This window comes from Aureimonas pseudogalii (assembly GCF_014196835.1).
Taxonomy (GTDB): Bacteria; Pseudomonadota; Alphaproteobacteria; order Rhizobiales; family Rhizobiaceae; genus Aureimonas; species Aureimonas pseudogalii.
Map to the genome: position 1 here is coordinate 1,306,773 of NZ_JACIEK010000001.1, position 55,434 is coordinate 1,362,206.

Sequence of the window (55,434 nt, forward strand, 5' to 3'; positions counted from 1 at the left end):
CGCGAGACGATCGGACGATCTTCGCCAAGGAGGCGAACCCGCAGGTCAGCCTCGGTGCGTCCCGACCCGCCGCGTGCGCACGGCGGCGGAGCGGCACCGGCGGCAGTTGGTGCGGCGATACGAAGGCCGGACCGTTCGGCTGCCACGAACCGACCGAGCGTTCCGGCTGCCGGATCGCGCCTTTGCGGACGGCGGACCGAGAAGGCCACCGAGCGCCGGCTGTCCTCAATCGCCGCTGCGCCCCTGATCGTCCTCGGCGGGATCGGCGGCCTGGGTCTCCGAGCTGACGCTAAGCCTCTGATAGACGCCGAGGCCGACGATCAGCAGCGTTCCCGCCAAGAGCAGCAGTGTCGGGTAGATCATCAACCGGGCATCCTCCTTGCCCGCCTCGAAGACGGTGACGAGGGCTTCGAGCAGGACCGCGATGATGATGGTGGAGACGAACTTCGTCAGGCTCCGCCGCGCCTCGCCGGCGTTGCGCATCTCCCGGCCGCGGATCGCCTCCTCTTCCAGAAGGTACTTTCCGACGTCGAAGACCGCGATGGCGATCACCGTGTAGCCGACCGCTTCCAGGGCGGTCTGCCCGAGGTCGCGGTCGGGCACGCGGACGCTCTCCCAGACGCCCGATCCCGCGTAGTAGATGAGCGCGCAGGCCAGCAGCATGAGAGCGAGGCTCGCCACGCCGAACGCAGCCCGGGTCAGAACGTCGAATACGCGCATGGCCACCTTCAGGGTTGGAATCATGGATCACGCCGACTGCGGCCAGCCCGCGCGGGATCGACGACGGTCGTCGGCTTCTGCCGGGTCCGGCGAACGGGATCAAGCGCCGCGTCGGTGCCGTGACGGTCCAGGCCTGGCATTTGGCACGAACCGGCGTCTCCCGCGGCGAAGGCACCGATCTCCGCGCCGGCGAGGATCGACCGCCCGAGAAACCTTGTCCGCGAACGTCGCCTGCCGATCGTCCGCGGCGTTCACTGCGGATGCCGCATGCAGCCGAATAGCCGACACGACTCGTCGCATGGATCACTCGTGATCGAAGGAACGAGGTCCGACGACCCCGGCAGCAGCGCTTGTTGCGCCCTGCTTCAAATTTCAGCTCAAGGATTGGTCCCGCGCCCGGTGGAAATCGAAGCATCGGTTCAACCGATGCCGTCGAGCCATCGCGCCGGGCTTTCGACACGAGAGAGGGTCCACGTCGGCTCGTGAGCCTTGCGGGACTTGGACCAGCAGCCGAGGCGGTCCGGAGCGCCGTCTCCGGCCTCGACCTTCATTCGGATCGATCGTCACCGCCCTCGGCGGGCATGGTTCGACACGGCGCCGGACCATCGTGGGTCCTTCCACGGAGCCATGACGAAGCCTGCGGCGGTCACGGCGCCAGGAGCGAATCCTCGTAGGAGGCCAGGAGATCCGCGGGGTCGTCGTAGATCGCGACGGCGCCGGCCGCGGTCAGCACGTCGTCGCCGAACCCGCCGCTCCGCACCGCGATGGTGCGCAGCCCGAGCTTGGCCGCGGCCTCGATGTCGTAGGGACTGTCGCCGACCACGACAGCGTCGGCGGCTTCGGCTCCAACCTTCTTCAGAGCCGCGGCGAAGATGTCGGGATGCGGCTTGGAGCGTTCGGCATCGCTGGCCGTCGTCACTTCGTCCACGAGGTCGCGAACCCCCAGCGTCTCCAGATGGGGCTCGACCTCGTGGCTTTCGCCCGACGTGGCGATGACGATCGCCCAGCCGTCCTGCCGGGCTCTGCGAAAGAGGGCCGCCACCTCGGCGAACGGCTGGACCTGATCGGCATAGCGATCCCGGTAGATGCGACTGCGCGCCTTCGAGATCGCCTCGCCGTGCTCGTCCACGATCGTCTCTTCGAGGAGGGCGGGCATGAGGTTGTCACCGCCCTTGCCGATCTGATCGCGGACCGCCGCATGCGCGACGACGATGCCGAACTCGGCGAAGGCGTCCATCCAGGCCCGCGCATGCAAGTCGTTGCTGTCGACGAGCGTGCCGTCGACATCGAACAGGATGGCTTTGATGGTCATGATTTCGTCCTTGGGTCTCAAACCCCAGTTCCCGGCATCTGCCCTTGTTCCGCCGCGCTCGCCGGCGGACCGGGGAAAGGGGCGAAGCGCGTCAGTTCGCGGTGCCGAGAAGGCGCCGCAATTCCTGCTGTTCCGGCCCGTTGCCGAGCGTCAGGAAGGCAGGCGCCTCGATCCGCGTCACGGCGCCGCCCGACGACGGGTTGGCGCTGTGCAGGACGTACTCGTCGCCGGTTCGGTCGTCCCGCACGAAGTGCCATTCGTCGCCGTTCGAGCTACGATAGAGAAGAAGCACACCGGGGGCTGCGACGTCGCTCCTCATGCGGAAAGCCGCGCGAGGTTGGCCTGGACAACGCCGCGATAGGCCGAGACGACGTCGTCCACCGAACGCCCGGAGGCGAGACTGAGGACGGCCGAACAGGCGGCCTCGACCTTTTCGGAGACCATCAGCCCGGTTTCCGTGAAGGCTTCGAGCGGTCCCTGGCGTGGAAGCCCGGCCATCCGCATCCAGATGACCTGCTGGGCCTCGATCGCGAGGCACGTCGCGTTGGCGAACTGTGTGAACATGCGCATCTCCATTCGGCAGGAGACGCATGATCGCGGTCTGCAAGGGAACAGCGTTCCGCGGCCCCCTTCGTTCCGGTGTCGGGGCGCCGACGACCAAAGATCCCCGTTTTCAAGCCTGCCGGACGCTTCGAACCGTTGGGATGTGCAAGCTGAGGCGGGCAGGACGAAATGATCTCGCGGCCTGTGCGAGCGCCGGGTGTGAGAGTTGGAGCGGGCGATCGGGATCGAACCGACGACATCCAGCTTGGGAAGCTGGCGTTCTACCGCTGAACTACGCCCGCGCTCCGACTGAAACCGTAGCGAAGGCGGGGTTTCAGCGCAAGCGGTCCCTGCGGCGAACGGAACGGGGTGGAGAACGAACGGCGTACGGTGGGACGTTCGGGCTGAAAGTCCCACCAAAAGTCCCACGCGGCCTCGCTGCCATCCGGTCAGCGGAAATGCTTGGAGAGCTTGAGGCCCTGCGCCTGGTAGTTCGAGTTGAGGTCGGTGCCGTAGAGGCGCTCGGGCAGCGCGGCCATGCGCTCGTAGACGAGGCGCCCGACGATCTGTCCATGTTCGAGAATGAAGGGCACGTCGTGCGAGCGCACCTCCAGCACGGCACGACTGCCGCTGCCCCCCGCCGGCGAATGGCCGAAGCCCGGATCGAAGAAGCCGGCGTAATGCACCCGGAACTCGCCGACCAACGGATCGAACGGCGTCATCTCGGCCGCGAAGGCCGGCGGCACGTGCACCGCCTCGTGCGAGACGAGGATGTAGAACTCGTCGGGATCGAGCACCAGCTCGCCCGCACCCGCGCGGTGGATCGGCTCCCAGAAGTCGAGCACGGTCTGCGCCGCGCGCCGGTCGACGTCGACGACGCCGGTGTGCCGCTTGCCGCGATAGCCGACGAGGCCCGCCCCGTCGCCCACGAGATCGACCGACAGGGCGATGCCGCCGCCCGAGATGTTGGCGTCCGCCGCGCTCGTCAGCCGCTCCCGCTCGTGCAGCGCCGCGAGTTCGGCCTCGCCGAGCTGCGCATCGCCGGTGCGGAAGCGGATCTGGCTCAGCCGCGAGCCCGGCCGCACCACGATCGGGAAGGTGCGCGGTGAGATCTCCAGGAACAGCGGCCCCCGGTAGCCCGCCGGCACCTTGTCGAATTCCTGCGCCCCGTCGCTCATCACGCGGGTGAAGATGTCGAGACGCCCGGTGGAGGATTTGGGATTGGCGGCGGCGCGCACGTCGCCCGGCAGCGCCAGGCTTTCGAGCAACGGCACGATGTAGACGCAGCCCGTCTCCAGCACCGCCCCGCCCTTGAGGTCGATCTCGTGCATCGAGAAGCGTGCGAGCTTGTCGACCACCGGATGGCCGCGTCCCGGCAGGAAACTGGCCCGCACCCGGTAGGCCACCGTCCCCAGCCGCAGGTCGAGGCTGGCCGGCTGGATCTGGTCGGCGTCCAGCGCCCGCTCGGCCCGGATGCCGCCGGTGTCGAACAGATGCTGGATCTCGCGATCGGGAAGGATTCCACCGGCCATGGGCCGTCGTAGCGCATCCGTCGTTAGCGCGCGGTTAAATTCGACGGGTGTGGCGGGGCGCTGCCCCTGCACCCCGCCAAGGGCCTGAGGCCCTTGGAACCCCATCACTTCCTTCGATGATCAAGGAGGGCCGCTGGCCCTCCTCGATCATCGACAAAAAGAAAGCGGGGGTCCGGGGGCGTCAGTCCTCGGGCGGGGCCGGGGCGGCAGCCCCGCCTCCCCCGTTGATTTCACGCGCGCCGAGGATTATGCGTTCCGCCATTCCCGTGGTGATTTTGCCGGCCGGCTTGCAGCCACGTTAAACTGAAGTCGCTAAAGGCCGTTTCCTCTGTTCGAAGCGGTTTCTCGCGTCCTGTCCGAAGTCGGCCGTCGGAGAGCCCTGCCATGCTGAAGACGAACGACGAGGTGAAGCGCGTGCGGCCCGCGACGGCGATGGTGCATGGCGGAACGATGCGCTCGGGCTTTGGCGAGACGTCGGAGGCGCTCTTCCTGACGCAGGGCTTCGTCTACGGCTCGGCCGAGGCCGCCGAGGCGCGCTTCAAGGGCGACGAGCCCGGCTTCGTCTATTCGCGCTATTCCAACCCGACGACGCGCATGTTCGAGGAGCGGATGATGGCGCTGGAAGGCGCCGAGGACGCGCGCGCCACGGCCTCGGGCATGGCGGCGGTGTCGACGGCGCTGCAATGCGCCGTGCAGGCGGGCGACCACGTGGTAGCGGCGCGCGCGCTGTTCGGCTCGTGTCGCTACATCATCGAGACCGTGCTCGGGCGCGCCGGCGTCGCCTCGACGCTGGTGGACGGGCGCGACCTCGACCAGTGGCGCGCGGCGGTGCGGCCGGAGACGAAGGTCTTCTTCCTGGAGAGCCCCACGAACCCGACGCTGGAGGTGATCGACATCGCGGCGGTGGCGGAGATCGCGCATGCGGCGGGCGCGATCCTCATCGTCGACAACGTCTTCGCGACGCCCATGCAGCAGAAGCCGCTGGAGCTTGGCGCCGACGTGGTGGTCTATTCGGCCACCAAGCACATCGACGGCCAGGGGCGCTGCCTCGGCGGCGTGGTCCTCTCCACGGCCGAGTGGATCGAGAAGAACCTGCAGGACTTCTTTCGCCACACCGGCCCTTCGCTCTCGCCCTTCAACGCCTGGACGCTGCTGAAGGGGCTGGAGACGCTGCCGCTGCGCGTCGCCCAGCAGACGGCGAACGCGGCGAAACTCGCCGAGGTGCTGGCGGGTTCGCCGAAGGTCGCGAAGGTGATCTATCCCGGCCGCGCCGACCACCCCGACGCCGAGATCATCGCCCGGCAGATGACGGGCGGCTCGACGCTGCTCGCCTTCGAACTGGAGGGCGGCAAGGCCGGGGCCTTCCGCTTCGCCAACGCGCTGGAGATCGTCAAGATCTCCAACAATCTCGGCGACGCCAAGAGCCTCGTCACCCATCCGGCGACGACGACGCACAAAAACCTGACGGAAGAGGCGCGCGCCGAACTCGGCATCGGGCCGGGCATGCTGCGGCTCTCGGCGGGTATCGAAGACCCGGCCGACCTCGTGGACGACATCACCCGCGCGCTCGCCGCCGTCTGAACCCGCCCTCCCCGGCCGCTCCCGCCCAAGGCCATGGCGGGGCGGCCGGATCGCCCCGAGGCGCGCCCGGTGGCATGGGCGCGGCATCGTCGATCACCGTCCTGCCGCCGTTTCGTGACCCGCGGCGCGTTGACCTCGCCGGCCGATGCCGCGAAAGATGCGGCCGGCACCCACCAGCGCAGCCCGGCCCCATGTACCACGCGACCACCCGCCACATCACCGTCACCGTGACGCCGAGCTTCCTGCCCGAGCAGTCGGCGCCGGCCGAGGGGCGGTGGGTCTTCGCCTATCGTATCGAGATCGCCAACGGATCGCGCGAGACGGTGCAGCTGCGCTCGCGCTACTGGCACATCACCGACGGCCACGGACAGGTGGAGGAGGTGCGCGGCCCCGGCGTCGTCGGCGAGGAGCCGATCCTGACGCCGGGCGACAGCTTCACCTACACGTCCGGCTGCCCGCTCGGCACGCCCTCGGGGATCATGCGCGGCCATTTCCGCATGCAGCGCCCGAACGGCAGCTTCTTCGAGATCGAGGTGCCCGCCTTCTCGCTGGACGCGCCCGACGCCCGGCCGCGCACGCTGAACTGAGGCTTCCGACGCCGGGCTTCACGCCCTCCGGACTCGCAACACTTGGCGAGCGTCCCGCTCAGTCCTGCCGGACGAGTTCATCAGGCTGGAATTCGTAGGCCTCGCCGCAGAATTCGCAGGTGACGTGGATGTGCCCGTCTTCGACGCTCTCGGCGAGATCCTCGGCCGAAAAATTGGAGAGGACGCCGCGGATCTTCTCGCGCGTGCAGGAGCAGTCGTCGCGCACCGGGGCCGGCGCGAACACCCGAACGCCGCGCTCGTGGAAGAGGCGGAAGAGCAGCCGCTCGACGCCGACCTCGGGGTCGGCGAGTTCGGAGGGCTCGATCGTGCCGACCAGCGCCTGCACCTCGGTCCACGCGTCGTCCGGCTCGTAGGCGGCGATGTCATCGGTTCCCGCCGGCGCGTCGCCGCCCGGCAGGTCGGGCCGGCGCATGCGCTCGGGCGCCTCGGGCAGGAACTGCGCGATGAGGCCGCCGGCCCGCCAGGATTCGCTGAAGCCCCCGGCGGCGTTGCGCCGGGCGATCTTGGCGACCGCGAGGCGCACCGTGGTCGGGATCTGCTCGGACTGGCGGAAATAGGTCTCGGCCACCGCCTCGAGCGAGGCGCCCGAGAGCTCCACGATCCCCTGGTAGCGCTGGGTGTGCTCGCCCTGGTCGATGGTGAGCGCCATGATGCCGTTGCCGAGGAGCGCCTCCGGCCCCGTGTCGCCCGCCGCCACCGCCGCCTCGAAGCGCTCGGCGTCGAAGCGCGCATAGGCGCGCACGCTGGAGGGCATGGTGAAGTCGACCACGAGGAGATCCACCGGGCCGTCGGTCTGCGTCTGCGCGATGAACTTGCCATCGAACTTCAGCGAGGTGCCGAGCAGCACGGTGAGCACGATCATCTCGGCCAGAAGCTGCGCGACCGGCGCGGGATAGTCGTGGCGCGAGAGGATCGCGTCCACCATCGAGCCGAGCTGCACCGCCCGCCCGCGCGCGTCCAGCGCGGCCACCGCGTAGGGCACCACGGCGTCGTCGCCGGCGAAGCCGAATTCGCCGAGTTCCAGGTTCGTCTCAGCCATGCGTCGCCACGTCTCCGAACACCCAGGCGAGGATCGACTTCTGCGCGTGCAGCCGGTTCTCCGCCTCGTCGAAGACCACCGACTGCGGACCGTCGATCACGCCGTCCGTCACCTCCTCGCCGCGATGGGCAGGCAGGCAGTGCATGAACAGCGCGTCGGGCTTGGCGTCCACCATCAGCCGCTCGTTGACCTGATAGGGCAGGAACACGTTGTGCCCGCGCGCCTGGTCCTCGCGGCCCATGGAGACCCAGGTGTCGGTCACCACGCAGTCGGCCCCCTCCACCGCCTCGCGCGCGTCGCGCGTCAGCGTGAGCTTCGTGCCTTCGCGCCTCGCCCGCTCGACGAAGCGCGGGTCGGGCTCGGAGCCCTCGGGCGTGGCGACGCGTAGCGCGAAGTCGAAGCGCCCGGCCGCCTCGATCAGCGAGTTCAGCACGTTGTTGCCGTCGCCCGTCCAGGCGAAGGTCCGGCCCTTCACCGGGCCGCGATGCTCCTCGAAGGTGAGGATGTCGGCCATGATCTGGCACGGATGGGTGTCGTCGGTCAGCGCGTTGATCACCGGCACGGTGGCGCTCTCGGCCATTTCCAGGAGGCGCGAATGCTCGGTGGTGCGGATCATGATCGCGTCGACGTAGCGCGAGAGGACGCGCGCCGTGTCGGCGATCGTCTCGGCGCGGCCGAGCTGCATCTCGGAGCCGGAGAGAAACAGCGTCTCGCCGCCGAGCTGGCGCATCGCCACGTCGAAGGAGACGCGGGTTCGCGTCGAGGGCTTCTCGAAGATCATCGCGAGCACCCGGCCTTCGAGCGGCCGCGGGCCAGTGCGCCCCTGCGCCTTGCGCCGACCGGCGTCGGCGAGGATCGCCCGCAGGTCCGCGGTCGGAAGATCGGCGAGGTCGAGGAAGTGTCTGACGCCGGGCACGGCCATCCGCTCCAGCGCGCTCATGCCGCGGCGCCTTCGGCAGCGCCTTCGGCGGGGCGGCCCGACAGTTCGGCCGCGGCCGCCTCGATGCGGCGCATCGCCTCGCGCACCTCCTCCGGCGTCACGTTCAACGGCGGCAGGAAGCGGATGACGTTGTCGCCGGCGGGCGCCGCCAGCATCTCGTGGCCGCGCAGCGCCTCGATGAAGGCGCCGTTCGGCACGCGCGGCTTGATGCCGATGAGCAGCCCCTCGCCGCGCACCGCCTCGATCATCTCGGGATAGCGGTCGGCGAGCGAGGCGAGACTCTGCTTGAAAAGCAGCGCCGTGCGCCGCACCTCGGCGAGGAACCCCTCGCCCAGCACCACGTCGAGCACGGCATTGCCGACCGCCATGGCCAGCGGGTTGCCGCCGAACGTGGTGCCGTGGGTGCCCGGCGTCATGCCCTTGGCGGCCTCCGCGGTGGCGAGGCACACGCCCATCGGGAAGCCGCCGCCGATGCCCTTGGCCGACGCGAGGATGTCGGGCTCGGCGCCGGAATGCTCGTAGGCGAAGAAGGTGCCGGTGCGCCCGATGCCGGTCTGCACCTCATCGTAGATGAGGAGGATACCCTTCTCGTCGCAGAGATCGCGCAGGCCCTTGAGGCAGACCTCCGGCACGGCGCGGATGCCGCCTTCGCCCTGGATCGGCTCGACGAGGATCGCGGCGGTCTCGTCGGTCACGGCGGCGGCGAGCGCCTCGTGGTCGCCGAAGGCCACCTGGTCGAAGCCCTCGACCTTCGGGCCGAAGCCCTCGAGATACTTCTTCTGGCCGCCGGCGGCGATGGTGGCGAGCGTGCGACCATGGAAGGCGCCCTCGAAGGTGAGGATGCGATAACGCTCGGGCTGGCCGTTCACGTAGTGGTAGCGCCGCGCCGTCTTGATGGCGCATTCCAGCGCCTCGGCGCCCGAATTGGTGAAGAAGGCCTTGTCGGCGAAGCTCGCCTCGGTCAGCCGCTCGGCCAACCGCTCCTGCCCGGGAATCTCGAAGAGGTTCGAGACGTGCCAGAGCTTGGAGGCCTGCGCCGTGATCGCCGCCACGAGATGGGGATGGGCATGGCCGAGCGAGTTCACCGCGATGCCGCCGGTGAAGTCGAGGAAGCGCCGTCCGTCGGACGTGTGCAGCCAGACGCCCTCGCCTCGCTCCACACGGATCTGCGCACGCGCGAAGGTCGCGAAGAGCGGATTGTCGTCGTGTGGGAGCATGGGAAACACTTCTGGCTGACGGGAAGACGGTGACGTCACCTTGGCTGGAAACGGCGGGTGGGGGCTGGAAACGGCGGGACGAGGAGCAGGAACCGGCGGAGGTTGCGAAGGACGGCGGCGGGCATCGGGCCTGCGGCGTCGGCGCGCCCGGATCGTGACGCCGCCAGACGGGGCAAGGCCACCGGGCGAGGCCGCGGGACGGGATCCGCAGGCGGTGCCTATACCATGGGGCCCTGCCTGAATGTCAATGAATCCGGGCCTCGCAAAGGCAGGAACGGCGAGAAAATCGACGGGGACCGGCCAGTAGGCGGGCTAGCGGAGCGGCGGCCTTCGCCCCGCAAGGAAGCACGGCGCGGGCCGGACAAGCTGTTGATAAGGGAAAAATCGATTCGCGCAACACTGTGCGACTCTTGCCACAGAGTCCAGCCATGCGGTAACTTTCTTCCAAACACCAGATCTCGTGCGCCCGGGTCTCGCGAAACCACAGATGTTGTGGTTCGCTTTGAATAAGCCCTTGGCTTCCATCACCGCCGCACCGGATCCCAAGAACGAGGAGTCAGTTCATGAGCTGGACCGACGAACGGATCGACCTCCTGAAGCGCCTATGGGGCGAGGGGCAGAGCGCCAGCCAGATCGCCGGGCAACTCGGCGGCGTCACCCGCAACGCCGTCATCGGCAAGGTTCATCGCCTGAAGCTGGACAGCCGGCTCAAGTCGGCGACGGCGGCCGAGATGCCGGTTCTGGTGGCCGTTCCCAAGCCCTCGCGCCCCGTGCTCGTGGAAAGCGTTCCCGTGCCCGCCCCCGAGATCGTCGCGGCCCCGCGCATCCTCACCCCCGTGCAGGCGACCCCGATGCAGGCCACACCCGTGCCGGCCACCACCGCGCCGTCGCGGCCCACGCTCCATGCGGTGATGGGCGCCAACGCGCTGAAGATCGAGCCGGAGGAGGACGTTCTCGGCGAGGTCGAAACGATTGCCGAGCCGCGCCCGAGCGGCGAGGTCGTGCCGATCTCGCGCAACCTGACGCTCGTGCAGCTCTCCGAGCGCACCTGCAAATGGCCGCTCGGCGACCCGCTCTCGGCCGAGTTCCGCTTCTGCGGCAACCACTCGCACGACGCCTCGCCCTATTGCCAGTATCACGCGCGCATCGCCTTCCAGCCGGTGTCGGAGCGCCGCCGAGCGCGCTAGGCGCCAGCCAAAACGGCGACATCGATCGAGGCCCCGGCGACGGGGCCTTTTTCATGCGCGGAGCGTGAAAGACGCTGACGCCGCGCGGCGCGAGATCAAGGTTCTCGAAGCGATCCGGGGCGGCGCCGCACCATCGATCCCGCGCATCGGCCGCCGTCCGGCCGATCGCTTTCGCCCCCGACGCTCGACGTCTGGTCTCCCGGCGCGGGATCGGCTATGAGGCGCGCCATGAGCGACACACCCTTTCCCGACCGCCTGTCCATCGATCCCGACAGCCCCTTCTACGACGAGGCGCTGCTGTCGCGCGGCGTCGGCATCCGCTTCAAGGGAGCGGAGAAGACCAATGTCGAGGAATATTGTGTGAGCGAGGGCTGGATCCGCGTCGTGGCGGGCAATGCCAAGGATCGCCGCGGCAAGCCGCTGACGATCAAGCTGAAGGGGCCCGTGGAGCCCTACGCCAAGGACGAGCCGGAGACCCCGGCCGAAGGCTGAGCGGACCCCTACCGGGTCGGCGGGACGCCCGTCCCGGCCGCCCCCGAAGCCCTGCCCTGACTTGCCCTGCCCGATCACCCGCCCTGCGGCGGGCTTGCCACCGAGACCAGCAGTCAGACCGTCTCTGAGCGGCTCGCCACCGAGCGCGCCGTGCCCGCGGTGAAGGTCTCGTCGAGCGCGTAGCCCGCGCCGCGCACGGTGCGGATGGGATCGCGCTGGCGGCCGCGGTTGATCGCCTTGCGCAGGCGCCCGACATGAACGTCCACCGTGCGCTCGTCGACATAGATGTCGCGACCCCAGACGCCGTCGAGCAGCTGCTCACGCGAAAAGACGCGGCCGGGCGACTGCAGGAAGAACTCCAGCAGCTTGAACTCGGTGGGTCCGAGCTTCACCTCGCGCCCCGAGCGGCGCACCCGGTGGGTCTCGCGGTCGAGATCGATGTCGCCGGCCGAGAGCTGCGAGGAGATGCGCTCGGGCTTCACCCGGCGCAGCATGGCGCGCACCCGCGCCATCAGCTCGGGCGTCGAGAAGGGCTTCACCACGTAGTCGTCGGCCCCGACCGAGAGCCCGCGCACCCGCTCGCTCTCCTCGCCGCGCGCCGTCAGCATGATGATCGGCAGGCGCTCGGTCTCGGGCCGCGTGCGCAGGCGCCGGCAGAGCTCGACGCCCGAGAGGCCCGGCAGCATCCAATCGAGGATGAGAAGGTCGGGCACGACCTCCTTCAGCCGGAGATCGGCCTCGTCGCCGCGCATGATCGTGTCGACGGTGTAGCCTTCCGACTCCAGATTGTAGCGCAGGAGGACGCCGAGCGCCTCCTCGTCTTCCACCACGGCGATGCGCGCGTTCATGGGCGTCACGCGGCGCCGTCGCCGGAGGCCGGCGTGAGCAGGCGCTCGGGCGTCGTCATCGAGGGCGTGGAATCCCCCTTCGGCCGGTCGGTCTCGATCTGCCGCCCCGTCTTGATGTAGTAGATGGTCTCGGCGATGTTGGTGGCGTGGTCGCCGATGCGCTCGATGTTCTTGGCCGAAAACAGGAGATGCGTGCAGGCGGTGATGTTGCGCGGATCCTCCATCATGTAGGTCAAGAGCTCGCGGAAGAGCGAGGTGTACATCGCGTCGATCTCGGCGTCGTTGGTGCGGATCTCCTCGGCCCGCACGTGATCGCGCGTCGCATAGGCGTCGAGCACGTCCTTGAGCTGCGACAGCGCCAGCTCCGACATATGCTCGATGCCGCGCACCAGCTGGATCGGCTGCACGTGGTCGTGCGTCGCGATCACCCGCTTGGCGATGTTCTTGCCGAGATCGCCGATGCGCTCGAGATCGCTGGAGATGCGGATCGCGCCGACGATCTCGCGCAGGTCCTGCGCCATCGGCTGGCGCTTGGCGATGGTCATGATGGCCCGCTCGTCGACCTCGCGCTGCGCGGCGTCGAGCAGCATGTCGTCGGCCACCACCGACTGCGCCAGACCCCAGTCGGAGCGGATGAGCGCGGCGACCGACTGCTCGACCATGCGCTCGGCCTGGCCGCCCATCTCGGAGATGCGACGCAGGATGAATTTCAGTTCCTCGTCGTAGGACGAGACGATGTGCTGTTCCATGGGTCCTCGAGCTCCGTCTTCCGGTCCTGGCCGCGCCCTGGCGCGGAACGCGCGGGCGGCGGGGCGGGGTTGGCGGCGGCGCCGGCCGCCGCCCGATCAGCCGAAGCGGCCGGTGATGTAGTCCTGGGTGCGCTTGTCGTCGGGGTTCTGGAACATCTTCTCGGTCGCCCCGACCTCCACGATCTTGCCGAGATGGAACATGGCGGTGCGCTGCGAGACGCGCGCGGCCTGCTGCATCGAGTGGGTGACGATGACGATCGTGTAGTTCTGCTTCAGCTCGTCGATCAGCTCCTCGACGGTCGCCGTGGCGATCGGGTCGAGCGCCGAGCAGGGCTCGTCCATGAGGATGACCTCGGGCGAGACGGCGATGGCCCGCGCGATGCAGAGGCGCTGCTGCTGGCCGCCCGAAAGCCCGGTGCCGGGCTCGTCGAGCCGGTCCTTGACCTCCTCGAAGAGGCCGGCGCGGCGCAGGCTGGAGACCACGATTTCCTCGAGATCGGCCTTGGAGCGCGCCAGCCCGTGGATCTTGGGACCGTAGGAGACGTTCTCGAAGATCGATTTCGGAAACGGGTTCGGCTTCTGGAACACCATGCCGACGCGCGCCCGCAGCTCCACCACGTCGATCGAGCGGTCATAGATGTCCTCGCCGTCGAGCGTGATCTTGCCGGCGACGCGGGCGCCCTCCACCGTGTCGTTCATCCGGTTGAGCGTGCGCAGGAAGGTGGACTTGCCGCAGCCCGACGGCCCGATCAGCGCGGTGACCTGACGCTCGTAGACGTCGAGATCGACCTCGAAGAGCGCCTGCTTGGCGCCGTAGAAGACGGCGACCTTCTCGCCGCGCATCTTGGACACGGGGGCGACGACGGCGGTGGTGTGATGAGCGGCGTTCAAGGAGAAGTTTTCCATCATGAGGTTCCGGTCGCCTTTCCTACCAGCGTCGCTCGAAGCGGCGGCGGAGAATAATGGCCGTGATGTTCATCACGGCGAGGAAGAGAAGCAGCACGATGATCGCGCCGGACGTGCGCTCCACGAAGGCACGCTCGGCCTCGTTGGCCCACATGTAGATCTGCACGGGCAGAGCGGTCGAGGGGTCCATCGGCGTGGTCGGGTAGTTGGCGACGAAGGCGACCATGCCGATGAGGAGGAGCGGGGCGGTCTCGCCGAGAGCGTGGGCGAGGCCGATGATCGTGCCGGTGAGGATGCCGGGCATGGCGAGCGGCAGAACGTGCTGGAACACCATCTGCGTCTTGGAGGCGCCGAGCCCGAGCGCGGCGGCGCGGATCGAGGGCGGCACCGCCTTCAGCGCCGCGCGGGTGGCAATGATGATCGTCGGCAGCGTCATCAGCGTCAGGACGAGGCCGCCGACGAGCGCCGCCGAGCGCGGCAACCCGAACCAGTTGATGAAGACCGCAAGGCCGAGCAGGCCGTAGACGATCGAGGGCACCGCCGCGAGATTGTTGATGTTGACCTCGATGAGGTCGGTCAACCTGTTCTTCGGCGCGAACTCCTCGAGATAGATCGAGGCGGCGACGCCGATCGGCAGCGCCAGGGCGAGCACGATGCCCATCATGTAGAGCGATCCGATGGCGGCGACGCCGACGCCCGCCGTCTCCGCCCGGCTCGACGCGCCGAAGGTGAAGAGGCCGGTGTTGAAGCGCTGCTCCAGATCGCCGGACGCCTCGAGCTGGCGGATCCATTCGAGCTGGCGGTCCTTGATCGGGCGCCGGTCCTCGGGGATCGACAGGTCGAACTGCCCCTTCACCGCACTGTCGACCGTGGAGTTGGCGTAGACCCAGACGTCCTGCGTCGTGCCGATCACCGACAGGTCGTCGAGGACGATCCCGGCGAGCTGGGTGCGCACCGACTGCGACACGAGCTCGCTCGCGAGCCGCACGTCGGCCCGGTTGGCGAGGTCGAGACCGAGCTTGGTGGCGATCGCGTCCTGCACGAGCTTGGGATAGTTGGCGATCCGCAGCACCGACGGATCCTTCGCCGCGACGCCCCGCGGGTCGATCACGCTCGGCGAGAAGGTCACGGGAACGCGGATCTGCGTCTGCCAGAAGGCGGTGTAGCCCTGACCGATCACCGTCCACAACAGCGCCACGAGGAACACGAGGCCGACGCCGATGGCGGCGAGCCCGTAGGCCTTGAAGCGACGCTCGGCGGCGTATCGGCGCTTGATGCCGATGTCGCGGCGGGGCGGGCGGGCGGCGGTGGGGATGGCCGGTGCCGCGCGGCCGATGGTGGTGTCGCTCATTCGTACTGTTCCCGGTACTTGCGGACGATGGTCAGGGCGATGATGTTGAGGATCAGCGTCAGCACGAAGAGCGTGATGCCCAGCGCGAAGGCGACGAGGGTCTGCGGCGAGTTGAACTCGAGATCGCCGGTCAGCTGGTTGACAATCTTCACCGTCACCGTCGTCATCGCCTCGAACGGATTGACCGTGAGCCGCGCGGCGACGCCCGCCGCCAGCACCACGATCATCGTCTCGCCGATGGCGCGCGAGGCCGTCAGCAGCAGCGCCGAGACGATGCCCGGCAGGGCCGCGGGCAGCACCACGCGCTTCACCGTCTCGGAGCGCGTGGCGCCGAGGCCGAGCGAGCCGTCGCGCAAGGAGCGCGGCACCGCGGTGATGATGTCGTCGGAGAGCGAGGACACGAAGGGGATGAGCATGATGCCCATCACCAGGCCCGCGGTGAGGATCGACTGTGCCTGGATGAAGCTCGTGAAGTCGCCGGTAAGCAGGCGGTTGATGTCGGACGAGATGTCGCGCAGGAACGGCCCGACCGTGACGAGGGCGAAGAAGCCGTAGACGATCGTCGGAATGCCCGCGAGCACCTCGAGCAGGGGCTTCACCACCGAGCGCACCGCGCCGGAGGCGTATTCCGCCATGTAGATCGCGGCGAAGAGGCCGACGGGCACGGCGAAGAGCATGGCGACGGCGGCGATGTAGAGCGTGCCGGCGAGCAGCGGCACGAGGCCGAACTGGCCTTCCGCGCCGCCCGAGCCCGCCGCCGCGAAGCGGGGATCCCAGACCGTGCCGAAGAAGAAGCTCATCGGATCGATGCGCGAGAAGAAGTCGAGGCTCTCGGTCAGCATTGAGAGGATGATGCCGACGGTGGTGAGAATGGCGATCGAGGAGCAGATCACCAGGATCCCCTGCACCACGTATTCGACCTGGTTGCGGGCGCGAAGGCGCACGGCGATGCGACCGAGCGCGAAGACGACGCCCGCGATCGCCGCGGCGATCGCCACGGCGGCCGTCACGAGCCGCAGGGTGTCTTCCAGCCGGATCTTGGCGACCGCGGGCGCCACCATGCCGCTCTCGGTGGCGGTGGCGATGGCGACGCCGCGCCGCTGCAGCAGGGGCGAGACCTCCTCGATCGGCTTGCCGTCGATCGCGGCGAGCTCGTCGGCGGGCAGCGCGCGAAGGCCGGACGACAGGGCGTCGACGAGCTGCAGCGCGAGTTCGGGCGTCATGCCCTCGCGCACCAGGCCGTTGGAGGCGAGATCGGCATGCACCGAGCGCGACACCACGATGGGTGCCACCACGAGGCCGATCACGAGCAGCACCAGCGCCGGCACGGCCGAGAAGGAAAAGACGTAGGAGGCGTGATAGGTCGGCCGCGAATGCAGCTTCTGGCCGGGATCGGGCACCAGGGCCCGGCTCTTGCGATAGCCCAGAACGGCGCCGACGGCCCCGATGAGAGCGACGATCGCCATGATCGCGATGAATGACACCGAAGAACCCCTGCCGCCCGGTTGATGAGGATCGAGACCGGGGCGCTCGCGAGGAGCGCCCCGGCCGAAGATGCAGGCGGACGGGACGACCGAGGCCGACCCCGCCTACCCGAGCGGAAATCACATGGTCTTGCCGGCGTCGAAATCGGCGCGGTAGGCCTCGCGCTCGGCGTCGGGCGCGGGCACCAGGCCGTACTGGGCGAGCGGGCCCTCGGGGCCGATCATCTGCTCGGACAGGAAGAAGTCGCCGAACTCCTTGAGGCCCGGCGCGACGCCGACATGCGCCTTCTTGACGTAGAAGTAGAGCGGGCGCGAGACCGGATACGTGCCGGTGGAGATGGTCTCGACCGAGGGCACGACGTCGCTGATGGTCGCGACCTTCAGCTTGTCCTGGTTCTGCTCGTAGAAGGCGAGGCCGAACACGCCCACGGCCTGCTTGTTGGCGTCGATGCGGGCGAGCGTCTCGGTGTAGTCGCCGTCGATGTCGACCACCGCGCCGTCCTTGCGGACCTGATGGCACTGGGCGGTGGCGGCCTTGTCGTCGAGCCCTGAGGCCTTGAAGACCTCGAGCGCGCCGGTGCCCTTGCAGCCGGCGTCGAGAAGCTTGGTCTCGAAGACCTCGCGCGTGCCGTGCTTCTCGCCCGGGATGTAGGCCGAGATCGGCCAAGCGGGGAGCGAGGCGTCGACGTCCTTCCAGGTCTTGGCGGTGTTGTCGGCGACCTTGCCGTCCACCACGGTCTTGGCGGCCAGCGCCTTGAAGACGAGGTCGGGCGTCAGCTTCCAGTCCGGGCCGGCGGCGTCGGTGGCGAAGACGATGCCGTCATAGCCGAACTTGACCTCCTGGATGTCGGTCACGCCGTTCTTGGTGCAGGTCTCGCGCTCGCTGGCGCTGATGGCGCGCGAGGCGTTGGCGACGCTCAACGTGTCGGCGCCGACGCCGGCGCAGAACTGCTTGAGGCCGGCACCCGTGCCGCCGGACTCGACCACCGGGGTCGGGAAGTCCGGATAGATCTCGCCGAAATTCTCGGCCACGATCTGCGCATAGGGCAGGACGGTGGACGAACCCGCGACCTGAAGCGGCTTGGCGTTCTGCGCGGCGGCCGGGCCGGCGATCACGAGGCCGGCGGTGCCAAGCGTCAGTGCGGCGATCATTGTCTTCAACACGGGACGTTCTCCGTCGAAAATTCGTTGCGGAAGCCACCGAAGCTTTCACGAAACTTAACGGCGCGGGTTCCGCCTGTTGTCTAGCGGTTTGCCGCAACTCCTATATGACAGTCCCTTTTCATCTTTATGACAGTGCAAATAATTGATTTTTATCAGGTATTTTGATCGCTTCGGCGCAGGAGCGGAAATCGCACCGAAAAGGTCGAGCCCGCGCCCGGCGCGGAGCGCACGTGGAGGCGCGTCGCGTGGCGGATCAGGACGTTGCGAACGATCGACAGACCGAGCCCGGTGCCGCGCACGCCGCTGCTCCCCTCCTCCACGCGGTAGAAGCGCTCGGTCAGCCGCGGCACGTGTTCGGGCGCGATGCCACGGCCGAAATCCTGCACGAAGGCCTCGACCCGGCTGCCCTCGCGCTTCAGCCCGACGACCACGCGGCTGCCGCCGTCGCCGTATTTGCAGGCGTTCTCCACGAGGTTGGCGAAGACCTGGATGAGCTCGTCGCGGTCGCCGTTGACGAGCATCGCGCCCGCCGCCAGCCCCTCGGTCTCGATCGGCAGGCCCTTCTCGGCGGCGGGAATCGCGAACTGCTGCACCACGGCGCCGAGCACGTCGGCGAGATCCACCCGCTCGTCCGCGCGCAGCCGGCGCTTGGTCTCGATGCGCGAGAGCGAGAGCAGGTCGTCGATCAGGCGCGACATGCGCGCGGCCTGGTCGCCCATGATGTCGAGGAAGCGGATGCGCGCGGACGCGTCGTCGCGCGCCGGGCCCTTCAGCGTCTCGATGAAGCCGGTGAGCGAGGCGAGCGGCGTGCGCAGCTCGTGGCTGGCATTGGCGACGAAGTCGGTGCGCATGCGCTCCAGCCGCGAGGCCTGGGTGCGGTCGCGAAAGAGAATGAGCAGGAAGGGCGCACGCGTCTCGACCGACGCCCCGATCGGCAGGATGTCGACCGACCAGGCGCGGTCGATCGGCGTGCGCTCCGAGAACTCGACGCTTTGCGCCTCGTCGGCGGCGACGGCGGCCTCGAGCGCTGCGAGAAGCTCGGGCGCGCGAAAGCGCATGGGGAAGGGGTCGCCGAGCGGCGCCAGCCCGAAGGCGCGGCCGGCGGCCTCGTTGCCGAAGCGCAGCGCCAGGTTGCGGTCGATCACGAAGGCGGGTTCGCGCATCGCGGCGACCACCGCCTTGACGCTGGCGTCGGGCCAGAGCGGCGCGGCGCGCATGCGCGGCTGCGTGCGGAAGCGGCGGGTCGCCGCCGCGCCGCGCCGCGTCGCCACCCACAGCGCGGCGATCGCCAGCGTCGCGACCACGATCGCGCGCGTTTCGGCGGCGGCGAGCGCGCAGGCGCCGAGCCCCAGCGCCAGGATCGCGGCGAGCACGCCCGAGCGCGCCGTTCGCAGCCGCCGCGAGGGGTAGGCTTGTTCGGAAGGGAAGGATTCGCTCATGCGGCAGGCTGGTCCAAGGTCGGTCTCGCACGGGCCCGCACGGCGGGCGGACCGGCTCGCCCGGGTCCGCCACGGGGGTCGGACTCCCCCAGCGAACCGTCGAAGGAACTCGCCAGTCTGCACGCGTTCTTCGACGCGGCGATGACGGTCAGCCGAGCGCGCGGATCCGCAGCGCGTAGATGTCGACGTCGTTCGGCGTGCCGTTGAGGCCGGGGCCGATGGCGATCGAGCCGGCCGAGGTGACGCCGGCGGGAACGGCGACGTCGAAGACGAAGGCCTCCTCGCTCATCGCGGTGGAGAAGCGCTGGCGATCGCAGAAGGACTGGTCCGCGGCGAGGCACCGGATGCCGAACTCGCGCAGCGCGGCATTGGGCGAGCCGGCGGTGAGTTCGATGCGCACCTGCCGGCCGGAGATCTGGCGCATGACGCCGGCGCCCATCGTCAAGAGCACCTCGCCCTCGCCGCCCGTGGGCGCGGAAACCCGCACGGCCTCGCGCTCGTCGGGCTTGGCCACCGTCTCGATGCGCCCGCCGTTCGGCGTCGACAGCGCCTCGAGGTCGTTGCCGTCGAAGACGTCGATCCAGCCGAGATCCGACGCCGAGGCCAGCGCATCGGACGACGCGTCGCCGGTGACCGCGCCGGTCGTGGCGGCGTCCGAGCCGCCGCGCACCGCGCCGGCCAGGACATAGGCGAGAACCGCGAGGAGCACGGCGAAGACCACCGCGGCGAGCGGCACGGCAAACCGCGAGCGTGTGGGCGCGCCGCTCTTCGGCACTCCGGTTCCGCCGGGCGTCCAGGCATCGGGCTCCGCCGCGCCGACGGCGCCCGACCCAAGGGTCTGCGGCGCGTGGTCCTCGGTACGCGCGGCCCGGTCGTCATAGGGTGCGGCCGTGTCGTAGGGCGCCTCGCCGGCCTCCTCGAACGCCTCGCCCTCGTCATGGGCGGCGGCGGCGTCGTCGGCCTGCGCGTGCTCGCCCTCCACCCGGTTGATCGTCTCGGCGAGGCGCGAGCGCTGCTCGAAGCGCACGGCCTCGTCGGCGCCGCGCGACTCCAGCATCCGTTCGAGCGCCCGCTCGGAGGCCGCGTAGATGCTCTCGCGGAAGGCCGGATCGCTCACATCCCCCGCTTCGAGGGCACGCCGCAGGCTCGTCTCCATTTGGCTCATGATGTCTCCCGGCCCTTTCGACACGCTGGACTTGGACCGATCCGGCGGCACGAGGCGGCCGGCTCTCCTTAGCTTGGGATAGTGGATGCACGCCGATCGAGCAATTGAAAGGCAGCGGCGCACGCGGGCGCGCTCTCCCCAGCTTTACTTCGATCGAGCGCGACCCATCTGCCGCGCATCCCGATCCGAGCCCATCCCACGAGCCGCCCTTGTCCGTCCAACGCCTCCCTCACGCGCCGAACGCCATCTCCCAGCACGGCGTCATCGGCGACATGGACACGATCGCCCTCGTCGCTGAGGACGGCTCGATCGACTTCTTCTGCCATCCCCACATCGACTCGCCCAGCCTCTTCTGCGGGCTGCTCGATCCCGAGCGCGGCGGCGCCTTCCGGTTCTTCGTCGACCGGCGGGACGTGAAGCACCGGCAGATCTACCTGCCCGACACCAACATCCTTCTCACGCGCTTTCTCGGCGACGACGGGATCGGCGAGATCTCCGACTTCATGCCGGTGGACGGTTCGGGGCGCATCGTGCGCCGCGCCAAGGCGATCATGGGCCCGGTTCGCTTCGACCTGCGCCTCGCGCCGCGCCCGGAATACGGCGGCGCGCCGCCCACCCTGACGCCGGTGGACGGCGGCGTCTCGATCGCCTGGACGCGGGAAGCCGACGGCGCCACCGTCGAGGTCTTCGTCTTCACCCCGATCGCCTTGACGCTGCAGGGCGACACGGCGGCGGGATCGATCGATCTGGCCGAAGGCGAGACCTGCCACGTGGTCTTCTGCCCGGCGCGGCCGGGATGCCGCCCCGTCACGCCCGACTACGTGCGCGCGACCTTCGTGGAGACGCAGGACCACTGGCACCGCTGGGTGCGGCAGGGGAAGTACCCCACCTCCTGGCGCGAGCTCGTGGTGCGCTCGGCGCTCACGCTGAAGCTCCTCACCTCGGCCCGCCACGGCTCCATCGCCGCCGCCGCGACCTTCGGCCTGCCGGAGGTGATCGGCGGCGAGCGAAACTGGGACTACCGCTTCTGCTGGGTGCGCGATTCCGCCTTCACGCTCTACGCCCTGTCGCGGCTCAACTATTACGACGAGGCCGAGGCCTTCATCCACTTCCTGATGGAGCGCGTGGTGGAGCCGGGCGGCGGCGAGGGCGAGAGCGGCCTGCAGATCATGTACGCGATGGACGGCACCGGCGAGATCCCCGAGGTCGTGCTCGAAGAACTCGCGGGATACGAGGGCTCGCGCCCCGTGCGCGTCGGCAACGCCGCCTACAAGCAGCGGCAGATGGACATTTTCGGCGAGTTCATGGACGCCGTCTACATCGCCACGAAGGCGCGCGGCAAGCCGTCCTTCGCGGTCTGGGCCAAGCTGTCGCGGCTGACGGACTGGCTCTGCGGCAACTGGCACCTGCCGGACAAGGGCATCTGGGAGAGCCGGGGCGAGGACCGCGAATACCTGTCGTCGCGGCTGATGTGCTGGGTGGCGCTCGACCGGGCGCTGCGCATCGCCGACACGCAGTCGCTGCCGGCCGACGTGCTGCGCTGGCGGCTTGAGCGCGACCGCATCCAGGCGACGATCCTCGACGAGTTCTGGAACGCCGATCTCGGCGCCTTCACGCAGTACAAGGGCGGCACCTCGATCGACGCGGTGGTGCTGCTGATGCCGCTGGTGAAGTTCATCAACCCGCGCGACCCCTTGTGGACCTCCACGCTGAAGGCGGTGCGCCGGCATCTCGTGCACGACTGCCTCGTCAAGCGCTACAACAACACCGGCGAGGCCGGCGACGGGTTGGAGGGCGAGGAGGGCAGCTTCACCATCTGCTCGTTCTGGTATGTCGAGGCGCTGGCGCGCACCGGCCATGTCGCGGAGGCCCGCCTCCTCTTCGAGAAGCTGCATTCCTACGCCAACCATCTCGGGCTCTATTCGGAGGAGCTTTCCTCGGCGGGCGAGCATCTCGGCAACTTCCCGCAAGGGCTCACCCACCTGTCGCTGATCTCCGCCGCGATCTGGCTCGACCAGGCGCTGAACGGCGGCACGGACGATCCCCACAACGCGGCCTTCTCCATCATCGAGGACCCCGATGGCATCGACTGACCTTCACTCCCTCGTCGGCCAGACGGCTATCGTCACCGGCTCCTCGTCGGGCATCGGCGAGGCCATCGCGAAGGAACTGGCACGCGCCGGCGCCGACGTCGTGGTGAACTACCACGGCTCCGAGCGTGACGCGCAAGCGACCGTCGACGACATCCTCGCCATGGGCCGGCGCTCGTTCAAAGTGCAGGCCGACGTCGCCTCAGAGAGCGACGTGGTCGCGATGTTCGACGAGGCCGAGCGGCAGTTGGGACCGATCGACATCGTCGTCTCCAATGCCGGGCTGCAAAGGGACGCCGAGCTCACGGAGATGACGCTCGACGACTGGAACATGGTGATCTCGACCAATCTCACCGGTGCCTTCCTCGTCGGGCGCGAAGCGGTGCGCCGCTTTCGCAAGAAGGGCCGGCGCCCGGAGGTCAGCCGCGCGCTCGGCAAGCTGATCTTCGATTCCTCCGTGCACCAGACGATCCCCTGGGCGTTTCACGTGAACTACGCGGCGTCGAAGGGCGGCCTGAAGCTTCTGATGGAATCGATCGCGCAGGAGGTCTCGGCCGAGGGCATCCGGGTCAACGCGGTCGGCCCGGGCGCCATCGCTACCGACATCAACAAGCTGGAGCGCGAGAAGGAAGGCGGGCTCGAGTCGATGCTCCAGCTCATTCCCTACGGGCGGGTCGGCGACCCCGTGGATGTCGGGCGCGCCGTGGCGTTCCTTGCCTCCGACGCCTCCGACTACGTGGTGGGGCAGACGCTCTTCGTCGACGGCGGCATGACGCTGCATCCGAGCTTCAAGGGCAACGGCTGAACCGCCGACGCCCTGCCCTCAGACGAAAAAGGCGGCCCGCAGGGGCCGCCTTCTCCTTGAACTGGCAACAAACGAACGATGATCCTCGCCGGATCAGCGCGCGTCCTCGTCCTCGCCGTCGCTCTCTTCGGCGCGGTTGGAGCGCATCGCCGTGAGCTTGGCGAAGACCGCGGCGGCGTCGAGCTCGCCGTCCTCGCGCGAGGAGGGCGAGCGGTAGTTCTGGGTCTGCGCCGCCGAGAGCAGGCGCTCCTCCTCGGCCGCCTCTTCCGGGCGTGGCATGCCGCGCGAGGCCTTCTCGACCTCGAGATCGAGATCGATCTGCGAGCAGAGACCGAGCGTCACCGGATCCATCGGCTGGAGATTGGCCGAGTTCCAGTGGGTGCGCTCGCGGATCTGCTCGATCGTGTGCTTGGTGGTGCCCACCAGCCGCGAGATCGCGGGGTCCTTCAGCTCGGGATGATTGCGCACCAGCCAGAGGATGGCGTTCGGCCGGTCCTGGCGCTTCGACACCGGCGTGTAGCGCGGGCCCTTGCGCTTGGCCTCGGGCACGCGAACCTTGGGCGGCGCGAGCTTCAGGCGGTGGTTGGCGTCCTTCTCGGCCCGCACGATCTCGTCGCGCGTCAGCTGGCCGGTGATGATGGGATCCATGCCCTTGATGCCCTGCGCCGATTCGCCGTCGGCGATCGCCTTCACCTCGAGCGGATGAAGCGTGCAGAACTCCGCGATCTGCTCGAACGACAGCGCCGTGTTGTCGACCAGCCAGACCGCGGTGGCCTTCGGCATCAGAAGCTGCTGAGCCATGGATAATAGTCTCCTCTTGCCCGCTCCGGAGAGGCGGGCTGTGGTCACGCCACAGATCCGGGAATTCGGCGTGGACTATAGGACGTGCGCAATTCCTTCGCAAGGAAGCCCGGGCGCTCCCCGGTGCGATGAGGCCTCCGAATGACGCGCTTACGACGACAGGTCGAGCACGATCTTGCCGATGTGATCGACATCCATGTGCCGATGCGCCTCGGCGGCGTCGCCCAGCTTGTAGGTGGTGTCGACGAGCGGGCGCACGCGGCCCGCCTCGATGAGCGGCCAGACATGCTCGCGCAGCGCCGCCGCCACGCCCGCCTTGAACGCGACGTCGCGGGCGCGCAGCGTCGAGCCGGTCAGCACCAGCCGCTTGGTCATCACGAGGTCGAGCGGGATCTCCGCCTTCGCGCCGCGAAGGGTGGCGATCTGCACAATGCGCCCGTCCGGCGCCGCCACCTTCAGGTTGCGCGCCGCATAGTCGCCGCCCACCATGTCGAGCGTCAGGTCGACGCCGCGCCCGTCCTGCCAGTCCTTCAGCCGTTCCACGAAATCCTCGCGCCGATAGTCGATGGCGAGATCGGCGCCGAGCCGGCGCGCGGCCTCCGCCTTGTCAGGGCTGCCGACGGTGGTGGCGACATGGGCGCCGAAGGCATGGGCGAGCTGGATCGCCGTGGTGCCGATGCCCGAAGTGCCGCCATGGACGAGAAAGGTCTCGCCCGCCGCGAGCCGCCCGCGCTGGAAGACGTTGCTCCACACTGTGAAGAAGGTCTCGGGGATCGCCGCGCCGTGGACGAAGTCGAGCCCTCGCGGCAGCGGCAGCACGCTTCCCGCCGGTGCCAGCGCGTATTCGGCGTAGCCGCCGCCCGCGATCAGCGCCACCGCCGCGTCGCCCTCGCGCCAGTCCTCGACGCCCTCGCCCACGACCGCGATCTCGCCGGCGACCTCGAGGCCCGGCCAGTCCGGCGCGCCGGGCGGCGGCGGATAGACGCCCTTGCGCTGCAGCACGTCGGGCCGGTTGACCCCCGCGGCGCGCACCGCGATCAGCACCTCGCCCGGCCCGGGGCGCGGCACCGGGCGCTCGGCGGGTTTCAGCACGTCGGGCCCGCCATGCCCGTCGAGGACGATCACCGTCATGGTCGTGGGAAGGGTCATCGTCGTTGGTCTCCGCGCTCGGTTCCTGCCGCAGAAGCTAGAACGCGAGCGGCGATGTCGAGGCATCCCGGCTCGATCGCCGCGCCTCGCGCGCATCGGCCAGCCTGTCGCGAGCGTTAACCAACGCCGCCGTCGCGCCTTGCCTTGCGAGGCCGCAGGAGAGAAAGTCGAAAGCATGAACGGGACGAACCGGTGGGCTCCGGCGCGGCCCATGCAACGATTCGCCCGAAGGCCGGTTCTCTCCCCATGACCCAGAAGCCACGCGATCTCCCCCTTGCCGGCCGGACGGTACGCCTCGCGGAGCGTCTGGCGTTCTCGACCTCCTTCCAGCCGATCTTCGACGAGGGCATGACCCTCGTGGACGAGACCGCCGCCTATCTCGATGGCGACGGTCGGCGCGACGTGCGCGGTCTCTCCAGGCCCGCCGCCACGCTCTATGCCGCCGAATCGATGCGCCTGACGACGCGGCTGATGCAGGTCGCCTCGTGGCTGTTGCTGCAGCGCGCCGCCAACCAAGGTGATATGTCGCGCACGCAGGTCGAGGCCGAGAAGGTGAAGGTGCGCCTCGAAGGCGTGGGATCGGGCAGCGGCATGCCGGAGTTCCCCGAACTGCCCGTCGCCTTCCGCGGGCTGGTGGAACGCGCGATCATGCTGGAGCGCCGCATCGCCCTCATCGATCGCGAGGTCTACGGCGAGGGTCCGTCGGACGACGAGACGGCGCCGAACCCGGTGGGCGAGCAGATCGATCTCCTGCGCACCGCCTTCGCGGTCTGATCCCGCCCGACTCTCCGTTCGACCAAGGCGCTCCCGGCGACGGAGGGCGCCTTTTTCGCCTCTGGAGGTCGGGCGAGGAAACACCGGCAACAAAAAACCCGGCGCGGGGGCCGGGTTCTTCGATCGTCCAGACGGCGGAGGCCGGCTTAGATGCCGAGGCCTTCGTACCGCTTCTTGAAGCGCGAGACGCGGCCGCCGCGATCCAGCATCTGCTGGTTGCCGCCGGTCCAGGCCGGGTGGCTGGTCGGGTCGATGTCGAGGTTCATCTTGTCGCCGGCCGCGCCCCAGGTGGAGCGGGTCTCGTACTCGGTGCCGTTCGTCATCACGACCGTGATCGTGTGGTAGTCGGGGTGGATCTTCTCGCGCATCTCTTCAGTCCTTCCAGACGTTCGCGCTCGCACCCGCCCCAACCCCGCGGCACGGCCTGCGGCAGAGCCGCACGGTGCGTCGTCGAGGGGATGGAATGAGAAGCGCGATCGCTTTCAAATTCAAGGGCGAGCCTATACATCAGGGCCGATAAGGGCACAAGAGCCGCAGGGACGAACCGATTTTGGCAGAGACAACCGCCTCGGGCGTCGCAGCGCCCAAGCCCCGCAAGACCTTGAAACCCCTCGCGCGCCTCGCCCCCTACGTGCTGCGCCAGCGCAAGCTGGTGGCCGGTGCGCTCGTCTTCCTCATCCTCGCCTCGATCACCACCCTGTCGTTTCCGCTGGCCGTGCGGCGCGTCGTCGACCACGGCTTCCAGTCCGGCGACACGAGCTTCGTCGACACCTATTTCGCCATGCTGGCGGTGCTGAGCGTCGTCCTCGCGCTCTCCTCGGCCGGCCGCTACTATTTCGTGATCACCATCGGCGAGCGCGTGGTGGCCGAGTTGCGCAAGGACGTGTTCGACCACGTGCTGACGCTCTCGCCCGCCTTCTACGATCGCAACCTCTCCGGCGAGATCGTCTCGCGCCTCACGGCCGACACGACGCAGATCAAGTCGGCGGTCGGCGCCACCGCCTCGATGGCGCTGCGCAACGTCATCCTCTTCGTCGGCGCCCTCGCCATGATGGCCTGGACCAGCCCCGGCCTGTCGCTGATCGTGATCGCGGCGATCCCGCTTATCGTGGCTCCGCTGGTCGCCTTCGGTCGCTCGGTGCGCCGGCGCTCGCGCGCCGCGCAGGATCGCCTCGCCACCGCCAGCGCCTATGCCGGCGAGGCGATCTCGGCGGTGCGCACCGTGCAGGCCTTCACCGGCGAGCCCGCCGCCCGCGCGCGCTTCGCGGCCTCGGTGGACGAGGCCTTCGAGGCGGCCCGGCGCTCGGTCACCGCCCGCGCCCTCCTCACCGCCTTCGCGATCTTCCTGATCACCACCTCGATCGTGCTCGTGCTCTGGATCGGCGCGGGGCAGGTGATCGCCGGCACGATGAGTGCCGGCACGCTCGGCCAGTTCCTCCTCTACGCCGTCTTCGCGGCCTCCTCGCTCGGCCAGCTCTCGGAGGTCTGGGGCGATCTCACGGCCGCGGCCGGCGCCACCGAGCGCCTGTCGGAGCTTCTGGAGGAGGAGCCGGCGATCCGCTCCCCGGCGCAGCCCCTCGCCCTCCCCGTTCGCGCGCTCGGCGACATCCGCTTCGAGGGCGTCTCGTTCCGCTATCCCGGCGCCGACGCCCGCCCGACGCTGCACGACCTCACCTTCACCGTGCGTCCGGGCGAGACGGTGGCGCTGGTCGGGCCGTCGGGCGCCGGCAAGTCCACGATCTTCGCGCTGCTGGAGCGCTTCTACGACCCGACGAGCGGGCGCATCCTCGTCGACGGCGTCGACATCGCCGCCACCGATCTCGGCACGCTGCGCCGGCGCACCGCGCTGGTGCCGCAGGATACCACGATCTTCGCCGGCACCGTCGCCTCCAACATCGCCTTCGGCGAGCCCGACGCCTCGCCGGCCCGGGTCGCGGCGGCAGCCGAAGCGGCGCAGGCCGAGCGCTTCATCGCGGCGATGCCGCAGGGCTTCGAGACCGAGATCGGCGAGCGCGGCGTGACCCTCTCGGGCGGCCAGCGCCAGCGCATCGCCATCGCCCGCGCGGTTCTGCGCGACGCGCCGATCCTCCTCCTCGACGAGGCGACCTCGGCGCTCGACGCCGAGAGCGAGGTGCTGGTGCAGCGCGCGCTCGACCGGCTGATGACGGGGCGCACGACGCTCGTCATCGCCCACCGCCTCGCCACCATCCTCAAGGCCGACCGGATCCTCGTGCTCGACGGCGGCCGCATCGTCGAGGAGGGCACGCACGCCGCCCTCATCGCCCGCGGCGGCCTCTACGCCCGCCTCGCCCGCCTCCAGTTCGAAGCCGGCCACGCGGCCCTGACGCCGACGGCCGCCGAATAGGCTTAGACGGGATCTGCCGCGATGTGGAACGCGCGGACCCGAAGCGGCCCGGGTAGCGCAGCCGTGAGGCTGTAGCCGAAGTCGAGCCGCGTCGGCGGCTGGAGGATCGCAACGCCGGCTGCCTGCCAGCGGGCATGGAGCCGATCCACCGCGGCGTCGCCATCCACGCCCATCGCGAATTCGGCGTTCTCGCCGGATCGGGCCGCAGGCGGGAGAACCTCTTCGCGGCGCCAGAGACCCAGCTTGAGAGCGGCGAGGACGAAGAGGACGAAACCGGGCGAGGCCTCCACCGGCTCGACTTCGAGGAGCGCGGCCAGGGCGCCGCCGGTGGTCTGGGGATCGTCGACATGGAACAGCAGGTAGGGGGTCATGGCCGTCGGGCCTCCGCTCGTTGGAACGGACCCATTCTGGACCGGGCTGGTGTCAACCCATGTCACCAGCCGTCGCCCTCCCAATCCTGCGAGAGGCGCCAGTCGGCGAGGAGCACGCGGTGGCGCCGGCCCATTCGCCGCCCGGCCGGCTCCGCTTCCGCGATGCGATCGAGCCGGAAGTGACGAAAGTCGCGGCGCAGCTCGCACCAGGCGGCCAGCACCTCGGCGGCCTCGAAGAACCCGACGAGGACGGGCCAGACCGCCCGATGCGTCGCCGCGCCCGTCTTGTCGACGTAGCGGATGGAGAGCACCTCCTCGCGGTGGATCGCCTCGCGGATGGCCGGCAGACAGGGGTGGCCCTCGCCGCGCCGGTGGCCGACGGCCAGCCCGACACCTTCGGTGGAGCGCCCCTGCGGCAGCACCGCCTCGATCTTGGCGAGCACGCCGGCGGCGGCGGCGCCCAACTCGTCCTCCAGGCGCCGCGCGACGAAGCGCAGACCCAGCACCAGCGCGTCGATCTCGTCCTCGTCGAGCATGAGCGGCGGCAGCGTGAGACCGGGCCGCAGCACGTATCCGACGCCCGCCTCGCCTTCCACGGGCACGCCCTGCCCCTGCAGCACGGCGATGTCGCGGCGCAACGTGCGCAGGCTAACGCCGGTCTCGGCGGCGAGCGCCGCCCCCGACACCGGCCGGCGGTGTCGGCGCAGAATCTCGACGAGGTCGAGAAGGCGGGCGGCCCGCGACACGCTAGCGCTCGGTGAGCTTCAGCTCGATGCGGCGGTTGCGGGCGCGGTCCTGCGGCGTGTCGCCGGCGACGAGCGGCTGGAACTCGCCGAAGCCCGTGGCCGCCAAGCGGTTGGCCGGCACGCCGTTCTCCACGAGGAAGCGCACCACGGCGGCCGCGCGCGAGGTCGACAATTGCCAATTGTCGACGAAGCGCCCGCTCCCGGTGATCGGCACGTTGTCGGTGTGGCCGTCGACGCGGATGATCCAGTTGATGTCGGAGGGAATCTCGCGGTCGAGCTGGATGATGGCGGCGGCGAGCTGGCGCATCTCGTCCTGGCCTTGCGGCTGCAGCACGTCGGCGCCCGAGGAAAACAGCACCTCGGACTGGAACACGAAGCGGTCGCCGACGATGCGGATGTTCTCGCGGTCGGCGAGGATCTCGCGCAGGCGGCCGAAGAAGTCGGAGCGGTAGCGCGCCAGCTCCTGCACGCGCTGGGCCAGCGCCACGTTGAGGCGGCGTCCGAGATCGGCGATCTGCGTCTGCGATTCGCGGTCTCGCGATTCGGAGGCGCCGAGCGCGTCTTCGAGCGCGGCGATCTGCTGGCGCAGCGCCGAGAGCTGCTGGTTGAGAAGGTCGATCTGGGCGCGGGCCTGCGCCGAGACCTGACGCTCGCTCTCGACCTGCGCGGCGAGTTCGCCGGCGCCCTGCCCCGCCGACGCCGCGCCGGCTTGCGCGCGCCCCTGGTCGAGCGCCGCCTGCAGGCGCGAGCGGTCGGTCTCGGCACCGGCGAGCGAGGCCTGCAGGGCGGCGATCTGGTCCTGGAAGTCGGTGGCGCTGGCGCGCTCCAGCGACAGCAACTGGTTGAGCTCGGCGATCTGCGAGTTCAGCCGGTCGAGCACGGTGTCGCGCCCGGAGAGGTCGCGCGACAAGAGGAACTGCGCGATCACGAAGACCGACAGCAGGAACATGATGGCGAGGAGGAGCGTCGACAGGGCATCGACGAAGCCCGGCCAGTAGTCGATCTCGCGGCGGCGGCCTCGGCGCGACAGGGCCATCGCCGTCAGTTCCGCTCGATCTCGGAGATCGAATGGTTGAGACGCTCCATCACGAGGCGCATCTGACGCTGCTCGTCCACCTGATTCTCGATGTAGTCGCGCATCATCTGCTGCTCGCCGCGCATGTGCTGGACGAGGCCCTGGATGCTTTCGGCGAGACTGGCCATCGCCGCGGAGGTGCGCGGGCTGGTGCTCTGCTCCAAGACGAGGCGGTTGATGCGGTCCGACAGGAGACGGAACTCCTCGGCGCCGTTCTGGATCGGCAGCGCCACGGCGCCCCCCTGCGCCGGCGGCAGCGCGGCGAGAGCTTCGCTGCGCCCGGTATCGGTGACGGTGGAGAGCCAGTCTTCGAGCTCGACGTAGAAGCGGTTCTGCGCGCGCCCGACCTGCAGGTCGAGGAAGCCGAGGACGAGCGAGCCCGAGAGGCCGAAGAGCGAGGAGGAGAAGGCCGTGCCCATGCCCGAAAGCGGCGCGGCGAGGCCGTTCTTGACGCTGTCGAGCACCGAGGCGGCGTCGCCCGTGCCGGGATCGAGCGACTGGATGGTGGAGGAGATCGAGCCGATCGTGGTCAGAAGGCCCCAGAACGTGCCGAGAAGGCCGAGGAAGACGAGGAGGCCGACGAGATAGCGCGAGGTGTCGCGCGCCTCGTCGAGGCGGGTCGCGACGGAATCGAGAACCGAGCGCGCCGCGGTCTGGCCGAGCGCCATCGGGTGGCGGCGGCCGGCGACGAGGGCCGCCATCGGCGCGAGGAGCTTCGGCGAGGCGACCTTGCCGCCCTCCAGCTCCCCCTCGCGCAGGGCGTTGACCCAGCGCACCTCGCGGCGCAGCCGCAGGATCTGGAGGAGCGCCAGGAGCACGCCGACGACGAGGACGCCGCCGATCAGGCCGTTCAGGCCGCGATTGGTGACGAACGCTTCGCTGATCTGCCGGCCGAGGATCATCGCCACGAAGCCGGCCAGCGCCAGGAACACGATCATCGCGTAGAGGAAGACCATCGGGCTTCCCAGCCGCTCGGCTCCCGCATCGAGCGGCCGCGCATTCTCCGGTGACGGACTCAAGACCTGCATCGACACATCATCCGGTTCGGCTCGCCCTCCCCTGGCGCGACGCTCGCGCGGATGGACGATGCTCTTTTAACGCGTGCCCGGCGAAGGTTCCAGCGAATGTTCCCGAACGGGTTAAGGCGTAACGTCCGCAGCCGCGGCGGGCGCCGGCTGGCGCGAGGCGCGCAAAGCGGTCTTGGCCTTCTTCAACTCGGCGAGCAGCCCCTTGTGCACGAATTCGTTGGCGCAGGCGATGTCGCCCTGCACCGCGTCGAACTTGGCGCCGTCCGTGTCGGTGACGAAGCCGCCGGCCTCGCGCACGAGGATCGACCCCGCCGCGATGTCCCAGGGCTGGACGCCCGTCTCCCAATAGCCGTCGAAGCGGCCGGCCGCGACATAGGCGAGGTCGAGCGAGGCCGCGCCCATGCGGCGAAGGCCGGCCGTCTCGCCCATCAGCTGGCGCGCCTCGAAGAGAAAGCGCGCGTGGTCGCCATGCCCGAGGAAGGGAATGCCCGTGGCGAGCACGCATTCGTGCAGCTTCTGGCGGGCCGCGACGCGGATGCGGCGGTCGTTGAGAAAGGCGCCGCCGCCCTTCTCGGCCGTATAGAGCTCGTCGAGCGCGGGATTGAACACGACGCCGGCGACGATCTGCCCGTCGCGCTCCAGCGCGATCGAGATCGCGAACATCGGGATGCCGTGCAGGAAGTTTGTGGTGCCGTCCAGCGGATCGACGATCCAGCGATGCTGGCTGTCCTTGCCCTCCACCGTGCCGCGCTCCTCCATGAGGAAGCCCCAGTCGGGCCGGGCGCGCGAAAGCTCCTGGAACACGACCTCCTCGGCCTTTCGGTCGGCCTGGGAGACGAAGTCGGCGGGGCCCTTCATCGAGACTTGGAGATTCTGCACCTCGCCGAAATCGCGGGTGAGCGAGCGGCCGGCCTTCATGGCGGCCTGCGTCATGACATTCATCAGCGCCGAACGGGCCATGCGGGAAACCTTCTTCAAAACGAGTTCAGAACACGCGGCCGGGCCGCGGCAGGCAATGGGCTTCGACGCCCGCGGCCGATCAGTCGGCGCGGCGCACGTAGAGAATGTCGTTCGTGTCGACGAGAATGCGCTCGCCCGCCTCGATGAAGGGCGGCACCATCACGCGGATGCCGTTTTCCATGATGGCGGGCTTGTAGGACGAGGTGGCGGTCTGGCCCTTCACCACGGGATCGGCCTCTCGGATGGCGAGCACCACGTAGTCGGGCAGGCGGATGCCGATCGGCGTGTCCTCGTAGCTCTCCACCGTCACCTTCATGCCGTCCTGCAGGAAGGCGGCGCGATCGCCGACGAAGTCGGCGGCGAGTTCCAACTGCTCGAAGGTCTCGTTGTCCATGAAGACCAGCGTCTCGCCCTCGGCGTAGAGGAACTGGTGGTCCTTCTGGTCGAGCGTGAAGCGCTCCACCGTCTCGGTGGCGCGGAAGCGCTCGTTCAGCTTGGTGCCGTCGCGCAGGTTCTTCAGCTCGACCTGGTTGAAGGCGCCGCCCTTGCCGGGCTTCACATGGTTGGTGCGCACGGCCGCCCAGAGCCCGCCGGCATGCTCGATCAGATGGCCGGGCTTGATTTCATTGCCGTTGATCTTCATCGGACGGGCGGTCTCGCTCAAATGGGGGAACCGGACCGCCGCGCGGCCGGAGCGCGGGGAAAACCACAAAAACCCCGCCGATTCAAGTCTTCGCCCCGCGAGGGCGCCCCGCCTCAGCCGGCGCGGAACCGGTTGGCCGCCTCCAGCGCCGCCTTCTGCTCGGCCTCGGGCAGCGCGCGGAACCAGCCGTCGAGCACGGTGTCGGAATTCGACGCCCGCCGGGCCAGCACGATCCACTTGCCGGCCTCCGAGCGATCGGCTGGGACGCCGACGCCGTCCTTGTAGAGATGGGCGACGCGGTTGACGGCGATCGGATTGCCGCGCTCCGCCGCGCCCTTCAGCCAGCGGAAGCCCTCCGCGGGCACTGCGGCGCCGCCGCGACCGTTGATCAGCCAGATGCCGAGCTCGATCTGCGCGGTGTCGTGGCCGGCGCGCGCCGCTTCGCTCAGCCAGCGCCGGGCCTCCGCGTCGTCGGGCTTCTCCATGCCCTTGCCGTAGGCATAGAGCTGGGAGAGCGCGTATTCGGCGTCGGGTACGCCGCCGTCCGCGGCCTTGCGGAAATAGCCGAGCGCCTCGGCAAAGCCGCCGGTGGGCGCGGACTGGATGAGCATCTGCCCGTAGTTGAAGGCGGCCAGCGGATTGCCCTGGTCGGCGGCGGACTTCATCAGGTCGCGCGCGGCGGCGTCGTCGTTCTTCACCACGCGCCCGTCGATGAGGAGCAGCGCGTAGCGGAACTGCGCCTCGGCCATGCCGGACTTGGCGGCGATGGCGTACCAGCGCGCCGATTCCGTCTCGTCGCGGGGCACGCCGAGGCCGCGCCCGTAGATCTCGCCGAGAAGCGTCTGCGCGGCGGGGTCGCCGAGATTGGCGAGCGGCTCGGCGAGGCGCATGGCCGAAAGGTAGTAGCCGCGCTGGAAGGCGCCGTAGGCCTGCGCGATCGGCGTCTCGCCCGCGGCCGCCGCCTCGTCGGGCAGCGTCGCCGCGCCCATCGGCGTCGGCAGGAGCGGAGAGGCGGGCGCCGGGGCGGCGGCGGGCGCCGTCGCGGGTGGCGCGGCGGCATCGGGCACGAGAGGCTCTGCCGGGAGCGCTCCACCCGGTGCGGCAGGCACGAGCAGCGAGGGCGGAGCGGCGGTCTCCTGCGCCGCGGCGGCGCCTGCCGTGGCAAGGGCGACGAGAAGGGCGAGACCCGCGCGGGAAGCCGGACGCCGCATGGCTCAGGCCGCCTCGCCCTGGCGCACCGCGTCGAACAGCCGGTTGGCCTCGCGCACGCGCGCAGCCACCCCCGAAGGCTCGCCGAACACGGCGGCCGACAGGAGGATGAACTCGGCGCGCGTCTCGATCGCCAGCGGCAGCGCGGCAAGATCGGCGCCGCCCTGCACGATGCAGGGGATCTCGACGATCGCGGCCCACCATTCGGCGAGTTCGAGATTGCGGCGCAGCGGCTCGGCATCGTTGTCGGCGCCCAGCTTTCCGAACATCAGATAGTCCGGCATCGTCTCGCCGGCTTCCAGCGCCTCGTGGCGCGTGTTGAAGCCCGAGCCCCCGACGATGAGCTTGGGAGCCAGCCGGCCCACCGCCTCGCGCAGCGCCGCGATGCCGCCGGCCGAGGTGTGGAAGCCGTCGGCCCGGGAGCGGCCGGCGCAGCGCGTGTCCTCGGCGACGATCGCCGCCGCCCCCGCCTCCTGCACGATCGGCACGATCCCTTCCGCGAAATCCTGGAAGGCCGCGTCCGGGCGGCCGGCGGGATCGACGATCACGGTGGCGACGTCGCCGGCCCCCAGCGCCGCGCGCAGCATCGAGACGCCCGCCTCGCCGTCGGGCAGGAGGGTCGTCGCCAGAACGAGGCGCGGGCGGATGGGGATGTCGTCGGTCATCGCGGGAACGTCGTGTCCTCGAAGAGGGAATGGGCTCTGCAGGCCGCCGCCGCCAGGGCGACGACGTCGCTGATCGCGCGGGGGCCCCGGCCTAACGCCCGAATGCGGCGACACTACAGAAAGCGCACCGCCCGCGAAAGCGCCGAGACCGTGGGAAGAGCCGCGGCGCGGGGTGGATCGGCGACCCGCGGTAACGTGACGGCGTGACGGCGTGACGGCGTGACGGCGTGACGGCGTGACGGCGTGACGGCGTGACGGCGTGACGGCGTGACGGCGTGACGGCGTGACGAGGAAGGGAGCCTTGCAGCCGACAAGTAAAGGGAGCGCGGCCCGATGGACCGCGCTCCCGCTTCCTCGCTCTGGCGAAATCGTGGCCGGTCAGTCGGCCGAGGCGCGCAGGCGCTCGATCTCATCCTTCAGCTGCAGCTTGCGCCGCTTCAACTCCCGCAGTTCCGCATCGCTCATGGCAGGCTTGGTGTGGGCCGACTCGATCTCGTCGTCCAGCGCGGAATGACGCTGCTCCAAGGTCGAAAGATGGGCATCCAAGGACATTCTTGAGCTCCTCTGATTGCTTCCCGTCCACCGGTCCCGGTCGATCGAAACCGCCGTGGACCGGGTGAACGTGTCACATAAGCTTTGCACTGTCGAACGAGGATCAAGAGCCGGGTTTCGATTTTTCGCGCGGGCTGATAACGAAGGTGGGATGACGACGCCGCCGGCGGATCCCGTCACGCCCGCCGCCCCGGCGCTCCGCATCGCGCGGAAGAAACGGGGCCCGTTCGGGCGATGGGATCGCCACGCGGCGGCGCTGGCGGCGCCAGGCCGTCGAGAGCCGGGTGTGCAGTGTTCGAGGGAAACTTGGTGGCGGATCAGGAACAGGCCGAACTCAGACTGCAACTCGCGCGGCTGCGCCAGGAACACACGGATTTCGATGCGGCGATCAACGCGATGGAGACCACCGGCTGCGACCGGCTGCAGATCCAGCGCATGAAGAAGAAGAAGCTCTTCATCAAGGATCGCCTGCAGGATCTCGAGGATCAGGTCATTCCGGACTGGAGCGCCTGATGCCCGGGGCCGTCGCCGCACCCGTCGCGGTCGTCATGGGCAGCCAGTCGGACTGGCCGACCATGCGCAACGCCGCCGAGACGCTGGACGCGCTCGGCATCGCCTACGAGGCGCGGATCGTCTCGGCTCATCGCACGCCCGACCGCATGGTCGCCTTCGCCAAGGGCGCGCGCGCCGCAGGCGTGCAGATCGTGATCGCGGGGGCCGGGGGCGCGGCGCACCTGCCGGGCATGATCGCCGCGATGACGCCGCTGCCGGTGTTCGGCGTGCCCATCGAGAGCCGCGCGCTTTCGGGCCAGGACAGCCTCCTCTCCATCGTGCAGATGCCCGCCGGCATTCCCGTGGGGACCCTCGCGATCGGCCGGGCCGGCGCGGTGAACGCGGCGCTGCTCGCCGCCGGCGTGCTGGCGCTGAGCGATGCCGCGCTCGCCGAGCGGCTCGACGCCTATCGCGCGCGCCAGAGCGACGCGGTGGCCGAGCATCCCGTCGACGAGGACGCCGCGCCGCATTGAGCCTCCCCCCCCGGGGTCGCGCCGGTGCGCGCGATCCCGCCCGCCTGCCCGCCTGCCCGATCGCTCCAGACCGCGAGCCGCCATGTCCGCCTCCCCCGCCTCGTCCGATGCCGGCGCCCCGCTTCCCTTCGGCTCGACGATCGGCATGATCGGCGGCGGCCAGCTCGCCCGCATGATGGGCGCGGCCGCTGCACGGCTGGGCTACCGGATGCTGGTGCTCGATCCCGACGCCGCCTGCCCGGCGGCGCAGGCCGCCAACGGCCAGATCGTGGCGCGCTACGACGACGTCGCGGCGCTTCGCCAACTCGCCGAGCGTTCGGACGTGGTGACCTACGAGTTCGAGAACGTGCCGGTCGGCCCGCTGCGCACGATCGAGGGCCGCGTGCCCATCCGCCCGCCTGCGGTGGCGCTGGAGGTGGCGCAGGACCGTGTGGTCGAGAAGGCTTTCCTCAACGGCATCGGCATTCCCACCGCCGAATGGCGGGCGGTGGACGACCCGCAGGAGCTCGACCACGCGCTCTTGCAGCTCGGCGGCGACTGCATCCTCAAGACGCGGCGCCTCGGCTACGACGGCAAGGGCCAGGCCGTGCTGCGCCAGGGCAGTCCGCATGGCGACGCCTTCGCCAGTCTCGGCGCCGTACCCTCGATCCTCGAGAAGAAGGTCGCCTTCACGCGCGAGATCTCGGTGATCGCCGCGCGCGGCGCGGACGGCGCGCTGGCAAGCTTCGATCCGGCCGAGAACGTCCACAGCCTCGGCATTCTCAAGCGCTCCACCGTGCCGGCCGCGGTCTCCTCCGTCGTGGCCGCCCAGGCCGCCGAGGTGGCATCCCGGATCCTCGATCATCTCGGCTATGTCGGCGTCATCGGCGTCGAGTTCTTCGTGCGCGCCGACGACACGCTGCTCGTCAACGAGATCGCGCCGCGAGTGCACAATTCCGGGCACTGGACCGAGGCCGCCTGCCTCGTGTCGCAGTTCGAGCAGCACGTGCGCGCCGTCGTCGGCCTGCCGCTCGGCCTCGCCGCACGCCATGCCGACTGCGTGATGGAGAACCTCATCGGCGCGCAGGTCGAGCGCGCCGGCGCGCTCGCCGCCGAGCCCGCCACCATGCTGACGCTCTATGGCAAGGCGGAGGCCCGCCCCGGCCGCAAGATGGGCCATTTCACCCGGCTGACGGCGCGCGGCGACGCCTGAGATGACGACGCCCCGGGCTTGCCCGGAGCCTGCGGAGGACGGGCAGCCGCACCCCGGACGAGGCGATCCGTCACGTCCTCGCCTCTCGCATGGTTGACATCCGACCCCCTCCCCGGCTATCGGACACCCCAGGCAGACGCGCCAGCGATGGCGCGTTTTTCATTGTGCGGCGGAACGGGCTCCTTCCGATCGTCGCCCCCACCGACGGTCGAAACCCATGAAGATCAAGAACTCGCTGAAGTCCCTCAAGGGCCGCCACCGCGCCAACCGCCTGGTTCGCCGCAAGGGCCGCGTCTACATCATCAACAAGGTGGCGCCGCGCTACAAGGCGCGCCAGGGCTGAGCCCGCCGCGCGGGATCGCTTCCCGCCGCACGACGATTTGCATTTGACGGCGCGCACGGACGGACTAACCTCCTCCGATGCGCGCTTTGTCTTGTGTCCTCCTCGCCAGCTCCCTTCTCGTCGGCGGCACCGCCCTCGCCCCGGCGCAGGACGTTCCCTCGCCCGAAATCGGCCGGGCGCAGGATGCGCCGCCGCCGGGCGCGCCGACCCTTCCGAACGGTCCCGAGGCGGCTTCGCCCGCCGAGCCCGGTTCCCCGGCGATCGCCCCGCCAGCCTTGCCGCCGGCATTGCCCGTCCCCACCGATCCCGCACGCCCCGCCGCCAGCCGCGCGGAGCGGCTCGACACGCTCTTCGCCGAGTTGAAGCGGGAAGCCGACCCCGACAAGGCCGGCGTGATCGCCGCGCGCATCCAGGCCGAATGGCTCGACAGCGGCAGTGCCACGATAGACCTCCTGATGGGCCGGGCTGCGCAGGCCGCCTCCCGCAAGGACATGGCCGCCGCGCTCGATCTTCTCGACCAGACCATCGTGCTCGCCCCCGACTACGCCGAAGGCTGGAACCGACGGGCCACGCTCCAGTACGGCGCCGACCGCTTCGACCTGTCGATCGCCGACGTCGAGGCGACGCTGAAGCGCGAGCCCCGGCATTTCGGCGCGCTGGCGGGCCTCGCCACCATGTACGAGGAACTCGGCCGCCGCCGTGAGGCGCTGGCGACCTACGAGCGCGCGCTGGCGATCTACCCGGCGCTCAAGGCCGCACAGGATTCGGTGATCAAGCTCGCCGACGAGTTGGCGGGCGAGCGGGCCTGAGGGCGTTGCACGGCTCGCCTTCGCCGGCGCTCGCCTCCACGAAAAAGGCCCGCACAAAGCGGGCCTTTTTTGTCTCGTTCGCCGATCGTCCCGAGATCAGGCCGCGTGCAGGCCGTCGGCGCCGATATAGGCGATGCGGATCATGTTGGTGGCGCCGGGAGTGCGCAGCGGCACGCCGGCGGTGATGATGATGCGGTCGCCTGCCTTGGCGTAGCCCTGCTGCACTGCGAGGCGGCAGGCCTTGTCGACCATGTCCTCCATGTCGGTGGCGTCCTCGGTGACGACGCAGTGGAGGCCCCAGGCGAGACTAAGCCGCCGCGCCGTCGCCTCGATCGGCGAGAGCGCCAGCACCGGGATCTGCGGGCGCTCGCGCGCGGTGCGAAGGCCCGTGGCGCCGGTGGCCGTGTAGGTGACGATCGCCGCGACGTTCAGCGTCTCGGCGATCTGGCGCGCGGCGAGCGACACGGCGTCGGCGCCGGTCGCCTCGGCGGCGGGGCGCTGGGCGAAGATGATGCCGGGATAGAGCGTGTCCTTCTCCACCTCGACGGCGATGCGGTTCATCGTCGAGACCGCTTCCACCGGATAGTCGCCGGCGGCCGACTCGGCCGAGAGCATCACCGCGTCGGCGCCCTCGAACACGGCGATCGAGACGTCCGAGACCTCGGCGCGGGTCGGCACCGGGGCGGAAATCATCGATTCCAGCATCTGCGTGGCCACCACCACGGGCTTGCCGGCCTTGCGCGCGGCGCGTGTCATCCGCTTCTGGATGCCCGGCACCTGCTCGAGCGGCATCTCGACGCCGAGATCGCCGCGCGCCACCATGATGGCGTCCGACAGCTCGATGATCTCGTCGAGCCGCTCCACGGCCTGCGGCTTCTCGATCTTGGAGAGGATGCCGGCCCGACCACGCGCCAGCTTGCGCGCCTCGATCAGGTCTTCCGGGCGCTGGATGAAGGAGAGCGCCAGCCAGTCGACATTGGCCTCGAGCACCGCCTCGAGATCGACGCGGTCCTTGTCGGTCAGCGCGCCGCTGGTGAGGATCGTGTCGGGCAGGCTGACGCCCTTGCGGTCGGAGATCCGGTTGCCGGCCACCACGCGGCAGCGGATGGCGCGCCCGGTGCTGGCCTCGGCCACGAGCTGCAGCTTGCCGTCGTCGATGAGCAGCCGATCGCCCGCCTTCACGGATTCGAGGATCTCGGGATGCGGCAGGTAGACGCGCGTGGCGTTGCCGGGCTCGGGATTGTCGTCGAGCGTGATGATGTCGTCGATGGCGAGATCGACCTTGCCGTCCTCGAACTTGCCGACGCGCAGCTTGGGGCCCTGGAGGTCGGCGAGGATGCCGATCGGGCGGCCGACGGCCTCCTCGACGTTGCGGATGCGGCGCACCAGCTCGCGCATCGAGCCGTGGTCGGTGTGGCTCATGTTGATGCGGAAGACGTCCGCCCCGGCGTCGTGCAGCTTGCGGATCATCTCCTCGCTGGACGAGGCGGGCCCGAGGGTGGCGAGGATCTTGACCCTGCGATTGCGTTTCATGGCTGCTCGTTGCCCCCGCGTGGTGATTCGGTCAGCTGAACCATCCAACTGCCTTGGCCGCCGGTGTCATACTCCCGGAAGCCCATTTTCTGAAATCCTCGGGCGAAGCAGTCCTTCACCCCGACGATGCGGAATTCGTTCTCAGCGATGCACATGTCGATGTCGCCCGCCCAGCGCCCGAGACCCTCGGAATCCTCGGCGTAGAGATAGTAGTAGCGCGAGTGCAGCTCGCCCTCGACCACCGAGCGACAGGTGGTCGCGGGAATGCGCCACCAGCCCTCGCTGACCCAGCCCTCGGCCGTGCGCTGGCCGACGGCGACGCCGACGAGCGTCTGCGTGCCGTTGCAGACGCGAAAGTCGGCGCGCGCGGCCGTGGCCGTGAGCGGGGCGGCCACGGCGCCGAGGCCGAGGGCCAACAGCCAAGCGGCCAGCGTGGACGAGAGCGGCGCGCGGAGGCGCGCGGCGATCGGGCGGAAGGGCTGGAGCATCCTCGACAAAATTCCCTGGCACACGGATGGTTCGCGCGACGCGTTTCCTTGGCATAGCCGGGAATAGCGTCAACGCAAGGATGGCCTCGCTGTGGCCGGACACTTTTTTGGGGCGCAGCGCGCCGCCGCTTGCGGGCCCGGCGCCTGCGCCCGATATCGCGGGAACGGAGCCGGGCGTCCCGCAGCGGCCGAGCCAGGGAGCGGACCGATGGCGGACCCGACCGACCAGAGCATGACCACCGAGATGGAGGCCGCGGTGTTCCGTCGCCTGCGCGACCATCTGAACGCGCGCGGCGACGTGCAGAACATCGACATGATGAATCTGGCCGGCTTCTGCCGGAACTGCCTCGCCAACTGGTATCGCGACGCCGCGCTCGAGGCCGGCGGCGCGATGACCAAGGACGAGGCGCGCGAGATCGTCTACGGCATGCCCTACGAGGAATGGCGCGAGCGCCACCAGGTCGAGGCGAGCCCGGCCGCGCTCGGGGCCTTCGAGGCGAACCGGCCGCGCGAGTCCTGAGCCCGACGGAGCGTGGCGAAGGCCCGGCCCGCCGATGCGTGAGCGAGGATGGGGCGACCCGTTGGCTTGGGGTCGCATCGGCGCGCCGCCTCGGGTAAACCTTGCGGTAACCATTTCGCGGCATCGAAGAGAGCCCGCGCGCCCACCGGGACGACGGCTTGCGGGCCCGAAGAGATCGCAAGCCCCACCGGCGTCACGCCCCCACAGACGGACGCCGTCCCGCCCGTCGCATCATCAGGCTCAAGCCATGTCCCAGACCGCCGAGAATGCCGCCGAGACCAACGTCGCCGCCGACGAGCTGCGCTCCTTCGTGGAGCGCGTCGAGCGCCTGGAGGAGGAGAAGAAGACGATCTCCGACGACATCAAGGACGTCTACGGCGAGGCGAAGTCCCGGGGCTTCTAGGCCCCCCCAGAAAACCGATTCAGCCCTGCATCAGCAAATAGTTAGGTGGACGCCATCTACGCGTCACATCGAGAGGCAAGACCATGTCCCAGACGGTTGAGAATACGGCGGAGACCAACGTAGCCGCCGACGAGCTGCGTTCCTTCATCGAGCGCATCGAGCGTCTCGAGGAGGAGAAGAAGCAGATAACTGACGATGTGAAGGATGTGTACGGGGAAGCTAAATCCCGAGGCTACGATACAAAGGTGCTCCGTAAGGTCGTTTCACTGCGCAAGCAGGACGCCAACGAGCGTGCCGAAATGGACGCGATTCTGGATCTCTACCTTCAGGCCCTCGGCATGGTCTGAACGGTTGATCAGACAACCTGATCATCGTCCCCAGCAAGAGCTAGCAGAAGTTCGAACTCACGCTTGCGGATCAGTTCTGACTCCGGCGGCGCCACCATCATCAGTCGGCCCGACACGTACATAAGACCGAACTCGCGCATCTCCACTGGGTCCCGCAGGCGCGCGAGTAGTTGCCGCAAGCGCACCCGGTCGGATGGATCCATCGTCGACGACTGTGGCAGGGTCGCTTTTTCGCTCGCGCCTTCCACCAGCGCGTCGACGTCGATGGCCGGCATTGTCCTCAATGATGCCCGAAGGAGGTCTAACTTGCGCTTCGCCTCCAATCCTTCTTCAATCTTCTCCCGGACGGCCATCTGATCCTCGAAAGGCAGCTCCGCGAGCGAACGCTCGTAGCTCGCTTTCCGCTTCGCTGGCAGGTGTGGGCCTCGAGACACGGTCTCCTCCGCCAGTCTAGCACGGACGTACCCTCTCAGCCCTTCGTCCTGTCTGATGAACGGGGCGGTAGGACCTGTCCATATCCCGGTCCCCGAAGTCTCGCGAAGGCGAAGTCGTACGTACGCCTCAATAAGAGACGGGTTCAGGCGTAGTGGCTGACGGCTGAATTGTATGGCACGGACCGGATCGAGCCGTTTTGCCAACTTGAGGGCCTCGCCAGACAGGATGGCGTCGCACGCCATCCGCAGTCGTTCCAGCGTGCCTAACCGCACTTCGGGCCTCGGAGTCCTGCGCGCCTCCTCTACAAGCCGAGTCATGAGTGCGGTTGCCGTCGAGGGCGGCTCTTTGCCCTCCGCGGTTCGGCCGCCGCTCAAAACACCGACCCTTCCGAACCGTCATCACTCTCGCCTTTAGCTGCGGGCTGACGCCCTTCGAGGATCTGGCCGATCTGTCGAAGGTCGTCTTGGCTCGCGCCTTCCACCAAGAGCTTCTCGACCTGCTCGATGTCCGCGCCTTGGCTGAATAGGAACTCTCCAAGCAAGTCGAGGAGCTCAGCCTCCTTTTCGAGACCGGAGCCGGCAATCATCCCGCGCATCCCGGAGGCGTCTACGATTTTGCGAAGTCCCCCGGACAGCAATTCCGCTGTTCCTGGCGGAACGTCCACAGCCGCGGCTGTCACGATCTTCGCTTCCGACAGAAGACGATGCGCGAGCTCTAATTCATGCATTTCCTCTAGGCGGATCTCGATATCCGCCAGCGAAGCCTCCGTTCCGGCCAAGACGAGAGTTCGCGCGTCGATGCCCTCACGTGGCTCTTGCAACATAGCGACACACTTTGCGATGAGTTCGCTCTCCGCCTGCATCTCTGCGAGAATGGCTGCACGGAACTCTACGTTCTTCCGGGTTACGCTCCTCAAATGAGCAACCGGCTTGTCTTCGTCCTCGAGCTCCCGGATCTGCCGATTTACTTCGCGGTCTCGGTTGCTGGAGATCTGGTACTCCATCGACAAAGCGTTGTAGCGGAAGACCAAACCACTCAGAAAGCGAGGGCCGGACAGGCGGAAGCGGCAGCCCGCGCCGCATGCCCGGTGTCGCCACACGGGACCATACTTCTTCGCAGACAGGCGCTTCCCTCCGGTCTCGCACGACCCGCCGACGCAGACCCCGTGAGCGAAGAAATCCAAGAAGCCGATTTGACTGCCGGCGTACTGCATGACGCGGTCCGCGCCGATACTGTCGTCCTCGCGGACATGCACAGCTTCGGCTGCAAGCTCGGCCAGAGCACCCGGCTCATTGCGTGCGGCTCGCTCGACCACTTCCTTGCGCGCTGCCATGAGGCGCACCATGGCATCGTGCACTTGCTTCGAGGAAATGGCCCGGTAGCGCATGGACATACCGACCGTAGCGTGCCCAAGCGCCTTCTGAATGGTATGATCCTCCTCGTCTGCATCGAACATGGCGGTGGCGGCGGTCACCCGCATCGAGTGCATGTCGAAGTGAGCCAATCCGTTCTCGTCGAGTAGGGGGTAGTGATACCCAAGATGCGTGTCCACCAACGGTTGGCAGTGTTTGAGTAGTGCACGCCAGTAGAACATCACCGAACTCGAAGATGGCGGATAGACCCGCCTTGCGTCGGGCAGGCGAAACAAAGGATAGGTCGCACGTTTTCTGCCCAACGCCAGCCTCTCCATTCCCATCTCCGGGTCCTTAGGGATAATCGGTGACCGCATCGGATTGTATCGCCGCTGAAGCTCGACCATTTCTTGGACAGCGGCAGGAAGATGCGGAGCGATGAACTCGATTTCGTGCTCGCGCAGGATCTTGTCCGTGTTGAAGAACATTCCGAGCGCTGTCTGGCCCTCGCCATGGCCCAGCTTATACAATCGCAGGAACCCTTCCTTCCTTTCGAGCGTCGCATCAGGCGATGTATTGGGAAGTTCGCGAAGGCCGTCGATATCAACGACGAATTCGTCCCGCTCTCCGCTATCCAACCATCTGACGCTCGACAGCCGGGCCGGTGAATGGAGGATGATGTCAACGATTAGGGGCACCGCCGGCCAGAAGACCGTTTTCGCCTTGGTAGCGCCTTCCTCAAGGACGGTGTAGTAATGCTTGCCAGCTTTGCGGCTTCGCGCGAGCGCGTATCCGTCCCGTCGATGCTCGGTGGCAATAATCGACAGAACTGCCAAATCCATCGCCGGACGGTTCGTCCGGGTTCCACGAGGCTCAGCCTTCTCTGTGTCCATTTTGGCATCGAATGGACATGAGCGGAGACCAGAAAACCCATCCCGTATGGCAATACGATTCCAAAGGTTGGCGAGTTGAGAAATCGCACGTCCGTGAACACTCTCCCCGAAAAACTCCCGGTTCTTCGACAGGAAGCCTACGAAAGTCGAAGGCGGAGGGTTCCCTGATCCGTCGTTGACATGCAGAGTTCGAACTACTTCCGACATATCTCGCGGCGCCATGGTTTCCGACAGCGTTAAGAGATAGATTAGCCAAGCGTTACAAACAGTAACCGGGTTAGAAAGGCTTTCAACCCCAAGCAAGGGAAGCGCATCCCGCAGGTAAAATGCCCAGTCCCGTACGTGTTCTGGTATCGAAGTGACTTCAGCTTTGAGACAAGCGGCAGCCTTCTCGGTGTTGCGGTGGCTAGGGTTGACGCACCAGTTGAAAAGATCGACGCCGGACTTGGCAATACGAAGGCCGACTGTGAAGATGGGATGGGTGGGCGTCGCCGCGAAGTCAATGTTGAAGTGCGTCGCCGCTAACTGGTAGACCCGGTTGATGCCGCCGGACATCAGGGCATTCGATGATCCGTATGTTTGCATCCAGCCTTTCATCGCGGCAAGACAGGTGGGGGCGAACTTCGGTTCACACCAAGCGTTGCTAGCAAACGTTGTATAGAGGAACGCTGTAGCGGCGCACCCGTTCGATGTTCCTCGGCCGGCGGCGGACAAGCTAAGAATCTGCTCGGCTAGTGAGCGGTTGTGCGACGGTACGGACAGCATAAGACAGAACGGGATTAGATTTTTGGGATACCGGGCGCGGAGGTACCGTGCAACGCCAATCGGCCAGACCCATACCCCACGCGCGACCAAGTAGTGGGAGAACCAAACAGGCGCGTAGACGATCCCGTTCTTAGCTCCTACTTCTTCAACCGTCTTTTGCCCGGCTGTGGCAAGCAGCGAAGCCTCGGCGGCGTTAGCCAACGCCCCAAGCGCCTCGGCTGGCGCAGCGTGCGACCCCAGAAGGTCGTCCATCATTCGAGTTCCCAAAAGGGCACGCTGATCGGTCTTCAGCACCCATTCAAGGTCATTTTGCTTCTTGGTCACCGAACGGATCACCGCGAGCTGACCTTCGCGGGACAATGCCTCGAGGATGCCTGACAGGCCACCTTGAACCTTCCGCAGCCTCTGACGTTTCTGCCCCTGGACCGTTCGTTCAACGGCGGCCCCGATTTCAACCAGTGCGTCGACTACAACCTGCTCCTTCAGAAAGGCTAAGCGAGGCGGGTTCCTACCTCCTTTCCTGAAGCCGAACAGTTCGTCGGGATCAAAGCCATCGGCAAAGCCGAGGTTCCCCCACCGATCCGTGATCTCGCCGTTCGTCATCGACCACAGCTCGCCAAGCAAGCCCATCGCATGGCGCTGGAACTCACCCCACAGCCGAAGCAATTCAAGGTGGTCGGGCATGCGGATGACGACGACCGTGTCATCCGAAAGGTTGGCGTAAACGCCCGGCTCGGCATCAGCGAAATGGACGTTGCGCTCGTTCCTGAACTCAAGCCGCATGAGATGTTCCGAAAAGCCTGGACAGGGTCTGGTGAACGTCGAGCGCCCGCTTCCCGTAGTCCTCCTGTGATGCGAGGGAGGCGTGGTGCATTATGATCTGGATGTCGGAGTCCTTGAGCCCAAGCTGGTGCTTCGCTGTGGCTTTGTAGAAGTGTCTCATCCAGTGGACGGTCGGCACGCTGCGTCCGACGGTGAGACCCACACGGTCACAGGCTCGTCTGAAGGCTGCCTCGACGTTCTTCATCCGGAGCGCGTCCCCCCTGGTTTCGGGGTCGACGCCGTTGACGAAGAAGTAGGGGTGCCGCAGGTCACTGCCGGCTTCCCGGCGGATGTCGCGGACCCGGCCGACCAGCCGGTGGAATTGCTGGGCTTGGTCGGGGTCGATCCAGTAAACGAAGCCGTCGCCGTGACGCCCTTCGTATGGGATCATTCCTTTCCATCCCGCGTAGAGGCCGTCCTTCTTCGGAAGCAGGGGCCGTGCATCGATCCCGAACCTCCGTTTCAAGTGCGTTTCACGGGTGGGCCCTGTGCGAACGCTGGCCGAAGGGTCGCCGAGGTATCGGGAGTTCGTCGGGTGAGCCAACAGGACAAGTGGGGTCCCGGTCATGTCTGCACTGCCGAAGAACCTGCTCATGTGACCAGGCAAGATGTCCACGTTCCATGCGTTCAGCGCCTCGGATACGCGGATGCCGCCATAGGCCAACAGTAGCCATAGCGCTCGAAACACGGGATTGGGCTCCTGTTCAATAAGCTCGATGACCTGGCTGAGTGTGAGATCCCCTTTGGTCGAGTGGCTCTTCATGCGAAGCGGCGAGCTGAAGGTCGTTGGGAACCTTGGATCGGGTGCCGCCAAATCCCTCAGCCGGGCGCGATATGGCTCGAGATGTACCAAGAAGTCGTCGAGCGGCTCATGCCTGCGGCGCTTCGGAAACGCGAAAGCAGCCGACCTCGCGAGCTGCTCACCCAACCAGGACATCGGCCCTTCGACGCTGCGAGAATAGACTGCGAACTCACGCACGGCGTTGAAGTCCTGCCGTGCCACGTCAAGGCAGACCGGACGCCACAGCGGGAGTGCTTGTGTCTCAACGTCCCGCGCCTGCGCCATTCCCAGCCGGCACGCCAAGAAGTTCTGCACGAGGAGATCGGCCTCGACCGCGTCCCAAAGGCCCCACCCCGCGACCTTGACGCTGTACTCGTAGAGAAGGCCAAGCGCTGCCGCCTTTTGCCGAAGGTCCTTGCGGCCCTTCCCGTCCAACATCCAGACCCACTGTAGGACCTCGCGCACGACGGTGGCCTCGCCATCCACGCCACGAATGAAGAGCAACGGGATGGTTCGCTCTAGCCGGACAGGCACCATCCGGCCGTTCCTGAAAATGCGAACGAGGCGACAGACCTTAACGTCCGCCACGATGAAGGTGCCATAGTCTGGGTGGCATATTGCCCTTTCGTCTTTGACAGTGACGTTGGTCACGTCCTGCGCTTTGGTCGCGCCTTCCATCTTTGATCTAGCCTCCATCGTCCAAAGCTACAGCTCATCCCGCAAATGCCGTGGGTTGCACGCTTTGCGTGCGACATGCCAACGTTTTACGTGATCGAGTTCGAAGCGCCCACCAACCGAACGGTTGATGTTCTAAGCTGCTCCTGTGCCGACGGCAGGCAGCGAAGGCCCTTCAACGTAGGGATTCAATGCCTTTCTTGGACGTTTGAATTCTTTCGAAAAAGGATTCGATCGTTTCGGCAGGCCTACGAATCCTCGCTCGTTGAAACACCTTAAGGTTGTGCTTCTGAAAAATGGTTTAGAGCGCTTTACGTGCCGTACGGCTTGAGTTCGGTCGAGCCGGATCAGAGGCGGACACAAGCGCGGTTGGCTGCACGATGGCATTGGGAATACACCGCGCTGTCACGATAAAGGTTGTTGGTCATGAGGTAGGCAGGCGCCGGAATCTTTCGGAGCCCCCTTTCGATCGAACTTCGTCAAACTCGCCGCCGTGTGCACTAGAATGGAGTGTTTGCAGGTCGGTGCACTAAGAGGACTGGGGACAGCCAAACGGCAATCGTTGACTCAGGGCTCGTCATCGAACAAAGCAGGAACATATTCTCCCGGTGAGTCTCGTTTGGGATCGGGTTCCTGTCGTGCCGTCATGATGCAAAAGCCAACCGACCCAGCGCTTGCCGACCTGCGCGAGCGCGTCCGCCGCCTCGAGGGCGTCGCGTCGCGTGACCGCAAGACCCTTCCGTTCGGGCTCGCGCCGATCGACGAACGGCTCCCCGGCGGCGGGTTGGCGGTCGGCGCCCTGCACGAAGTGGCTGGCGGCGGGAACGGTGCGGTGGACGGGGCAGCCGCGGCCCTGTTCACCGCCGGGATCGCGGCGCGGACCAAGGGCAAGATCCTGTGGTGCGTCACCCGTCAGGACCTGTTCGCGCCCGCCATCGCCCAAGCGGGCCTCGCGCCCGGCCGCGTCATCTACGTCGAGGCCGGTGACGAGAAGGCCCTGCTCGCCTGCTTCGAGGACGGCCTTCGCCATGGTGGGCTGGGTGCCGTCGTCGCCGAGGTGGCCAAGCTGTCGATGACCTCGTCCCGTCGCCTGCAACTCGCGGCCGAGGGCACGGGCACGATGGCACTCGCGGTGCGCCGATGGCGACGTCAGACCGAAGCCGCCGACTTCGGTCAGCCGACGGCCTCCGTCACGCGATGGCGGGTCTCCGCTGTTCCGTCCCTGCGCCTTCCGGTTCCCGGCGTCGGCCGCGCCCGGTGGCTTCTTGAACTCGTCCGATGCCGGGCCGGCGAATGTGCCGACTTCGAAGTGGAGGCCTGCGATGGCAAGGGTCGTCTCGCTCTACCTGCCGAGGTGGCCGACCGATCGGCTGCGCCGCAAGTCGCCGGGCGCCGCGCCGCCCGCTGACACGCCGCTTGTCCTCGTCGGACGGGACGGCAACCGGCGTGTCGTCGTGGCTGCCGACCGTCTCGCCGAGGCTGCCGGACTGTCGGTCGGCATGCCCGCCACGAAGGCGCAGGCGCTCGTCCCGGGACTGGCGGTGATCGACGCGGATGCTGCGGGCGACGCCGATGCCCTCGAACGTCTTGCCGTCTGGGCGCTGCGCTTCTCGCCGTTGGTGGCCGCTGATCCGCCCGACGGCATCGTCGTCGACACGACGGGCACCGACCATCTGCACGGCGGCGAGGAGGCGTTGCTGCGCTCCCTCGTCGATCGCTTCACCGCATCCGGCATCGAGGCGAGGGCGGCAATCGCCGACACGTGGGGCGCCGCAAATGCGGCCGCCCGACATGCCGGGGCAGCGATGGTGATCGTGGAGCCAGGTCACGCGCGCGAAGCCCTGAGCGGCCTGCGCCTTGCGGCCCTTCGCCTTGAGCCACGCCTTCTGTCCGACCTCCACGTCCTCGGGTTCGCTACGGTCGGTGACGTGGCCGCCCAGCCGCGTGCACCTCTGACCCTGCGCTTCGGCCCGCAACTCGGCCGCCGGCTCGACCAGGCGTTCGGCGTTCTGCCCGAACCCCTCGATCCCGTCCGTTCGCCCGACCTCGTCGAGGTCCGGCGCGTCTTTGGCGAGCCGATCGCGGCGGCCGAGACCATTGCGCGGTATACGGGCAAGCTCGTCGCGGACCTTGTGGCGGCACTGGAGCTGAAGGGCCTTGGTGCTCGGCGTCTCGACCTCCTGATGGAGCGCGTCGACAACGTCCGTCAGGTTATCCGGATCGGCACCAGCCAGCCTGAGCGCGACCTGCGGCGCCTGACGCGGCTACTGACTGCGCGGATCGAGACGATCGATCCCGGCTTCGGGATCGAGGTGATGAGCCTCGCCGCGACGCTAGCCGAGCCGCTCGTTGCCAGCCAGGTCGTCTCGTCGCTGGTCGAGGAGCCGGAGGCCAACGTCTCCGGGCTCATCGACATCCTCGCCAACCGCATCGGTGAACGCCGCCTTTACCGCTTCGCCCCGCAGGCCAGCGACGTGCCCGAGCGTTCGGTGGTGCGGGTGGAGCCGCTGTCGCTCGACGACGGCGCTTCGTGGGTCGATCACTGGCCGCGACCGTCCCGCCTCCTGCCGCGCCCCGAGCCCGTCGAGACGATGGCGCTGCTGCCCGACCATCCGCCCGTCTGGTTCTCCTGGCGCGGCCAGCGCCGGCGCGTGCGCCGGGCGGACGGACCCGAACGCGTGTTCGGCGAGTGGTGGAAGCGCGATGCCGAGCTGGCGACGGTCCGCGACTACTTCCGCGTCGAGGACGACGCCGGCGAGCGGTACTGGATCTTCCGGGCCGGCGACGGCGAGCACCCCGAGACCGGATCGCACCGCTGGTTCCTGCACGGCATCTTCGGATGATGGGGCGCCCGATCCGGGAAGCCGAGTTCCATGGCTGAGGGCGCGCTTCGCTACTGCGAGCTTCAGGTCACCTCGCACTTTTCGTTCCTGCGCGGAGCCTCGTCCTGCGAGGAGCTGTTCGCGACGGCAAGCCTCATGGGCATTGGGGCGCTGGCCGTCGTCGACCGCAACAGCGTCGCCGGCATCGTCCGGGCGCACGAGGCTGCCACGACGACGGGGGTCCGGGCGATCGTTGGTTGCCGTCTCGACCTGGTCGACGGGTTGCCCATCCTCGTCTACCCGACAACACGCGATGCCTATGCCCGCCTCTGCCGCCTTCTCTCGCTCGGGAAGAAGCGCGGTGGCAAGGCTCGCTGTGTCCTGTCCTTCGACGACCTTGTCGCGCACGGCGAGGGGATGATCGCGGTCCTCGTGCCCGACGAGGCGGACGACGATCTCGCCCGCCAGCTCCGGCGCCTGCGCGATCGGTTCGGGGAACGCGCCTACATGGCGCTGACGCTTCGCCGCCGGCCCAACGACCAGCTCCGGCTTCATGAACTCGCCAATCTGGCGATGGCACAGCGCGTCCCCGCGGTGGTCACCAACGACGTTCTCTTCCACGAACCCGACCGCCGGATCCTTCAGGACGTCGTCACCTGCATCCGCCATGGCGTCTCGATCGACGACGCCGGGTTCCGGCGCGAACGCCATGCCGATCGCTACCTGAAGCCGCCCGAGGAGATGCATCGCCTCTTCGCCCGCTATCCCGAGGCACTGGCCCGAACGGTCGAAATCGCTGATCGATGCCGCTTCTCGTTGTCGGAGCTTGCCTACCAGTACCCCGAGGAGCGGGAGTTCCCCGACCTGACCCCGCAGGAGGCGCTGACGAAGCTGACCTGGGATGGTGCTGCGGACCGCTATCCGGAGGGTCTGCCATCGGATGTGACGCGCAATCTCGAGCACGAGCTGCGGCTGATCGAGAAGCTGGACTACGCCCCGTACTTCCTGACGGTGAACGCCATCGTCCGCTTCGCCAGGTCCCGGGGCATCCTCTGCCAGGGACGGGGCTCGGCGGCGAACTCCGCAGTCTGCTACGTCCTCGGCATCACCTCGATCGATCCCGACCGCAACGACTTGCTGTTCGAGCGCTTCGTCTCGGAAGAGCGCCGCGAGCCGCCCGACATCGACGTCGACTTCGAGCACGAGCGGCGTGAGGAGGTCATCCAATGGGTCTACGAGACCTATGGACGCGACCGTGCGGCGCTCTGCTCCACCGTCATCCGCTACCGGGCCAAGGGCGCGCTGCGCGACGTCGGCAAGGCGCTCGGCCTGCCCGAGGATTTGACAAAGACGCTGTCGTCGCAGGTCTGGGGCTGGTCGGAGGACATCGACGAGAAGCATGCGGCAAGCATCAACCTCAACCTTGAGGACCGACGTCTTCGTCTGGCGCTGGATCTAGCGGGCCAGCTCGTCGGCTTCCCTCGCCACCTGTCGCAGCACCCCGGCGGCTTCGTCCTGACCCGGGACCGTCTGGACGAGCTCGTTCCAATCGAGCCAGCCGCCATGGCGGATCGTCAGGTTATCGAATGGGACAAGGACGACATCGACGCCCTTAAGTTCATGAAGGTCGACGTGCTGGCGCTCGGCATGCTGTCAGCCATGCGTCGCGGCTTCGACCTCTTATCCGAACACAAGGGGATCGATCTCGACCTCGCCAGCGTCCCGGCCGAGGATCCGCGGACTTACGCGATGATCCGGCGGGCCGACACGCTCGGCACCTTCCAGATCGAAAGCCGCGCCCAGATGGCGATGTTGCCGAGGATGAAGCCGCGGACCTTCTACGATCTCGTCATCGAGGTCGCGATCGTGCGGCCCGGCCCGATCCAGGGCGACATGGTCCATCCCTACCTTCGGCGCCGCGAGGGCAAGGAGGATGTCATCTTCCCCAAGCCTGAACTGGAGAAGGTGCTCGGCAAGACGCTCGGCGTGCCGCTGTTCCAGGAACAGGCGATGCGGGTCGCCATCGAATGCGCGGGGTTCACGCCGGGCGAGGCCGACCAGCTTCGCCGGGCCATGGCGACGTTCAAGTTCACCGGCGGCGTCTCTCACTTCCGGGACAAGCTGGTCGAGGGGATGGTGGCGAACGGCTACGAACGCGAGTTCGCCGAGCGCACCTTCCGCCAGCTCGAGGGCTTCGGATCCTACGGCTTCCCGGAGAGCCACGCGGCAAGCTTCGCGCTCATCGCCTATGCCTCATCCTGGCTGAAGTGCTGGCACCCCGACGTCTTCTGCGCCGCGCTCCTGAACGCCCAGCCGATGGGCTTCTACGCCCCGGCCCAGATCGTCAGGGATGCACAGGACCACGGGATTGAGGTCCGGCCCGTCTGCGTCAACGCCAGCCGCTGGGACTGCACGCTGGAGCCGGGATCGGAGAAGTCTTCCGATGACGGGCGCTTCGCCGTTCGGCTTGGTCTTCGCATGGTGAGGGGGCTCGCCAACGCCGAGGCGGGGCGCCTGATCGCAGCGCGTGGCGGCGAGCCGTTCGGTTCGGTCGACGACGTCTGGCGGCGGGTGAGGATTCCGTCGGCGACCTTGGTCGAACTGGCCGAAGCCGACGCGTTCCGATCGTCGCTCGGCGTTTCCCGCCGGGATGCCCTCTGGACGCTCAAGGGACTGCGGGACGAGCCGCTCCCGCTCTTCGCCGCGGCTGCCGACCGCGAGGCGGGACGACCACCCGAACAGATCGAGCCGGTGGTCCGGCTGCGGGAGATGCCGGCCGGTCGCGAAGTCGTCGAGGACTACGGCCATGTTGGACTGACGCTTCGCCAGCACCCGGTCTCCTTCCTGCGAACCGATCTTCAACGACGGCGGATGATCACCTGCGCGGAAGCGATGGCCTCGCGGGATCGGCGCTGGGTCGAGGTTGCCGGGCTCGTCCTGGTGCGTCAGCGACCGGGCTCGGCCAAGGGCGTCATGTTCATCACCATTGAGGACGAGACGGGGGTGGCCAATCTCGTAGTCTGGACGAAGGTGTTCGAGGCGAACCGTCGAACGGTGCTCGGGGCCGGGATGATCGGTGTCCGGGGGCGGGTCCAGCGGGAAGGGGAGGTCGTGCACCTGATCGCGCATGCCTTTACCGATCTGTCAGGCGACTTCGCCACTGTCGGGCTCCGGGGCAGGACCGGAGAGGGAACCGCATCAGTCAGCGCACCTGCGGCTCCTTGGATGCCGACGCCGAAGGTCATGGCCGATCCGCACCAGCACATCGACGAGATCCGGGTCAAGACACGGGACTTCCGATGAATGGCGCACGAGCACAGCAGGTGTGCTGCCCGCTTCTCGCACGGTTCAGGCGCCACCGCGGCCAGATACCGGATGGTGGCGAGATCGGCAACGAGGCGTGCGGCGATCGTCTCGGCATGACGTCCGGCGATCTCGCCCCTGTCGTTGCCAGCAGCGATCCGCCAGCATGGCGTTTGGATCATGAAAGCTGGTGGCGCGCGGTAATGGCGTCATGAGGTTCGACCGGGCACACATCACAAGCCCTTCGACCTTGCCCTTGTCGCCTCCCTTGCCATACCTTCCAAAGCGATCCCAGAACAGGTAATGCTTTGAATTTCGGTGAAGGTCTCGTGCGTTTCTGCCTACCGTTGCGGCAGATCCTGGCCACCGCGATCTTCGTTCGTCGGCAATCGATTCTCTTGATCGGTCGCTGAAGCTTCTCACGATAGTAGAGCATCGGCGGCAACATACCCCAGAGAAGACGAAGGCCGACGCTTGTCCGTCGAGAAAGACTTCCGTCGCCTCCCTTGGGAACCCCCCCCACGAACAAGGCATCCCCCTGCGGCACGTTTGTGCATAAGAAGTGGATTTCTGCCGGATACTGCTGATCACGCCTACAGCATCGCCAAAATCTACCTAGCCACGCCTGCACCGCTCTAGCCTTGCATGTCACATGAACGGCGATATGCCGAACGTCATGTAATTTAGCCGGAGCGCATTGCCGGAACCCTTGTCGTAAATGGCCTGCGTGGCCGACTCCCATTCGAAAAAGTCCCAGTTCCAGGGAGCGTTCGGAGCTTGGATGACGATGTAGGTGCCCAACCGCAACCTCGCCGAGGATGCCGCGCCATCGAAATCCAGGCCGAGGTTGAAGTCTTGCACCATCGCGTTCTCGCTGCGCGAGAGTGCAGTCTGGATGAACCCTGTGGCAAGCCCGACGAACGGCTTCAGCGCGGGCTGAACGCTGGATAGCAGGGACAGCCCACTGGAGAAGGCGCCGGAGTTGAGGACGGTCAAGATTTGGTCGTCCGTCTTGCTGCGGACGTTGATGGTCTTTCCCGAAAACGAGATCCCGTTCGGTCCTACGACAAGCCCATGGAAGATAGGTTTGCCGTTTATAGCGGCGCGTTGTTCCGCACCGCATGTAACCTCGCAGGCAAACTTTAGGTCTTCAGCTTCGCTGTCCGTCTGGTTCCGGCCCGAAAATTCACAGAGCACGCGGTGGGGACCGCCGCCCGGATAGTCATGCACATAGAGGCCGTCCATCGTCAGCTTGATGCGCGTGCCGATGAGCTCGCGTTCGGGCTGCACGTCCTGGACGCCAACAACAGGTCGCCTCCCAGTACCGCCCGGTGAAACGTAACCGATCACCATGCCGGAATACTTCCACTTCTTAGTACCGAACGGATTGAGGCCCATACCGCGTGCGCGAGCCGC

The 55,434-nt window shown here is 68.1% G+C and carries 52 protein-coding genes, 1 tRNA gene, 1 pseudogene and 1 riboswitch (1 of these 55 cut by a window edge); of the genes and pseudogenes, 19 read left to right on the forward strand and 35 right to left on the reverse strand.

Annotated elements, in window-relative coordinates; translation table 11 throughout:
- Positions 1-225 precede the first annotated feature (225 nt).
- The 6 genes from GGR04_RS06225 to GGR04_RS06250 all read right to left on the reverse strand — a co-directional run bounded on the left by GGR04_RS06225 (position 226) and on the right by GGR04_RS06250 (position 4,107).
- On the reverse strand, positions 226-720 hold the full coding sequence (locus GGR04_RS06225; protein ID WP_183198894.1) for a GNAT family acetyltransferase: 495 nt from the start codon (positions 718-720) through the stop codon (positions 226-228).
- 646 nt (positions 721-1,366) lie between these two features.
- Positions 1,367-2,032 (reverse strand): HAD family hydrolase, encoded by a 666-nt coding sequence (locus GGR04_RS06230; RefSeq protein ID WP_183198895.1) that lies wholly within the window; start codon positions 2,030-2,032, stop codon positions 1,367-1,369.
- A gap of 91 nt (positions 2,033-2,123) precedes the next feature.
- Entirely contained in the window at positions 2,124-2,351 is a 228-nt protein-coding gene (locus tag GGR04_RS06235; RefSeq protein WP_183198896.1) for a hypothetical protein, read from the reverse strand.
- Positions 2,348-2,596 carry a hypothetical protein gene (locus GGR04_RS06240; protein ID WP_183198897.1) on the reverse strand — a complete coding sequence of 83 codons (249 nt, stop codon included), beginning with the start codon at positions 2,594-2,596 and terminating at the stop codon, positions 2,348-2,350. The genes GGR04_RS06235 and GGR04_RS06240 overlap by 4 nt, the downstream gene beginning before the upstream one ends.
- 206 nt (positions 2,597-2,802) lie before the next feature.
- Positions 2,803-2,877, reverse strand: a tRNA-Gly gene (locus GGR04_RS06245).
- Between the two features lie 147 nt (positions 2,878-3,024).
- Positions 3,025-4,107: a 2'-deoxycytidine 5'-triphosphate deaminase gene (locus tag GGR04_RS06250; RefSeq protein ID WP_183198898.1), complete on the reverse strand. Its 1,083-nt coding sequence runs from the start codon at positions 4,105-4,107 to the stop codon at positions 3,025-3,027.
- 256 nt (positions 4,108-4,363) lie between these two features.
- A riboswitch (SAM riboswitch) is annotated at positions 4,364-4,442 on the forward strand.
- A 49-nt stretch (positions 4,443-4,491) separates the two neighbouring features.
- Here GGR04_RS06250 and GGR04_RS06255 point away from each other — a divergent pair.
- Both GGR04_RS06255 and apaG read left to right on the forward strand, forming a co-directional pair.
- Positions 4,492-5,688, forward strand: a complete 1,197-nt coding sequence (locus GGR04_RS06255; protein ID WP_183198899.1) for an O-succinylhomoserine sulfhydrylase — start codon at positions 4,492-4,494, stop codon at positions 5,686-5,688.
- A gap of 191 nt (positions 5,689-5,879) precedes the next feature.
- Positions 5,880-6,275 (forward strand): Co2+/Mg2+ efflux facilitator ApaG/CorD, encoded by a 396-nt coding sequence (gene apaG, locus GGR04_RS06260; protein ID WP_183198900.1) that lies wholly within the window; start codon positions 5,880-5,882, stop codon positions 6,273-6,275.
- A 58-nt stretch (positions 6,276-6,333) separates the two neighbouring features.
- Here the strand turns inward: apaG and GGR04_RS06265 are convergent, their stop codons facing one another.
- The 3 genes from GGR04_RS06265 to GGR04_RS06275 are packed head-to-tail and all read right to left on the reverse strand — an operon-like array spanning position 6,334 to position 9,492.
- Positions 6,334-7,335, reverse strand: coding sequence for an Hsp33 family molecular chaperone (locus GGR04_RS06265; protein WP_183198901.1), 1,002 nt, complete (start codon positions 7,333-7,335; stop codon positions 6,334-6,336).
- A complete protein-coding gene (gene argF / locus GGR04_RS06270) occupies positions 7,328-8,257 on the reverse strand; it encodes an ornithine carbamoyltransferase (protein ID WP_183199039.1) in 930 nt (309 codons plus the stop codon). Before argF ends, GGR04_RS06265 begins: the two co-directional genes overlap by 8 nt.
- 14 nt (positions 8,258-8,271) lie before the next feature.
- Positions 8,272-9,492, reverse strand: a complete 1,221-nt coding sequence (locus tag GGR04_RS06275) for an aspartate aminotransferase family protein (RefSeq protein WP_183198902.1) — start codon at positions 9,490-9,492, stop codon at positions 8,272-8,274.
- Between the two features lie 563 nt (positions 9,493-10,055).
- Here GGR04_RS06275 and GGR04_RS06280 point away from each other — a divergent pair.
- The gene (locus tag GGR04_RS06280; RefSeq protein WP_183198903.1) at positions 10,056-10,679 is read left to right on the forward strand and encodes a GcrA family cell cycle regulator; all 624 of its coding nucleotides are present in this window, start codon (positions 10,056-10,058) and stop codon (positions 10,677-10,679) included.
- 228 nt (positions 10,680-10,907) lie between these two features.
- Positions 10,908-11,171, forward strand: coding sequence for a DUF3297 family protein (locus tag GGR04_RS06285; RefSeq protein ID WP_183198904.1), 264 nt, complete (start codon positions 10,908-10,910; stop codon positions 11,169-11,171).
- A gap of 113 nt (positions 11,172-11,284) precedes the next feature.
- On the opposite strand, the gene phoB is transcribed toward GGR04_RS06285, so the two are convergent.
- The 8 genes from phoB to GGR04_RS06325 form a co-directional block, all read right to left on the reverse strand.
- Entirely contained in the window at positions 11,285-12,019 is a 735-nt protein-coding gene (gene phoB / locus GGR04_RS06290; RefSeq protein WP_183199040.1) for a phosphate regulon transcriptional regulator PhoB, read from the reverse strand.
- A 5-nt stretch (positions 12,020-12,024) separates the two neighbouring features.
- Complete coding sequence (gene phoU / locus GGR04_RS06295) at positions 12,025-12,768, reverse strand: phosphate signaling complex protein PhoU (RefSeq protein ID WP_183198905.1); 744 nt, start codon at positions 12,766-12,768, stop codon at positions 12,025-12,027.
- 96 nt (positions 12,769-12,864) lie between these two features.
- Positions 12,865-13,677 carry a phosphate ABC transporter ATP-binding protein PstB gene (gene pstB / locus GGR04_RS06300; RefSeq protein ID WP_376769815.1) on the reverse strand — a complete coding sequence of 271 codons (813 nt, stop codon included), beginning with the start codon at positions 13,675-13,677 and terminating at the stop codon, positions 12,865-12,867.
- Between the two features lie 19 nt (positions 13,678-13,696).
- Complete coding sequence (gene pstA / locus GGR04_RS06305) at positions 13,697-15,025, reverse strand: phosphate ABC transporter permease PstA (protein WP_183198907.1); 1,329 nt, start codon at positions 15,023-15,025, stop codon at positions 13,697-13,699.
- The gene (gene pstC, locus GGR04_RS06310) at positions 15,022-16,509 is read right to left on the reverse strand and encodes a phosphate ABC transporter permease subunit PstC (protein ID WP_312857405.1); all 1,488 of its coding nucleotides are present in this window, start codon (positions 16,507-16,509) and stop codon (positions 15,022-15,024) included. The genes pstA and pstC overlap by 4 nt, the downstream gene beginning before the upstream one ends.
- Positions 16,510-16,629: 120 nt before the next feature.
- Positions 16,630-17,658, reverse strand: a complete 1,029-nt coding sequence (locus GGR04_RS06315) for a PstS family phosphate ABC transporter substrate-binding protein (RefSeq protein WP_376769827.1) — start codon at positions 17,656-17,658, stop codon at positions 16,630-16,632.
- A gap of 167 nt (positions 17,659-17,825) precedes the next feature.
- On the reverse strand, positions 17,826-19,112 hold the full coding sequence (locus tag GGR04_RS06320; protein WP_183198908.1) for an ATP-binding protein: 1,287 nt from the start codon (positions 19,110-19,112) through the stop codon (positions 17,826-17,828).
- Positions 19,113-19,260: 148 nt separating this feature from the next.
- Positions 19,261-20,277 carry a hypothetical protein gene (locus GGR04_RS06325; RefSeq protein ID WP_183198909.1) on the reverse strand — a complete coding sequence of 339 codons (1,017 nt, stop codon included), beginning with the start codon at positions 20,275-20,277 and terminating at the stop codon, positions 19,261-19,263.
- 209 nt (positions 20,278-20,486) lie between these two features.
- Between GGR04_RS06325 and GGR04_RS06330 the strand changes: the two genes are divergently transcribed.
- On the forward strand, positions 20,487-22,370 hold the full coding sequence (locus GGR04_RS06330) for a glycoside hydrolase family 15 protein (protein ID WP_246392679.1): 1,884 nt from the start codon (positions 20,487-20,489) through the stop codon (positions 22,368-22,370).
- Positions 22,357-23,172, forward strand: a complete 816-nt coding sequence (locus tag GGR04_RS06335; RefSeq protein ID WP_183198910.1) for an SDR family oxidoreductase — start codon at positions 22,357-22,359, stop codon at positions 23,170-23,172. Before GGR04_RS06330 ends, GGR04_RS06335 begins: the two co-directional genes overlap by 14 nt.
- Positions 23,173-23,265: 93 nt before the next feature.
- On the opposite strand, the gene GGR04_RS06340 is transcribed toward GGR04_RS06335, so the two are convergent.
- Complete coding sequence (locus GGR04_RS06340; RefSeq protein ID WP_183198911.1) at positions 23,266-23,973, reverse strand: DUF1013 domain-containing protein; 708 nt, start codon at positions 23,971-23,973, stop codon at positions 23,266-23,268.
- A gap of 150 nt (positions 23,974-24,123) precedes the next feature.
- Positions 24,124-25,122, reverse strand: coding sequence for an NAD(P)H-quinone oxidoreductase (locus tag GGR04_RS06345; protein WP_183198912.1), 999 nt, complete (start codon positions 25,120-25,122; stop codon positions 24,124-24,126).
- 246 nt (positions 25,123-25,368) lie between these two features.
- Here GGR04_RS06345 and rcdA point away from each other — a divergent pair, with 246 nt between their 5' ends.
- On the forward strand, positions 25,369-25,896 hold the full coding sequence (gene rcdA, locus GGR04_RS06350; protein ID WP_183198913.1) for a protease adaptor protein RcdA: 528 nt from the start codon (positions 25,369-25,371) through the stop codon (positions 25,894-25,896).
- Between the two features lie 146 nt (positions 25,897-26,042).
- On the opposite strand, the gene rpmE is transcribed toward rcdA, so the two are convergent.
- The gene (rpmE, locus tag GGR04_RS06355; RefSeq protein WP_062206301.1) at positions 26,043-26,264 is read right to left on the reverse strand and encodes a 50S ribosomal protein L31; all 222 of its coding nucleotides are present in this window, start codon (positions 26,262-26,264) and stop codon (positions 26,043-26,045) included.
- A gap of 182 nt (positions 26,265-26,446) precedes the next feature.
- On the opposite strand from rpmE, the gene GGR04_RS06360 reads away from it, so the two are divergent.
- On the forward strand, positions 26,447-28,261 hold the full coding sequence (locus GGR04_RS06360) for an ABC transporter transmembrane domain-containing protein (protein ID WP_246392680.1): 1,815 nt from the start codon (positions 26,447-26,449) through the stop codon (positions 28,259-28,261).
- 2 nt (positions 28,262-28,263) lie between these two features.
- Here the strand turns inward: GGR04_RS06360 and GGR04_RS06365 are convergent, their stop codons facing one another.
- The 9 genes from GGR04_RS06365 to GGR04_RS06405 all read right to left on the reverse strand — a co-directional run bounded on the left by GGR04_RS06365 (position 28,264) and on the right by GGR04_RS06405 (position 35,510).
- A complete protein-coding gene (locus GGR04_RS06365; protein WP_183198914.1) occupies positions 28,264-28,632 on the reverse strand; it encodes a VOC family protein in 369 nt (122 codons plus the stop codon).
- 62 nt (positions 28,633-28,694) lie between these two features.
- Positions 28,695-29,378 carry a helix-turn-helix transcriptional regulator gene (locus GGR04_RS06370; RefSeq protein ID WP_183198915.1) on the reverse strand — a complete coding sequence of 228 codons (684 nt, stop codon included), beginning with the start codon at positions 29,376-29,378 and terminating at the stop codon, positions 28,695-28,697.
- Position 29,379: 1 nt separating this feature from the next.
- Positions 29,380-30,414 carry a peptidoglycan -binding protein gene (locus GGR04_RS06375; protein ID WP_183198916.1) on the reverse strand — a complete coding sequence of 345 codons (1,035 nt, stop codon included), beginning with the start codon at positions 30,412-30,414 and terminating at the stop codon, positions 29,380-29,382.
- A 5-nt stretch (positions 30,415-30,419) separates the two neighbouring features.
- A complete protein-coding gene (locus GGR04_RS06380) occupies positions 30,420-31,481 on the reverse strand; it encodes a flagellar motor protein MotA (protein WP_183198917.1) in 1,062 nt (353 codons plus the stop codon).
- 111 nt (positions 31,482-31,592) lie between these two features.
- Positions 31,593-32,441 (reverse strand): inositol monophosphatase family protein, encoded by an 849-nt coding sequence (locus GGR04_RS06385; RefSeq protein WP_183198918.1) that lies wholly within the window; start codon positions 32,439-32,441, stop codon positions 31,593-31,595.
- Positions 32,442-32,520: 79 nt separating this feature from the next.
- On the reverse strand, positions 32,521-33,084 hold the full coding sequence (efp, locus tag GGR04_RS06390) for an elongation factor P (RefSeq protein WP_183198919.1): 564 nt from the start codon (positions 33,082-33,084) through the stop codon (positions 32,521-32,523).
- A 113-nt stretch (positions 33,085-33,197) separates the two neighbouring features.
- Positions 33,198-34,295, reverse strand: coding sequence for a tetratricopeptide repeat protein (locus GGR04_RS06395; RefSeq protein ID WP_183198920.1), 1,098 nt, complete (start codon positions 34,293-34,295; stop codon positions 33,198-33,200).
- Between the two features lie 3 nt (positions 34,296-34,298).
- The gene (locus GGR04_RS06400) at positions 34,299-34,958 is read right to left on the reverse strand and encodes a thiamine phosphate synthase (RefSeq protein WP_183198921.1); all 660 of its coding nucleotides are present in this window, start codon (positions 34,956-34,958) and stop codon (positions 34,299-34,301) included.
- A 378-nt stretch (positions 34,959-35,336) separates the two neighbouring features.
- Complete coding sequence (locus GGR04_RS06405) at positions 35,337-35,510, reverse strand: YdcH family protein (protein ID WP_183198922.1); 174 nt, start codon at positions 35,508-35,510, stop codon at positions 35,337-35,339.
- Between the two features lie 309 nt (positions 35,511-35,819).
- Between GGR04_RS06405 and GGR04_RS06410 the strand changes: the two genes are divergently transcribed.
- The 5 genes from GGR04_RS06410 to GGR04_RS06430 all read left to right on the forward strand — a co-directional run bounded on the left by GGR04_RS06410 (position 35,820) and on the right by GGR04_RS06430 (position 38,879).
- Positions 35,820-36,023, forward strand: coding sequence for a YdcH family protein (locus GGR04_RS06410; protein WP_062206540.1), 204 nt, complete (start codon positions 35,820-35,822; stop codon positions 36,021-36,023).
- Positions 36,023-36,535, forward strand: a complete 513-nt coding sequence (gene purE / locus GGR04_RS06415; RefSeq protein ID WP_183198923.1) for a 5-(carboxyamino)imidazole ribonucleotide mutase — start codon at positions 36,023-36,025, stop codon at positions 36,533-36,535. The genes GGR04_RS06410 and purE overlap by 1 nt, the downstream gene beginning before the upstream one ends.
- 82 nt (positions 36,536-36,617) lie before the next feature.
- Positions 36,618-37,727 (forward strand): 5-(carboxyamino)imidazole ribonucleotide synthase, encoded by a 1,110-nt coding sequence (locus GGR04_RS06420; RefSeq protein ID WP_183198924.1) that lies wholly within the window; start codon positions 36,618-36,620, stop codon positions 37,725-37,727.
- Positions 37,728-37,944: 217 nt separating this feature from the next.
- A complete protein-coding gene (ykgO, locus tag GGR04_RS06425) occupies positions 37,945-38,070 on the forward strand; it encodes a type B 50S ribosomal protein L36 (RefSeq protein ID WP_183198925.1) in 126 nt (41 codons plus the stop codon).
- Between the two features lie 77 nt (positions 38,071-38,147).
- The gene (locus GGR04_RS06430) at positions 38,148-38,879 is read left to right on the forward strand and encodes a tetratricopeptide repeat protein (RefSeq protein ID WP_210291633.1); all 732 of its coding nucleotides are present in this window, start codon (positions 38,148-38,150) and stop codon (positions 38,877-38,879) included.
- 96 nt (positions 38,880-38,975) lie between these two features.
- Here GGR04_RS06430 and pyk read toward each other — a convergent pair whose 3' ends face one another.
- Both pyk and GGR04_RS06440 read right to left on the reverse strand, forming a co-directional pair.
- Positions 38,976-40,412 carry a pyruvate kinase gene (pyk, locus tag GGR04_RS06435; protein WP_183198926.1) on the reverse strand — a complete coding sequence of 479 codons (1,437 nt, stop codon included), beginning with the start codon at positions 40,410-40,412 and terminating at the stop codon, positions 38,976-38,978.
- Entirely contained in the window at positions 40,409-40,900 is a 492-nt protein-coding gene (locus GGR04_RS06440; protein ID WP_246392681.1) for a DUF1036 domain-containing protein, read from the reverse strand. Before GGR04_RS06440 ends, pyk begins: the two co-directional genes overlap by 4 nt.
- A gap of 208 nt (positions 40,901-41,108) precedes the next feature.
- Between GGR04_RS06440 and GGR04_RS06445 the strand changes: the two genes are divergently transcribed.
- The 3 genes and pseudogenes from GGR04_RS06445 (at position 41,109) to GGR04_RS06455 (ending at position 42,170) form a co-directional block, all read left to right on the forward strand.
- Positions 41,109-41,420, forward strand: coding sequence for a DUF1244 domain-containing protein (locus GGR04_RS06445; protein WP_246392682.1), 312 nt, complete (start codon positions 41,109-41,111; stop codon positions 41,418-41,420).
- 247 nt (positions 41,421-41,667) lie between these two features.
- A pseudogene (locus GGR04_RS06450) lies at positions 41,668-41,820 on the forward strand (GapR family DNA-binding domain-containing protein); the annotation flags it as partial.
- Positions 41,821-41,906: 86 nt separating this feature from the next.
- Positions 41,907-42,170 (forward strand): DUF2312 domain-containing protein, encoded by a 264-nt coding sequence (locus tag GGR04_RS06455; RefSeq protein ID WP_183198928.1) that lies wholly within the window; start codon positions 41,907-41,909, stop codon positions 42,168-42,170.
- An 8-nt stretch (positions 42,171-42,178) separates the two neighbouring features.
- Here GGR04_RS06455 and GGR04_RS06460 read toward each other — a convergent pair whose 3' ends face one another.
- The 3 genes from GGR04_RS06460 to GGR04_RS06470 form a co-directional block, all read right to left on the reverse strand.
- Complete coding sequence (locus GGR04_RS06460; protein WP_183198929.1) at positions 42,179-42,523, reverse strand: hypothetical protein; 345 nt, start codon at positions 42,521-42,523, stop codon at positions 42,179-42,181.
- A 452-nt stretch (positions 42,524-42,975) separates the two neighbouring features.
- Positions 42,976-46,398: a VPA1269 family protein gene (locus tag GGR04_RS06465; protein WP_183198930.1), complete on the reverse strand. Its 3,423-nt coding sequence runs from the start codon at positions 46,396-46,398 to the stop codon at positions 42,976-42,978.
- A complete protein-coding gene (locus GGR04_RS06470) occupies positions 46,388-47,896 on the reverse strand; it encodes a site-specific integrase (RefSeq protein ID WP_183198931.1) in 1,509 nt (502 codons plus the stop codon). The genes GGR04_RS06465 and GGR04_RS06470 overlap by 11 nt, the downstream gene beginning before the upstream one ends.
- Positions 47,897-48,539: 643 nt before the next feature.
- Between GGR04_RS06470 and GGR04_RS06475 the strand changes: the two genes are divergently transcribed.
- From GGR04_RS06475 to GGR04_RS06485, 3 genes are read left to right on the forward strand one after another with little or no spacing between them, the layout of a single operon-like run.
- Positions 48,540-49,301 carry an ImuA family protein gene (locus GGR04_RS06475; protein ID WP_210291685.1) on the forward strand — a complete coding sequence of 254 codons (762 nt, stop codon included), beginning with the start codon at positions 48,540-48,542 and terminating at the stop codon, positions 49,299-49,301.
- Positions 49,216-50,736, forward strand: a complete 1,521-nt coding sequence (locus tag GGR04_RS06480; protein ID WP_183198932.1) for a Y-family DNA polymerase — start codon at positions 49,216-49,218, stop codon at positions 50,734-50,736. Before GGR04_RS06475 ends, GGR04_RS06480 begins: the two co-directional genes overlap by 86 nt.
- Positions 50,737-50,766: 30 nt before the next feature.
- Positions 50,767-54,018 (forward strand): error-prone DNA polymerase, encoded by a 3,252-nt coding sequence (locus GGR04_RS06485; RefSeq protein ID WP_183198933.1) that lies wholly within the window; start codon positions 50,767-50,769, stop codon positions 54,016-54,018.
- Positions 54,019-54,666: 648 nt separating this feature from the next.
- Here GGR04_RS06485 and GGR04_RS06490 read toward each other — a convergent pair.
- On the reverse strand, positions 54,667-55,434 hold the 3' portion of the coding sequence (locus GGR04_RS06490; RefSeq protein ID WP_183198934.1) for a hypothetical protein. Its footprint extends 84 nt past the window's final position; 768 of the gene's 852 nt are visible here — the last part of the coding sequence; the start codon falls outside the window, past its right edge; the stop codon is at positions 54,667-54,669.

What these genes read in the sequence shown, in the direction of transcription:
- GGR04_RS06225 (WP_183198894.1), bottom strand. Translation starts at nt 720, where the DNA reads ATGCGCGTATTCGACGTTCTGACCCGGGCTGCGTTCGGCGTGGCGAGC.
- GGR04_RS06230 (WP_183198895.1), bottom strand. Translation starts at nt 2,032, where the DNA reads ATGACCATCAAAGCCATCCTGTTCGATGTCGACGGCACGCTCGTCGAC.
- GGR04_RS06235 (WP_183198896.1), bottom strand. Translation starts at nt 2,351, where the DNA reads ATGAGGAGCGACGTCGCAGCCCCCGGTGTGCTTCTTCTCTATCGTAGC.
- GGR04_RS06240 (WP_183198897.1), bottom strand. Translation starts at nt 2,596, where the DNA reads ATGTTCACACAGTTCGCCAACGCGACGTGCCTCGCGATCGAGGCCCAG.
- GGR04_RS06250 (WP_183198898.1), bottom strand. Translation starts at nt 4,107, where the DNA reads ATGGCCGGTGGAATCCTTCCCGATCGCGAGATCCAGCATCTGTTCGAC.
- GGR04_RS06255 (WP_183198899.1), top strand. Translation starts at nt 4,492, where the DNA reads ATGCTGAAGACGAACGACGAGGTGAAGCGCGTGCGGCCCGCGACGGCG.
- apaG (WP_183198900.1), top strand. Translation starts at nt 5,880, where the DNA reads ATGTACCACGCGACCACCCGCCACATCACCGTCACCGTGACGCCGAGC.
- GGR04_RS06265 (WP_183198901.1), bottom strand. Translation starts at nt 7,335, where the DNA reads ATGGCTGAGACGAACCTGGAACTCGGCGAATTCGGCTTCGCCGGCGAC.
- argF (WP_183199039.1), bottom strand. Translation starts at nt 8,257, where the DNA reads ATGGCCGTGCCCGGCGTCAGACACTTCCTCGACCTCGCCGATCTTCCG.
- GGR04_RS06275 (WP_183198902.1), bottom strand. Translation starts at nt 9,492, where the DNA reads ATGCTCCCACACGACGACAATCCGCTCTTCGCGACCTTCGCGCGTGCG.
- GGR04_RS06280 (WP_183198903.1), top strand. Translation starts at nt 10,056, where the DNA reads ATGAGCTGGACCGACGAACGGATCGACCTCCTGAAGCGCCTATGGGGC.
- GGR04_RS06285 (WP_183198904.1), top strand. Translation starts at nt 10,908, where the DNA reads ATGAGCGACACACCCTTTCCCGACCGCCTGTCCATCGATCCCGACAGC.
- phoB (WP_183199040.1), bottom strand. Translation starts at nt 12,019, where the DNA reads ATGAACGCGCGCATCGCCGTGGTGGAAGACGAGGAGGCGCTCGGCGTC.
- phoU (WP_183198905.1), bottom strand. Translation starts at nt 12,768, where the DNA reads ATGGAACAGCACATCGTCTCGTCCTACGACGAGGAACTGAAATTCATC.
- pstB (WP_376769815.1), bottom strand. Translation starts at nt 13,677, where the DNA reads ATGATGGAAAACTTCTCCTTGAACGCCGCTCATCACACCACCGCCGTC.
- pstA (WP_183198907.1), bottom strand. Translation starts at nt 15,025, where the DNA reads ATGAGCGACACCACCATCGGCCGCGCGGCACCGGCCATCCCCACCGCC.
- GGR04_RS06320 (WP_183198908.1), bottom strand. Translation starts at nt 19,112, where the DNA reads ATGAGCGAATCCTTCCCTTCCGAACAAGCCTACCCCTCGCGGCGGCTG.
- GGR04_RS06325 (WP_183198909.1), bottom strand. Translation starts at nt 20,277, where the DNA reads ATGAGCCAAATGGAGACGAGCCTGCGGCGTGCCCTCGAAGCGGGGGAT.
- GGR04_RS06335 (WP_183198910.1), top strand. Translation starts at nt 22,357, where the DNA reads ATGGCATCGACTGACCTTCACTCCCTCGTCGGCCAGACGGCTATCGTC.
- GGR04_RS06340 (WP_183198911.1), bottom strand. Translation starts at nt 23,973, where the DNA reads ATGGCTCAGCAGCTTCTGATGCCGAAGGCCACCGCGGTCTGGCTGGTC.
- GGR04_RS06345 (WP_183198912.1), bottom strand. Translation starts at nt 25,122, where the DNA reads ATGACCCTTCCCACGACCATGACGGTGATCGTCCTCGACGGGCATGGC.
- rcdA (WP_183198913.1), top strand. Translation starts at nt 25,369, where the DNA reads ATGACCCAGAAGCCACGCGATCTCCCCCTTGCCGGCCGGACGGTACGC.
- rpmE (WP_062206301.1), bottom strand. Translation starts at nt 26,264, where the DNA reads ATGCGCGAGAAGATCCACCCCGACTACCACACGATCACGGTCGTGATG.
- GGR04_RS06365 (WP_183198914.1), bottom strand. Translation starts at nt 28,632, where the DNA reads ATGACCCCCTACCTGCTGTTCCATGTCGACGATCCCCAGACCACCGGC.
- GGR04_RS06375 (WP_183198916.1), bottom strand. Translation starts at nt 30,414, where the DNA reads ATGGCCCTGTCGCGCCGAGGCCGCCGCCGCGAGATCGACTACTGGCCG.
- GGR04_RS06380 (WP_183198917.1), bottom strand. Translation starts at nt 31,481, where the DNA reads ATGCAGGTCTTGAGTCCGTCACCGGAGAATGCGCGGCCGCTCGATGCG.
- GGR04_RS06385 (WP_183198918.1), bottom strand. Translation starts at nt 32,441, where the DNA reads ATGGCCCGTTCGGCGCTGATGAATGTCATGACGCAGGCCGCCATGAAG.
- efp (WP_183198919.1), bottom strand. Translation starts at nt 33,084, where the DNA reads ATGAAGATCAACGGCAATGAAATCAAGCCCGGCCATCTGATCGAGCAT.
- GGR04_RS06395 (WP_183198920.1), bottom strand. Translation starts at nt 34,295, where the DNA reads ATGCGGCGTCCGGCTTCCCGCGCGGGTCTCGCCCTTCTCGTCGCCCTT.
- GGR04_RS06400 (WP_183198921.1), bottom strand. Translation starts at nt 34,958, where the DNA reads ATGACCGACGACATCCCCATCCGCCCGCGCCTCGTTCTGGCGACGACC.
- GGR04_RS06405 (WP_183198922.1), bottom strand. Translation starts at nt 35,510, where the DNA reads ATGTCCTTGGATGCCCATCTTTCGACCTTGGAGCAGCGTCATTCCGCG.
- purE (WP_183198923.1), top strand. Translation starts at nt 36,023, where the DNA reads ATGCCCGGGGCCGTCGCCGCACCCGTCGCGGTCGTCATGGGCAGCCAG.
- GGR04_RS06420 (WP_183198924.1), top strand. Translation starts at nt 36,618, where the DNA reads ATGTCCGCCTCCCCCGCCTCGTCCGATGCCGGCGCCCCGCTTCCCTTC.
- ykgO (WP_183198925.1), top strand. Translation starts at nt 37,945, where the DNA reads ATGAAGATCAAGAACTCGCTGAAGTCCCTCAAGGGCCGCCACCGCGCC.
- GGR04_RS06430 (WP_210291633.1), top strand. Translation starts at nt 38,148, where the DNA reads ATGCGCGCTTTGTCTTGTGTCCTCCTCGCCAGCTCCCTTCTCGTCGGC.
- pyk (WP_183198926.1), bottom strand. Translation starts at nt 40,412, where the DNA reads ATGAAACGCAATCGCAGGGTCAAGATCCTCGCCACCCTCGGGCCCGCC.
- GGR04_RS06440 (WP_246392681.1), bottom strand. Translation starts at nt 40,900, where the DNA reads ATGCTCCAGCCCTTCCGCCCGATCGCCGCGCGCCTCCGCGCGCCGCTC.
- GGR04_RS06445 (WP_246392682.1), top strand. Translation starts at nt 41,109, where the DNA reads ATGGCGGACCCGACCGACCAGAGCATGACCACCGAGATGGAGGCCGCG.
- GGR04_RS06455 (WP_183198928.1), top strand. Translation starts at nt 41,907, where the DNA reads ATGTCCCAGACGGTTGAGAATACGGCGGAGACCAACGTAGCCGCCGAC.
- GGR04_RS06460 (WP_183198929.1), bottom strand. Translation starts at nt 42,523, where the DNA reads ATGGCCGTCCGGGAGAAGATTGAAGAAGGATTGGAGGCGAAGCGCAAG.
- GGR04_RS06465 (WP_183198930.1), bottom strand. Translation starts at nt 46,398, where the DNA reads ATGCGGCTTGAGTTCAGGAACGAGCGCAACGTCCATTTCGCTGATGCC.
- GGR04_RS06470 (WP_183198931.1), bottom strand. Translation starts at nt 47,896, where the DNA reads ATGGAAGGCGCGACCAAAGCGCAGGACGTGACCAACGTCACTGTCAAA.
- GGR04_RS06475 (WP_210291685.1), top strand. Translation starts at nt 48,540, where the DNA reads ATGATGCAAAAGCCAACCGACCCAGCGCTTGCCGACCTGCGCGAGCGC.
- GGR04_RS06480 (WP_183198932.1), top strand. Translation starts at nt 49,216, where the DNA reads ATGGCAAGGGTCGTCTCGCTCTACCTGCCGAGGTGGCCGACCGATCGG.
- GGR04_RS06485 (WP_183198933.1), top strand. Translation starts at nt 50,767, where the DNA reads ATGGCTGAGGGCGCGCTTCGCTACTGCGAGCTTCAGGTCACCTCGCAC.